The organism is Bacillus sp. FSL L8-0167, assembly GCF_038630295.1.
Taxonomy (GTDB): domain Bacteria; phylum Bacillota; class Bacilli; order Bacillales; family Bacillaceae; genus Bacillus; species Bacillus safensis.
Genome location: NZ_CP152027.1, coordinates 1728256 through 1785498 on the forward strand (window position 1 = coordinate 1728256; position 57243 = coordinate 1785498).

The window sequence follows — 57243 nt, forward strand, 5'->3', positions numbered from 1 at the left end:
CTCCTTTCTAACTATCCGGTAAGACTTTTTGACAGAGAACAATATGTAGAAACAGAACATTCTGAGGAAACTGAATTATACAAAGAAATAAATGTATCTTTGCAAATTGAAGCATATAAAGAAATGAATTCATCTTCACTTAGTTTAGAAAGCAGTTTTATTCCAGGAAAGTACGTTTATAACAAAGAAACGTTAGGATTCAGATTAGACTCAAAAAATGACATAGAAATTTTCTCGGGATTAGCGCTCCCAAAAGAACATGAAATTAACACATTCTTTGATTTTATCTGGAGCTTAGTGTCGACGATCATGGAACAGCAAGCTAACCAACAATTGATTGGTGATGATATGGACCGAACAGTTTTTGTGGACACTGGTAATGTCTCTTCAATTAATTTTTCAATATCTACTGATGAACAAAATGAGTTAATTAAATCAGGAAAAAAGAGCTGCGAAGAATATCTGAGTAAATATAAGAATCCCGAAACAAATTTAAGAAATAGTGTCTGATAAGATTTTTATTATATGGAAGATGTTCTGTTATCAATCTGACAGACCATCTAATTAAAACACAGTTGGTGTAGCATCTAAATAATAATTTTTAAAAAGAGAAAGAGCCCCGTGGTTCATTCAACGGGAAGTATGGTGTCTTAGCATTCAGAGCTATCAGAAATAAGCGTTCAGTCTGGACCGTTGCAACCAAGCCAACCAAAGACGCTCACTTTGCAACATATCCAGTGGAAGTGATAGAGCCATGTGTATTAGCTGGCTGCCCTGTAGATGGCATTGTTTTGGATCCATTCATGGGTCAGGAACCACAGGTATAGCAGCGCTCAAGCATAGTAGAAATTTCATGGGAATTGAATTGAACCCTGAATATATAAAGATCGCAAACAAACGCTTAAACGGCGTGCAAATTGAACTGTTGCATCATCTATAAAAAGCCTAGCGGCTTAGGAGGAAAAATTAATAAATCTTTATCAGAAATTAAAGAAGTTCTAATTGGATGTAAAAGTACACAATTTATAATTTCTTCTTTTTTAGAGCCATCACGAGGAATTAATTGTATAATTATATTTCTTATAAATAACATTAAAGGATGGTTCGATTTTTGGAAACTAAGTATACAATAACTTTATTAGCTGCTATTTTAGGAGCAATATTAGGTCAGTTATTATCACATTTTTTTACTCATCGGCGAGAACAAATAAAGCTTGAAAAAGAAGTGTATCTTAATCTTGTTGCTCCATACTTAAACGATGTGATTTTTTATATTAATAGCGAAACTATAACTAGACGCGAACACGATGTTGATCACAGAATAGACATTGTACAAGTTATTAATAATATAAATGAAAATATTAAGTATGGAAATTCGGAGTTGTTTCTTGCAATATTCCATTATCAAGAATCAAGGATATACTTTGATGGAAGTGGATTTCATAAACAGAGAGGAGAACTAGAATTTTTATTCTGGTATTTAAATTTTGTTTTACATGAGGGGATAAAAGGTATTGGATATGAAAGTGAAGATACTTTTAAATTGATATCTGTTATAAGAAGTACTCAAATTAAGTGCGGGTTTTGGTATTTAATGTGTAGACATATTGGATTTGACGAGTCGAGATATGCAACAGCAGTTTTATATGAGAATTTGTCTGATCCTTTTTCATATTACACAAATGCTGATGTAACTAAAATGATAAAAAATAAAGAGGAATTGTCAGAGTATAAAATATTATTTAATGATGTTTACAAAAATATAAAAGTTCAAGATATTTCTTATGATTTATTCGGAAAATGATATATTCAGTCCAAGACGGAGAGCCTGCGGACACTGATCAACTCCTTTTACGGGTGCAGGTTGGTGTCCGTTTTTTATTTGTCTGAACGGAGGATGAGCATGAAGAAGGAGAAACCAAAAAAACAGCTAGCCGCAGAAGCTCACTGACAGAGAACTTATGGGGCAAAACATGCAGCGTTTAAAAAGAGCCAAAGGCGAGGCATGCAAGCGCAAACAGGAGGAAACCATGAACGAATTGATTCTTGAGTATAAACGAGCGTTGAAAGATACAAAAAGAAGATATGAGCAGATGGAAGAAACTGATCCAAGCCGTAAGATTTTCAGCGCAATGATAAATGATCTTGAGTACGTGATGAAATGGTTGTCCACTGGTAGGCAGCCGGAAGCAAAACGAGCGATTGACCGAAGATCAGTTTATCAACGCACTGTGTTTGCTTCACCAAAAGTCTTGAAGCTTTAGCGAATCAATACAACTTCCCGAAAGAGTCACCGCGCACAGTGAGTGATGAAGATGAGTACGTCTTATCTACCCTTACACAAAAGCAAAAGGAAAGGAAATGTATCTCTCACATGTTGCTGACGGCAATTCACTAGATAAGATTGCAAGTCTCATGGGAGTTAGTAAAGGAACAGTTCGAAAAACTGTAGATAGAGCAAAGAAAAAGATTGCTATTCAACTAGATTTAATACGATCGAAGGGAGCATGAACCATGAACAAAAAAGAGATTGAAGGACTCATTCACAATTATCACTCGATGGCGAAAGAGGTTCAACGGCTCCAGCGTGTTTTTATGGTACTGACATTCCTATGCGAAGTTGGGGTGTGTCGCAATACGGCATCGAGGCAACCTTACCAAAAGGGAGCAAAGGAAAAAGCCAAGCTGAATTACGTGACATGGATATGAGGGAAGACAGATTGTTTAAACGTCTTTGGAAATTCGAGGAACGTGTATATGCAAAAGAGGCAGCAGCAAGCAAAATAGAAGGAGAAAAGCACAAGGTGGTCTATGACTGCATGATGGAGGGTATGAGTTATCGAGCCATTGGTCTTCACTTGGGCCTGTCTCGTGAAAAGGTCCGCCAGATGAAAGATAATATCATCGACCAATTATGCCAGTATAGCCACTTTGTGCACTTGTTGAAAGACGAAAAATCCGTAGTGTAAAATGGAAGGCAGGACGGAGAGGCATAATTTTCCCGCGTCTCCACAAATTAATATATTTTCACTTGCTCTTGCGAGTTTGGGATTCGTTCGACAAATTTTGCGAACACCACAATTTTATCAAACTTCTCCGATATTAATGTTGAGGAGTGAGTGAAAATTGAGTAAAAAGAAGAAAACCACAACTAATAATAAGCAAAAGAGCGAGCGAAAGAACGAGCAATTAAAGGAATTAGAAGATGTGATCTACACATATCCAGAGAAAGACTTGATTGCTTATTTTAAGGAGATATTCATATTCGGTAAAAAGAAGGAGCATTATCAAAGGAATTTGTCTTTACTTCACAGCCTAGATATTGATTCTATAGATTTTGCAATAGCTAGGTTTTATCATATGGACAACAGTCTAGATCCTGTTAGAAGAAATTTAATGGCAGTGATCCCTTTATTCGTTGCATATCTTACTATTGCTTTTAATGTCAATGTGATTAAATGGATAGGTTTTGGATTTGTGACCATATCAGTTTTAGCTGTATTGAGACAATTGGATAAAGACAGAAAGAATAGAATTGTTACAGGTTACATGTTAAAAACATTTGAGCAAGTAAAGGCAAGAAAAGAAAAGGATGAAAAGTGATTTTCGTTCGACAAATTCTGCGAATAGTTCCATGTGCTCACTTTCTGCCGATATATAAAGGTAGGGGGTGAAATAACAAATGGAAACGAAACTATATTACGATTACTGTGTTCATAAAATAAAAGGTTCACTAGACGATAAAGGTCCTCTAGCTGAACTTGAAAAAAATCTGAAACTTCAAGGTGAAGATGGCTATAGACTCATTAATGCTATACCTCAAGTTTATGAAGGTAGTACAGAGTCAACAATACTAATATTTGAATTAGAATATGAAGACAAGGCCTAAGTTGAGTTTTCAAAAAGCATCCTGCGGGGTGCTTTTTTTGTTCCCTGTAAACTGCTTCCGATAGTTCTTTACACCAAGCATCGGCTTAAAGGTAGAGTGCGGCGGCAGTTTAGAGGAAATAAAAATCCCAAAACAAACACGAATTAGAAGGAGATGGCAGGTGAATGTAAATGGAATCGAAGCACATTCAGGCGGAGAAAGATTACGTCAAAGGTATGAAATACAAGGACCTTGCCGAGAAAAACGGGGTGTCGATCAACACCATAAAATCGTGGAAAAAGCGGCATGGTTGGGAAAGAAAAAAGGGTGCACACAAAAAAGGTGGTCAACCCGGTAATGTTAACGCGCTAGGTAATAGCGGGGGCGCAGCACCAATACGTAATCAAAACGCAAAGACACACGGCTTATACTCAAAGCACATGCCAGCTGAAGCGTTTGAAATCATGCAGGACATTCTGCCAGTTTATTTACTTTGGGAGCAAATTCAAATTCAATTCACAGCCATTGTGCGGGCACAGAAAAAACAAAGACGAAATGAGCAAAGAGCTGAAAAAGAAAAAATCAGTCGTTTCAGATTCTACCGATATTGAGGAAGAAGAATACGAGTTTCAATCCAATTGAAGCGAAGCCAAAGGCATCAACTAGCTTTCTTGATACGGTTCTTCAAAAGTCTGCGGGTACTAACAATTGAATTGGGATCTATCCTCAAAGACCTTAGGGATGAACTAGAGGAGATCCGCAAATGAGAAAGATTGATCAGCTGATAAAAAACATCAATACCTTTGTGCAAAAAGCAGAGGAAGATGAGGTCAAAGAACTTGAAGCAGCTGTAGCAGATTTCCCTGAGCTGAAAGACATTCCCTCTTTGGTAGAAGAATACGAGAAAACCATCGCTAGATTGTTCAGATTGCAACGCAGGACATTTTTGAACGCTCTGAATGTTTTATATCCAAGGACGATTCGGAGACGTTAGAATCCATTCTGGCGTTTTTTAATAATGATCTATTCACTTCAGATGAGTTTGCAGAGCTATTTGGAAAAGAAACGGCTGTCTTTCTAACACTGACCGTCACGCAGCTGGCCGAGAAAATCATGAATTCCATCGATGCAGATATTCCATTCAAGGTGCTTTCTGAGAAAACTGAACAGTGGATTGAATCATGGTCACAGGAATTGGCGCAGCTGATGCAGCTGAATACTCATACAGTCATTGAACAAACGTTGAAAGAGGGCATCAAAGATGGCCGCTCTATCCAGGAGATTGAACTGGAGCTGAAGGACCTTCCTGAATTCAGCCGGAAACGCGCACGTGTAACAGCCATTACAGAGGTGTTGACCGCTTCTTCCGTCGCTCAACATGAATCATATGTCCAATCCCCGGCAGTAACGGGGAAGAAGTGGAAGCACAGCGGAGGGAAAAAGAATCAGTCGAGGGATAGTCATGTGCAGCTGGATGGAACCATCATTCCTTTGGATGAGGAATTCGAGATACCAGGAAGCGGAGAGCGGTGCATGTTTCCGAGAGATACACAGCTCACGCCAAAAGAGAGAGTAAATTGTCACTGTGCGGTTGGCCCTGTGGTTGACCCAGTCATTTTGGGTTTGTCACCTGAGGAAAAAGAAGAGATTAGAAGAAAAAATTTGAAACAAATCCTCCCTTCTTTCGTATAAAAAGAAAAGGGGAGAGATTAATGCAGCTTATTCTTAGTATTTTAAAAGATTATGGAGTAATTATAGGATCTATCTTAACAGTATCTCTTACGTCTATATTGCTATCTCAACGAAATGAAATTAAAAAGAATCGGAAAATTATAGCTGAAAGTCTTACAGGTTCTAGTGGTACGCTTTATATTTCTATGAAAAATATTTTAAATAGAAGTAAAGTATCTGATCTATCAAGAGAGTTAAAAGAGTTTTTTGAGAAAAATGCGAGCGATCACGAATCTATTGTTAAGTTGAAAGACAAACGTATAATAAGACAATTTCTTGAATTAGAGGAGCAATATTATGATTATGTGTTGAATGAAAGTAGTGAAAAGCTAGATAAATTAATGATAAATTTTGTTTATTTAAAAAACGAAATAGAAAAAATATTTTTTGCGGAGCACAGAGTCATTAATAAGGATATAAACTGGCATTTAATCGTTGAAAAAACAGAGAATATTTGGTTTAGATTGTTTTTGAAATTCTATAAATTTATAAACCACACAGTTACTTTCTCAGTTGTTTTAACTGGCTTTCTGGTTTTTTTATCATTAATTGATAAGCTGTTTAACTATCATGTCTATGACGGAATATCTAAATACGCTATAAATGGCTTTATCTTTAGTATTGTGTTGTATTTTCCTGTTTTGCTTATTCAGTTATTCATCTACCTTAATGATCCAGAAAATTCGAATCGGATAAATATATTCTATAAAGAAATAATTCCTAAAAAATTAGGTCAGAATAATACTCTTTTTAGATGGTTAGCAGGAGGCGATGCAAAAAAAGTGGATAAAATAAAAGCTTTAAAGGAATACGAAGAAAAATACAAGGGACAATTTACAACGAAAGGAGGTGAATGAATTGCCACGCGAATTGATAAATGCAAAGATCACACACGTATCATACGTGGACAAGGCTGCTAATCAAAAGCAGTTCTTTTTTATGAAATCAGAAAAAGAAAATGACTTTCAAAAGGAAATCAAGGTCATTGCGAAGGCTGATGATGCACAGCGTCTTGTGTACGGCATTGTATACGAACCCAACGAGCTGATGCGCATGGAGATTACATGACACCAGAGGAAATCGAAAAAGCAGCTCATGGGTTCCTGAAGGATGCACGTGAGATCGACAAGCAGCATGATTTCCAAGGCGGTGTCGGGGAAGTCGTTGAATCATACATTGCTCCGTCTGATTTTGAAATGGGCGGTGAAGTTATCAAGAAAGGGTCGTGGGTCCTTGTGGCAAAAGCATCTGATGAAATCTAGGAACAGATTCAGTAGGGTGAGATCACCGGATACTCAATGGCCTGAACAACGGATATAGGTAAGCAACAGCGTGAGCTCTGGCGGCGGTTTTCTACTACCCGGATAAAGAAGCAAAAAACAACGGTGTTTCTGGCAGCTGTGAAAACATAGTCAGGAAATGCCTATGATGTAGCTTCTAAAACTTGGACTAGATGGCATTAATCCTTGGAATACAATTATTACTGCCGATCTATTTGTTGTGATACCTGCAGTCATTATCACAGCAGTCGTTTACTTTATTAAAAGAAAGAATACCAAAACATCTAATAGTTGATGACTTTAAATAGAGCCGTTCATATTAATTCGGCTCTTTTTTTATATTAGCTAGTCAAAATTGCTCCCGAATAAAGCTTTACTATAGCAAAACACCCTAAATTTTGCGGTTTCTTTTCGGTGTCGAAAGATTCTTAAAATGATAATATATGTCATTATAGGGAATAGCAAGGAAGGGGTAGGGTCTTATGGAGAAAGTGCTTTCTTCTCATGTCGGTTTGAAAATCAATGAATGGTATTACCATATTCAAAGATTTAACGTACCGGACGCCGAAGCATATAAAGAAGAAATAAAATCTTTGCTCGATAACATGGAGGAAAACCAGGATTTATTATTATATTTTTCTCTCATGGAATTCCGACATAAATTAATGTTGGATTATTTAAATCCATTGGAGAATGGAAAAGAGCGTGCCAACTTTAGAGAATTAGCAATGAAGATCAAAAGGGATCAAGAGAAATTAACAGGCTTACTTGATTATTATTTTAATTTTTTCTACGGTATGTATGAGTTTGAAAACTATGAATACCTCAACGCCATTACCTTCTATAAACGAGCAGAAAAAAAGCTATCTCTTGTAAGTGATGATATTGAACGTGCCGAGTTCAATTACAAGATGGCTGAAATCTATTACCACATGAAACAAAACCACATGTCCATGCACCATATAGCCCAAGCAATAGAATGTTATCGAGAAAAAGAAACTTATACTGTCAGACAGATACAATGTTCCTTTGTCATTGGATTAAATTATATTGATATGGGTTGCCCCGAAAAAGCAAAGCCTCATTTTGAAAATGCACTAGAAAAAGCAACGGAAAGCGACACCAAAAGATTAGTAGGATCAGCGCTGTATAATTTGGCTTTAAGTTATTTCCACAATGATGAAATTGTTGCTTCAATAAAATATTTAAATGATTCAATCAATGCTTTTAAAGAGCGAGGATATGAGCATTTTAACAGAATACTCGATCCTTTAAGTGTGCTTGTACGGTCGTATTTTCATGAAAAGGAAAACGATTTAGGGTTATATGCTCTTAACCAGGGCATAGAATTGGCTGAAAAATTAAATGATGACGTGATGCTTAAAGTGTTCACATTTTATAAGGCGCTTTATGTCAAAGATGATTATGATAATGTCTTGAGTGATACCGAATATTTAACCGAAAGAGGAATGTATGCAATTCTTGAAGAATTATCGAAAGATGCAGCAAGGAGATATAAAACAGTAGGAGATAAGGACAAGGCGTCGAACTTCTATGAGAAGGTTCTTTACTTCCAACAATTAATTAAAAGGAGCGATTGCCTTTATGAAATTTAAGTCAGTAGTAGCAACCCTCATCATTATTGGCACTTTGAGCACGCTGGGTTATTTCGCCTTTTCACAAAACCACGAAGAAGCTATCAGAGGACACACATCAAGTATCGGTTATGATAAATTCCATTAGAAAAAAGCCCTTTTCGGGGCTTCTTTTTTATTTGAACATTATTTTTCATCGTTTTAAAATTCTTAATCTACAATCCTTTTTCTTTTCCCCGTTGCTCTATCGAATGATTCAAGGATATACAAAACATGGTTTAACATTAATTATGTTTTCTCTATTGTTATAATTGGTTAAAAAACGATAAAGTGGATTAAAGTGTCAGACTCATTATGGTATTCTAGTAAAAGAATACGCCATAAAAGGAGTCTTTTTTATATGAAAATATTAGATGCTCCATCTTTACTGTCAGCTGTAGAACAAAGGTCAAAAGTCTATCAGGAGCTTCGAGACGAAATGCAGCATGTGAAAAAAGCATTAAAAAGTGTGTCAGGATTAGGTGATGAATTTACTGGAAAAGGTGCAGACAATATCAAAGCCTTTTATGAGGATCTTGCGCTTTACACGGACACTTATCTTGACTTTATTGATATGCAAAAAGCGTTTTTAGATGGGGTAAAAGGAAAGCTTGATGATGAATCGTTAGGCGGAAGTACATTTATTGATGAGCATTTCTTAGACGTTCAACTGAAACAAGGGATTCAGAATAATAAAGATATGGTCAAGGAACAAAAAGAAGCCCTATCCACTATTTTTGATGACATCAGTGATCTCATAGAACTGAATGTATTTTCAAGTAAAGAGGTCAATGAACATTTAGACGATGCAAACGAAAAAAGAAAAGAGGCAATTGATGCTGTACATAAATTAGATAATGCCCTAAAAACAGAGTACGAAAAATCAGAAGCGATTGAGAAACATCTTGCAACCTTTTATGCAAAAATGATGGCTGCTACAGGAAAAGGGAAAAATGCGCAGCCCATGTATTACGATGCAAAAGCATTTCATGAGACAAATGTGTACAAGAATCATGATAAAATCGATGCACAGGTGAAAGCATATTTAAAGGTGAAAAAAGAAGAAAAAGAGAAACGAAGAATCAAAGAATTGAAAGAAAAACTCAACGATCCTTCGTGTATATCAGAGGAAAAATACTTTGAGATTGTAGACGAAATTGGATATGAAAATCTTTCTTACGATCAAAAAATGTATTACAGCCAGCTTCTCCAGACCAAAGCGCAGGAAGAAGCATCAGAGGGATTCGTTGATGTTGTAAAAGGTGCAGCAGTTGGTCTATATGATGTGGCCAAAGATACAGTGACCGGAATATATGATCTTGTGACAGACCCTGGTGGTGCCGTTGAATCGGTCGTAACGGCTGTTTCTCATCCAATTGAAACGTCGAAAGCGATTGGAAAGTCGATTTCAGATTCTTATGAAAGAGATATGGTGAACGGCGATTCTTTTTCAAGAGCGCATTGGGTAAGCTATGCAACAGGCACCATTGCTACTTCTATATTTGGAACAAAAGGTTTAGGTTCTGTTTCTAAAACTGGCGTATCAACAACGAAAACGACGGTTATAAGCGGTGTGAATAAAACTAAGCACTTTGCTAAGAACATTACTATATATGACTTATTACCTTATTCATCAAAACATCAACTAGCGGGTTTATCAAATGTTCCTTATAATGTAGTAGATGGTGCTTCCTTGAAAGAACGCTTAGTAATGATGGCAGAAGGAATAAAAAACCCAAGGACTCGTCTTCCAAGATCAAATGGACGCTGGGAAGGTGCCCCAGGCAATGGAAAATGGTATTCAGACAAACAAGAAGTAAAAGCCATCACAGGAGGAAAACCTGTTGAATTTAAAAACAATCGGCCTAATTTCACTCCTTGGGAAAAGGGACGTATTCCTTTTAAAGAAGGGAAGTTAACTGGAAATAAGTCGGATTTCAGTTTAGTATATAAAGAACTTAAAAAACAATATGGTTTTAAATCTCAACGAGCGGCGAAACAATGGCTTGCAGACGTGGGGCTAACTCCACATCATTTAGATAATAAAACAATACAACTTGTTCCGACTGATTTGCATAAAAATGTACCGCATATTGGTGCTGCATCAGACTTGAGAGGGGGCTATTAAAATGAGTTTTCAACAAATTAAAAAAAAGCTAAATCAATATACTATTGAATACAGATCGACAAGTGATAAAACATTGGAACAAATAAATAAAATAGAAGCAGAAAACATGTATCATATTTCTTCTGATTATAAGAGATTTATAAGCGAGTATGGAGAATGTTGGATTGAGGATAATGTATACACCGATTTAAAAGAAAGTCCTGCTTGGCTAGGCGAAGAGCCAATTTCAGTAGGTTTGTTTTATGGGCTAGAACAGAATAAATATGATATCCGAAATGTCATAAAAACGTATGAAGAACAGCTCCCAGAGCATGTGATTCCTATAGCTGATGCAGATGGTGGAGATCAGATTTGTCTAGATATCAGTGAACAAGACCAAGGTAAAATATTTTTTTGGGATCATGAACTTAGGGATGGTGTACAGGATCTGTTTCTGATTGCTGATACTTTTACTGAATTTATTGAAGGGTTATTTATTGTAGAAGAAGATGATGATGGTGACACTGGAGCTTTAGGCATCCAACTAAGTGACGATCTTTTGAAAATGTTAAAGGAGAGAGATTAAAATTTAGACAAATCCTTTCAAGAAGATTAAACGTTTCTTCTATCTATATGGAAATTAATTCTAATCTGAACAACTTTCAAGTTTAAAGGGTGCTAAAGTGCATCCTTTTTATTTTTTTTTTTAAAACTCTTAATGGGTGTTTTAGTTTGTATTAGCTATAGAACTTTTACCCACGAAGTATTCAGCAAGTTTTATTAGGGAACAATGAATATCTTCTTCGTTGATATCATTGAAATCAAAATATTCGCACTCCCCAAAACTTGCTTTATATAGATATATTTTGCTGAAATCTATGTCATCAAAGGGACGGCTTTTTATTATGGTGATGCATATTCTCGATCACACTGGTTCGCCTATGCGACTGGTTCTCTAGCAGAAATCGTCTTTGGCTCTAAAGGGGCAGGTGCCATTACAAAAACGGGGACAACAGCAGCCAAAACGACGGTGAAGAAAGGCCTTGAGCAAGGAGCAAAATCATTAGACAGAGTTTCTATTCCGAATCTATTGCCATACTCACCAAAGTTTCAAATGGCTGGCGGCCCGAAGCTGCCGTATAACGTGTTTGACGGAGAAAATCTCAAAAATAAACTCCTCTATATGGCAAAGCGTCTAGACAACAATTCAGGATACGGCATCTCTAAGACAGGCAGACGCTTACCAGCACCAAAATCACCACCAACCGTTGTCAGTTACGGAGATCACTATGTGAGATGGAAACGGAAGAAAGTATTAAAACCGAATGTCGTTTATTCAACAAAGCAAGGCTACACCTACACAACCGATCACTACGGACGTATTGTCAAAGTCGAAGCAAGTGATTTAAAATACGGAGAGGTCAAAAGAAACCAATATGCCCAATCCAATTCAGGAAAGCCAGATCGATTACTGGATGATGACGGAGGTCATTTAATTGCGTCTATTTTTAAAGGATCAGGCGATATTGATAATCTACTTCCAATGAATTCACAGATTAATCGAAGCGGCGGGAAATGGTACACCATGGAGCAACGGTGGTTGAAAGCCTTGAATTCAAATCCACCTAAACAAGTAGCAGTGAGCATTGAACCTATCTATAAGGGAGATTCATTACGACCTGTTAGTTTCTCTGTGGAGTATAAAATTGGAGAACGTTATTCTCAAGTATTTATTAAGAATCAACCTGGAGGTTAAAACCCAATGGAAGAATTAGAAATGAATTATAAAAAAATAGCAGAATCAATTAATGAATTAATACCATGTGATTGGGATAAAGTTTGGATGTATGCAGAAATACTTGATGATTCGGCTGAGATAGTGTTTTATTTTAAAGAACAAAATGGAAATGAATATGTTAATGGACATCAAATTCCTCATAAATATAGTGTAAGTAAGTCAACATACATCCACTTATTATACGAGCTTAGTGAAATTTTTGAAGCATTGAAAAAGGCATATATACAAAATGATTTAGGTGCTTGGACAACAGCTACCCTCCAATTAGATTATAAAGGGAAATTCTCTATTGAGTATGGATATGATGATGTTTATTCATTAGGCATAGACAATGTACTAAGAATCGCAGTTTGGGAATATGAAACCTTTGGATTTCTCCCTGAAGATGAAGAAGATAAAGAAGCCGTATTAAATTATATAAAAAATAAAGACGATAACTAACGCACAATACCCTCCGAATAAAGGAGGGTATTTCTCATATATGTTTCATAAAACCTCATTTCCATTATCTAAACCGATAAACCGTCACTTCACAATCACCCAGCACCTCTTCAATCATCTCTTCCACAATCGTCCAATCGCCGCCTGCCAATCCGCAGCCGATCCCGTATGGAATGGCGATGGACGTTTGGTTTTTCTCTTCAGGTGATTGTGTCACTGTATCCTTTAGGTGTTGAAAGCAGCTGCGTAAGGCATCGTAGTCTGTTTGCTTTCTTGTTCTTCCGTATCCAGCTTGGGCAAATAAGTTGGCAATTGTTTTTCCGTCTTTTGTTGTGATGAGTTGAACGGAGCTTAACAAGTCATCTCCTTGTTCTGTACATAACTGTTTATAATCTTTGTACACATTCGGATATTTGCTTTTGATCTGTTTTGCTAATCCAGCGCCCATGACTCCTTTACAGTTCACCTGGTGACAGATGATGTCTTCGCTTGCCTCTAAAATGTTGCCATCCACCGTTTTGATCATATGATGTAACCCCTTTTTGATAAAATGCAAACCTATGTTCTATTATAACAGTTTTGTTCCTGTGATTTAATAGCTTTTGATGATTTTTTAGTTAGTACACGATGTTCAGGTGACAGCAAAGTGACAAACATGTCATATGATTCCATAGTTTGTTCGTTCGATCGATGGAGGCAGACATCTCATTTCAATTATCTTTATCATAAATCAAGTAAAAAGGGATGAAATGAGATGCAGGGACTTAATGAAGATTTATTTAGGCGGGTGAATCAGTTCAGTATCGATCATGGTTACTTGAATCCGATATTTATTGGACTAGCTGAATATACAGTGCTGCTGGCAGCGCTCATGTGTCTGTTCGTATGGTTTCAAAATCGCAGCAGGTACAATAGGGCGATGGTCGTATCTGCCGGAGTGACCTTCATATTGGCAGAGTTACTTGGGAAAATCGCAGGGCTCCTTTATTTCAATCAGCAGCCCTTTGCAGAAATGAGCCACGTCAATCTTTTGATTCAAAAGGAAGTGAATAACTCGTTTCCAAGTGATCATACCATCTTTATTTTTTCGATTTGCGTGATCTTTTGGCTGTTTCACAAACGCCATATGTATTGGCTGATCATTGCGTGTGCTGTTGGTTTTTCAAGGATTTGGGTAGGTGTTCATTATCCATTTGATGTCTTGGCAGGAGCTGCTATAGCGTGTTTAACAGCCGCCGCCGTTGTATATGTGCCGCTATGCCAAAAGAGCGTTGATGCCCTTTTGTCATGCTATGAATGGCTTGAACAAAAATTGGTAGGGAAGAGAACAAAATAACATTGTTGCAGCAAAATACCCCGATCTGTTAACGCTGAGATCGGGGTACTGTTTATTTTCGCCAAAACGTTGAACAATCCGCTTTGTCTTCAATATTAAATTCGATGATTTTTTTTAGGAGAGGATAATCAACTGGCAAGCTTTCTTTCATGCGAAACAGATTTTTCCCATGATCGTACCCAGCTTGTACAATGTCAGCTGAAAATTGATTAATTCCTTTAGCTTCTGGTGCGACAGAAATGTGATGTTTTGCCACGCTAAACCCAATAATAAATGTGCCGTGATCTGTGAACATGGGCTGATTCCAAGCAATTCTTGGCTCTAATTGAGGGAATGTGTCTTCTACCCATTGTAAGATGTCTTGAGTTCGCTGCTTCAGCTCTGGGTTACCGATTTTGCTGATATATTCTTCAAACACATGCATGATATTTTATCCTCCCAATCCATCTACCTCATAAGCCTCAGACGGGATTCGAACCCGCACTCCTTTCGTAAGCATAGGCTAGGGGCAACACGCTTCCCTACGGAATTTCACCGACAGGAATTTCACCTGTCTCAGCTCATGTGCTTTTCGGTGCTTCTGAAACCCTTGCCTTGCGACCCGCCAGCTACAATTTGTTTTACGGCGCTCTTCCCTTCTAGAGCTACTGAGGCGTGTAAGTGATTGATCATATTATATAAAGAAATTGGATAAATGAAAAGCTGCTATGAACCATCATAAGATTAGAAAGCCTCGACATTGGGCTTTTTTCATTTCATCTCGAGATGTTTATTTTAAAAAAAGGCGGAATTTTTTCGCAAATATCGTTGACTAGGAGAAAGAAACGCACTTTCAATGGAAACGGTTGTTGAAGATTCAAGTGATTCATATTAAAATGATGTCAAATGGACTAATTAGCAATTGCTAATAGAAGTTCCATATTTAGTGAATTCATGTGTTTTAGCTGAAGGTGATTGGGGGTGTAGAATGAGCAAAGTTCCTGTTGCGGAATTGGCATCACTATTAAATGACTGGAACATGGAAATCAAAAAAGATCATGCAGATGAGGCAGAACGGTTATTTGCCAAAGCGAAACAAGCGGTAGAGGAAATTGACGATGCGGATATCCTCATATACTATTCTCTTCTTGAGAAGAGGCATCACATTCTGATGTACAATTTAAGAGGGCAAAAGGGCAATGTTTCAACGAAAAGCATAGAGGGTCATTATGGAAAAAAAGAAGATGACCTGTCTAACCGTCTTGCCTATTATTTTGATTTTTATGAGGGTGTGTATGAGCAGCATCAAGGTAATTATGAGGTTGCATTGCAGATGTATCAAAGTGCTGAAAAGCTCTTAGATAAAATTTCAAGTGAGATCGAACGTGCTGATTTCGATTTTAAAGTGGCATGGCTTTATTACCGGCTCAGTCATATTATGCTCTCACTAAGCTATATCCGCAGAGCGCTCCACGTCTATAAGCGGCACAAGCAGTATGAAAGAAGAACGGCCCTTTCATACTCTCTTATAGCAGCGAATCTAACAGAGATCGGCCGGTATGAAGAGGCGCTTGAGAATTATCGTCTGGCGGAAGAAGTTTTGACAAATGAGCAGGATGATTTTATGCTGGCTCAGCTTCATCACAATGTGGCCATTTTATATTCATTTTGGAATAAACCGAAGGAATCGATACGTCATCTTGAAAAAGCACTGTCCCATCAAGAGTATTATGATTCAGATTTCTTTTTCCATTCTACGTATCTGATCAGCCGGGAACTCTGTGTGATTGGTGAAAAGCAGCGTGCAAGCCAATATATAGAGGCTGCATATGCCAGAATGAAAGATGCTTCTCATGAAGTGTTTCAGCTAAAAATAGGCATCGTACATGATCTTTACTTAACGCATGCACCGCAAAGATTTCAGCAAATTGATGAGAAATTAAGAAAGTTAGAAGAGAAGAATGAATATCATGAAGTAAAAGAGCTATCACAATTTGCAGCAAAATATTGTGAAAAGCAAGCACTTTATGAGCAGTCTGTTTTTTACTTGAACAAAAGTTTAGAAGCGGATTTACATATGAAAAGAATGGGGTTGATTTAAGATGAAAACAGGATTAAAAGTATTATTCGTTGTTGGTTTAGCGGTCGCTGCGACTGTTCTGACGCAAAACGTTGCAGGTTCATTCGAAGTTGCAGAAAAAATCATTGGTGGTTAATACCATTTATCTCTCGCCCTTGTTGATATCGTCAGCAAGGGTTTTTTGTGTTTTAATAGGCTCTTCTTATTAAACGCTGCAAGAACGTTTAATAAGAAGAATTCGCAACAAAGGGGGTGTGCAAATTTATTACCTGCTCCATTATTCTAAATAAACATAGGGCAGAGCAACAAGTTAAAAAGGTCACTTTTCTTTGCTTAATTTAATTTTTTGCAGGACTTTTCATTCAAATTTTATCAAATTGGTCTAATGTACATAGAAGGAAAAGAAAAAGCAGGGGCACCGCCCCATTTGTCATGCATATGATGAGATAAGGTCTGATTCGAAGGCAGGTGATTGTATGTATCCACGGGTTTATGGTGGTTTTCATGGAGGCGGATTTACAGGAGGCGGGGCACATATTGGGCCGGTTGGTTCCCATATCGGATTCGGCGGGTATTATTTGAGCCCTGGTGTGTTCTCTGGCTTGGGAGGTTTTCCGGGGTACGGGGGATTCGGGACATTTTCTGGATATCCGTATGGCTCTACGTTCATCATGGGACGCCCTCCTGGTTTTTATGTGAGGAGTTATTAGTTTAAGAGCACAATAATTGAAATAGCCAGAGAGGCTATTTCAATTGGTGAAAGTGCTTTAATGCAGCAGTTATCACAATGACCCCTAGGATGATGATAGGCAGCCAGATGATGATAAATGGATCGTAACGATCTGTATATGCAGCAATAGCTGCACCTAGGCAGTAGAAGACAATAGAGCCTATTCGCATCAAGCTTACAAGCTGGATAGGGGCCTTTCTTTTTTCCCGGTATGATATACGCTGAGCTGCATCTTCAAATAGGTTAGCAAGTGTACTCGTGAGAACGGTTGTGGAAATGCCAGCAACATTCAATTTACGAGCGGCTGCTGTCTGCATACCCATAGCCATACTTAAAAGGATGATCAGCATAAAGTAAGCACCTTGTGTATAAGGGAAAACGGTCATGAGAGCAAATAGAAGCAAAATCATCAATTCGATGATAAAAATGCGTGTAACGGCTTTTGGCCAAAACGTTTTCTCATGCTTTCCGCCTATCACAACTGCAAGTAAAACCCCTAAAACGAACCCACTTAGAGCAATGATGGAATGAAGGGCTGTTAGCTGCAAGGAGCTTCCTGCTGCAATGCCAAGCAGCACAATATTACCTGTCATATTGGCTGTAAACACATGCCCTAGGCTTAAATAGCCAATCACATCCACAATTCCTGCGGAAAGACATAAGAAAACCAAAGCTGTATTTCGAAATGAATGTGCGGTCAAAATAGTCATTCCTTTCTTCCTCTCTAATGAATAAGTGTAACGCTTTATGACCGCGAATGTCCATCTGATGAGATGGTCACATGTGTGCAAGCTGATGTAAGACTTGTCTAAAAGTATCATCATTCACAAGGTGCCTCATGCGGCGGAACGGATCGCCCTTTTCCTTTAAACGCTCTATAACAGCCGGCATCGTAAAAAGAGAAGGATGAAGCTCATCATGATAGAGTTCGTCCCATTCAAGCGGTGTCGCAACAAGTCCAAGCTCATTTCCTCTTGGGGAATATGGAGCGATGATTGTTTTCCCAGCATCATGCTGAATGTAGTCTAAATACAAGCGATTGCCGCGGTTTTTCTTAAGACGTTCCAGAGTAAAAAGATCCGGTGCTTGCTCACATAAAAATTGGCATATAAACGCGGTGAATTGTCTTGTTTCTTCGTATGTGAAGGCGTTTTTCTTTAAAGGAATATAGACTTGAAGCCCTTTACCTCCGCTTGTTTTAATAAAGGCTGTGAGGAAAAGCCCGTCTAAAAGCGCTTTGATTCGTTTAGCAGCTTCTATGGCTAGATGAAACTCATTTACAGATGGCGGGTCCAGATCAAAGACGATTTCTGTCGGCCGATTCGTATCTCTTGTTTCAAAAGGGATATGAAATTCCATTGCCAGCTGGTTGCCAAGCCAAAGAAGCGTACGAGGATCATTACAGACCGTGTAAGAAATATCATCAACTTCATCTGTCAAAACAAAATCCGGCGCATAATCAGGAGTCGTCTTTTGATAAAAGAATTCATCTCCAGTGCCATGTGGATACCGAATTAAAGTAAGATGCCTTTCACGTAAAAAGGGCAAAAGGTAGGGAGCCGCTTGTCTTAAATAAAGTAAGTAATCTGCCTTGTTTAGTTGAAGAGCCGGGACAATCGGTTTCTCAGGGTGAGTGACGTCTATAGCAGCAGGGAGTGGATACAGCTGTTTGAGCATTTGCTGAAATGTACATGCTGCTGGATCAGCATCTAGTAAAAAGGAAGAAAAACGCGGCTCTCTTAACGCCGATCCATCAAAGGATATACAAGCAATGCTGGCAACGATAGAAGGGGGGATTTCGTATAATGATCCTCCTGTTAACTGACCTTTTGTCTGAAATAGCGTACGCAGTGTTTGTTCTTCTTCTTTAGAAAATCCATGCTTGAATTGTACAACCTCGATGAGAGCCGCATCTTGATAAATGGAACCTTGGAAATAGCCATTTTCTTTGTCAAAACGGGTGACAATGACAGAGACATACCGCCAGTTTTTCATTTTCAGCCATTCTTTTGAACGAGTATTGTCATGCCATTTACTCATCTTTTTTTTCGCTACTAGTCCTTCTGCTAAATACATCGTCATCACGTTTTTCATGTATTCAGAGTCTGGATCTGTATGAATGACCTGCAAAAGGGAAGGGTGCTCAAGCCGAACTGATGAGGGGAGCTTTGCTTCTTGGAATAATTGCTGCAGCTGATTTTTTCTTTCCATCAACGGTGAATCAACGATAGGTTTCCCTTTGCAGCTTAATAGATCGAATGCAATAAAATGACATGGAAATCGTTCAGCCTGTCTTTGGATGGCTTCTTTGTTTTTCAGCCTGCCTCTTTGCTGAACCTTCGCAAACTCACTTTGCTGTTCACTTAGTAAAAAGACCAATTCTCCGTCAAGTGTCAGCGGTAAAAAAGGAGCAAATTGGTCTCTTAATTGTTCGCACTGATCCATCACTTCAGGAAATTGCTTATTTAGCTGTTTTCCGGTCCTGCTTTCTAAACGAATCTCGTCTTCTTCCCATACAAGAATAGCCCGAAATCCATCATATTTTAATTCATACACCCAGTCTGCACCGGCAGGTATATCATGTGCAGGTGTTAATCGCATAGGTTTCATTGTGCATGTCACTTCCTTATATCATGTGTTCTTAGAGTGGGATGAAATTTTCAATCACATACATAAGTCTGATGAAAACATTACATAGTAAGGAGAAAAGAACGGAGGAAGCGCGATGCATACAGTATGGAAAGGCGGCATTAGTTTCGGATTGGTCAATATTCCAGTCAAGCTGTTTACCGCTACAGAGAACAAAGACATTAAATTAAGACAGCTGCATAAAGAGTGTCACACGCCCATTAACTACAAGAAAGTATGTGCCAATTGCGGTGAAGAGGTAGCGCCGGAACAAATCGTCAAGGCGTATGAATATGCGAAAAATAAATTTATTGAATTGGACGATGAAGAGCTGGAAAAACTGCGAAAAGAAAATGAAGAAAAAGCCGTTGAAATCATTGATTTTGTGAAAATTGAAGAGATTGATCCCATCTATTATGAAAGAAGTTACTTCTTATCACCGGATACTGGCGGAGCAAAGGCTTATTCATTATTAAGAAAAGCTTTAGAGGAATCGGGAAAAATTGGTGTCGCAAAAATTATGATCCGCTCAAAGGAGCAATTAGCGATCGTTAGGTGCTATGAACATATTTTGCTGATGGAGACCATTCATTTCCCTGATGAAATTAGACAAGTATCAGATGTACCGAATATCCCCCAAGAGGAGAACATTGTAAAGAAAGAGTTAGATACAGCGCTCCTTTTAATTGAGCAGCTGACCACGACATTCGATCCAGCGGCATATCAAGATGAATACAGAGAACAGCTGATGAATTTAATTGGCGATAAAATATCTGGAGAACATACCGTTCAGCCGGAAACGACAGGCAAAAAAGATCCCGCAGCCAATGTGACTGATTTAATGGCCGCACTACAGGCCTCGATCGACCGATCAAAACCAGCCAAACCGAAAAAAGCAGCACCTAAGAAAAGAAAAACACCAGCCAAAAAAGAAAAGAATGCATAAAAAAGACCGCTGACAAGCGGTCTTATTGCGGCTTTAACATATCCTGAATCGTCCCATCTTTTCGATGAATGACAACGGAAGTTCCTTTATTAGCTGAAATCTCTTTGGCCCGGTCAATTGCTTCTTGTTTTGTTTCTTTGACCTCACTTGCTCGTTTCGCTTTCTCTGTTTGAACCGCCCAGCCTTCCTTGTGTTTCACAACATGCTGCGCCTGATCCATGAGCTCTGGTCTTGCGGAGCTGCTGTTCTCAGAAGGTTTGACAGAACCATGAGAGGAGAAATTTTCTACCTCTTTCTCCGTTGCGTTCTTTTTCCACTCTTTCGCTTGACTGATTGCAATTGGAAAGGCTCTATTTTCCTCATAGCCTTCCTGAATCATTTTATTGGCAATCTCAAGCGCTTTTTTTCGAATGACGTTGTCTAATGATTGAAATGAAGCTGGATAATCGTTCATCGTCCAAGGCATAAGAAACGCTCCTTTCTTTTATTTGAACACCTTCCCCCATCTGTAATGGATCAAACATTCAAGTTCTCTCAATCCAATGTTGGGGATAAAATACATCGTTTTGCTGAGGCAGAATCTCATCAATTCCCGCAGAATAGAAGGTAGAAAAGGAGTGATTTTGATGATGATGAAAGGTTTGTATGAAGCACATTTACCTGTGAGTGATTTGAAGGCATCGATTGCGTTTTATGAAAAATTGGACTTGACACTTGCTCATGAAAATGAACGAGTTGCTTTTTTATGGATTGAGAAAGGAAAAAGCTGGCTTGGCCTGTGGAAAGTAGATATAAACAATTTTCCATACCATCCCTCGACTCGGCACGTTGCCTTTCAAATTACAACGTCCAGTATCGAACAGATCAAGACCTGGCTGATTGAAAGAGGCATCAACATTCACCCAATGTTTGGTTTTTCAGAAGAAAAACAGCCTTTAGTTCTCGATAATCCGCCGCAATTTCATGCAGCGATCTATTTTCTTGACCCAGATGAGAATCTGCTTGAATGCATTGCGCCGCTTGAACTTGATACAGCAGACAACTACGATATCATGACATATGAGAACTGGGATCGAAAGAAACATCCGTTTATTGATTGACAAAATCACTCATTGTAACTATATTGATTACAACGTTGGTGAAAGATTGTGAAACAAATTAGCAGCAGGTATCCGATTGCTGTTCATATTGTGTCATTTATTGCAGGTGTTCCAAAAGAGTGTACAGGTGATTTTATTGCAGAGAGCGTGAATTCAAATCCAGCCATTGTTCGAAAAATGATGGCAATGCTCAAACGGGCGGGTCTTATTGAAATTCGCCGCGGAGTAGGCGGTGCTTATTTAAAAAGACCGGCTGAGGACATCACGCTCTTAGATGTGTACCGTGCTGTGGATGTAAGCGAGGATGAAGAATTATTTAACTTTCATCAGCCCGTCATCGCATGCCCGATTGGTCAAGCGATGGATACGAGACTGCGGCATGAACTAAAAGAAGCACAAGCTGCACTTGAGAATCACCTAAAGCAAGTGACAATTCAGCAATTATTAACAGAGGCGGAATAAAAAAGCTCGTACTTTGGAGCTTTTTTTACACCTTTGTTGTAACCATTTTGATTATAACGTATGCACATCACCGTTGAACGAAAAATGAGGAGGTCAAACAAATGAAATTATTAGTAACAGGTGCAACAGGACAACTTGGGACGCTCGTCGTCAAGCATTTGCTCACAAAAGTACCGGCTGAACAAATTGCAGTCAGTGTTCGAAATCCACAAAAAGCAGCACATTTGAAGGATGCTGGGGTGGATGTACGCCACGGAGATTTTACTCAGCCAGAAACCCTGACATCAGCATTTGAAGGCATTGACCGTCTGTTGATCATTTCAACAGCGGATGGAGACCGTGTGCAGCAGCATAAAGCGGCAATCGAAGCGGCAAAAGCAGCAAATGTGGCATTTATTGCTTATACAAGTGTTGTCAATGCAAGAGAGAGTCAGCTTATCCTTGCAAATGACCATGCTAAAACAGAAGAAGCCATTGTGGCCTCTGGCATTCCTCATGTATTTTTAAGAAACAACTGGTATGTTGAAAACGAAAAAGATACGATTCTGGCGTCAGTCAGCGGCGCACCATTTTTAAGCCCTATTGGCGAAGGAAAGGTTGGCTGGGCAACAAGAAATGACTACGCAGAAGCGGCAGCAAATGCGTTAACACTTGCCGTACATGATCAGGAGATATATGAACTGTCAGGACCGCTTCGGACGCATAGTGAACTTGCACAAATTGTTAGTAAGGTGAGTGGAAAAGAAATCAAAGTAGAAAAAATAGATGTAGACACATTTGGAGACTTTTTAGCTTCAAATGGTGTACCAAAAGAAGCAGTGCCATTTGTCAAAGCCATTCAAAGCGGCATTCGCGATGGTGCTTTAGCTGTTGAAAGCCAAGATTTCGAAACATTACTAGGCCGTCCGTTAACACCTATTGAAGAAAGAATCCGTGAATTGATTTCAGAATAAACAACAAAAACGCCCTATGAAAAGGGCGTTTTTTTCATTTAGTCACACGAACCATAAGGACAAATTTTAGACAAATCACTTCGTTGAAATTTCAGAAATTTGGGATTAAAATGAAATTAAGGCATGATATTGAGTCATCAGATGACCAGAATGATGAATCAAAATGCAGCAATAGAAGGGAAGTTCGACGATGAAAGTCCATTTATTCGTTACTTGTTTAATTGACACGATGCAGCCAAATGTAGGAAAGGCGACAGTGGAAGTATTGGAAAGACTCGGTGTTGAAGTGGAATTTCCAGAAACACAAGTGTGCTGCGGGCAGCCAGCCTTTAACAGCGGCTATACAAAAGAGGCAATCAAAGCAGCGAAAAACATGATCAAAGCCTTTGAATCAGCTGAATATGTTGTGACACCATCAGGTTCGTGCAAGGCGATGTTTTTAGAATATCCTCATCTTTTAAGAGAAGACCGAGTGTGGTCGGCCAAGGCTGAGGCACTTGCCGCAAAAACATATGAATTAACAGAATTTATTGTTGATATATTACACGTGACAGATGTAGGCGCGAGCCTGAAAGGAAACGCAACCTATCACACCTCTTGTCATATGACGAGACTGCTGCGCATTAAGGAGGCGCCTTATACACTGTTGTCAAATGTCAAAGATTTGACGATGAAACCATTGCCCCGCGCAGAAAATTGCTGCGGATTTGGAGGAACCTTTTCAGTGAAAATGACCCCTATTTCTGAGCAGATGGTTGATGAAAAAGTACAAAGCATAGAGGAGACAGGCGCCGAATATATCATTGGTGCTGACTGCGGGTGTCTGCTGAACATTGGCGGGAGGCTGAACCGTCTTGATAAACCCATTCAGGTCATGCACATCGCAGAAGTATTAAACAGCCGCGGACTTTAAGAGGGGGAACGGCACATGAGTATGAAAATTGGAGAAAAGGCCTTTAAAGAACGGATCGGGGATGGCTTAGAAGACGCTGTCATGAGAGGAGCTGTTTCCTCTGCGCAGGAACGCCTGTATGAAAGGCGGCTATCTGCGAGCGAAGAACTTGGCAATTGGGAAAAGTGGCGTGAGCTTGGCGAGGAAATCAGGCAGCATACGCTGACGCATCTTGATGATTACTTATATCAATTAAGTGAAAGTGTAAGTGCACGCGGAGGCCATGTCTTTTTTGCGAAAACAAAGGAAGAGGCATCAGCATATATTCAAGACGTGGCACAGAAAAAAGCAGCCAAAAAGGTCGTCAAATCAAAATCAATGGTCACAGAAGAAATCGAGATGAATCAAGCGCTTGAAGAGATCGGCTGCGAGGTAGTCGAAAGCGATCTTGGTGAATATATTCTGCAAGTGGATGACCATGAACCGCCTTCACATATTGTGGCACCCGCCCTTCATATGACGAAAGAACAAATACGGGAAGTATTTCATGAAAGGCTTGGGTATGAGATGTCAGACACACCTGAAGAAATGACGAGTTTTGTGAGAGCCATCTTGCGTGAAAAATTCCTCGAAGCTGATATTGGTGTGACCGGCTGTAATTTTGCAGTGGCCAACACAGGGTCCATCTGCCTTGTGACAAATGAAGGGAATGCAGATCTTGTCACGGCTATACCGAAGACGCATATTGCCGTTATGGGAATGGAGCGGCTTGTTCCAACAATGGAGGAACTGGATGTCCTTGTGGGTCTTTTGTGCAGGAGCGCAGTCGGTCAAAAATTAACTAGTTATATTTCTGTCGTGGGACCAAAAGGAGAAGGAGAAGTAGATGGACCAGAAGAATTTCACTTGGTCATTGTGGACAATGGGCGGTCAAATATATTAGGAACGGCCTTTCAGCCTGTTCTCCAATGTATCCGGTGCGCAGCCTGCATCAATGTATGCCCGGTTTACCGGCATGTTGGCGGACATTCGTACGGTTCGATTTATCCGGGGCCAATCGGAGCTGTTCTTTCGCCGCTTCTTGGCGGCTATGATGACTATAAAGAGCTCCCCTTTGCATCAAGTCTGTGCGCAGCCTGCACGGATGCTTGTCCAGTGAAGATTCCGCTTCACGAGTTATTGATTAAACATAGACAGGTGATCGTAGAAAAAGAGGGCAGAGCGCCTAAAGCTGAAATGATGGCGATGAAAATGTTTGGTATGGGGGCATCGTCTCCCGGAATGTATCAATTTGGAACAAAAGCAGCCCCTGCGCTCTTGAATCGTATGGCTTCAAACGGACAAATTTCAAAAGGAATAGGCCCTTTAAAGAATTGGACAGATATTCGTGACCTGCCAGTTCCAAGTAAAGAAAGATTCAGGGATTGGTTTAAAAAGAGACAAAAGGAGGAGAAGTGATGAAGGGGACCATATCTCACCGAGAGTCGTTTCTATCTCATATCCAGCAGCAATTAGGCAAAAACTCCTCCCCAACTGCATCAATTCAGCGTCCGGAATGGAGGCATCAAGTCCAGTGGGAAACAAACGGAAGTTTGTCTAAAGAAGAGCTAGTCGAGCAATTGAAAAAGCAATGTCAGCAAATTCACACAAGAGTGGTCGAAACAACACCGGAGGAAGCGCCCTCTGTATTACGATTATTGATGACAGAATATGGTGAGGGCTCTGTAATGACATCGCGTGATCGACGTTTTGAACAATATGGTTTCCGCCCTATGTTTGACAGCTTGCAACAGGAAGGAATGTCCATCACCTGCTGGAATACAGATGCATCAAGAGAAGATAACTTAAGGCAGGCAGAACAAGCGAAATATGCAGTTGTGTTCAGTGATTATGCCCTTGCAGAATCAGGTACAGTTGTTCTTTCATCCCACCAAGGTCAAGGAAGAGCGCTGCATTTTTTACCGATGATGTATATCGTGTGTATAGAGAAAAGCTCAATTGTTCCGCGAATGATTCAGGCTGTTTCGGCTCTCAATCGCTCAGTAGAAGAGGGGGAGAAGCCGAAAGGTGCCATCCATTTCATATCAGGTCCAAGTAATTCTGCCGATATTGAAATGAATTTAGTGGTGGGGGTTCATGGTCCAGTTCAGGCCGTTTATCTGTTAATAGATGATGAATGAAGGCTTTCGTCATGAAAGCTTTTTTTCATCCAGAAAGCTCGCACCAGTTTAAAAAAATCATCTTGCCACTAGGTGAATGGACATAGTAAGATACGACATACAAGATGAACTGCTCATCTACTGCTGATGTAAAGGAAGCTGCTAATGGAAATGAAGACAACTGCTCAAACGAAATCAATTGCACTACCGCTTGTGATTTCAATTATTGCCATTTCGTTTTCTGCAATTATTGTGAAATGGTCAAATGCACCTGCTGCTATTTTAAGTATGTATCGAATGATCTTTGCGGCGGCTCTCATGCTGCCGTTTATCCTGCCTAGAAAAAAAGAATTTCTCTCGATAAAGCGAAGAGACTGGTTTTTCTTATGTATGTCAGGCTTCTTTTTAGGACTCCATTTTGTGTTGTGGTTTGGCTCACTGAAGCTGACGACAGTGGCAAGCTCTACCATTATTATCGCCCTTCAGCCGATGGTCTCCTTATTAGGCGGATTCCTCATTTTCCGTGAACGAACAACAATGTCTGCACTATTGACGATGTGTGCAGCGATTGTTGGTGCCCTCATGATAGGCTGGGGAGATATTGGTCATAGCAAGGAAGCCATCTTAGGAGATATTTTATCCTTTTTGAGTGTGATTGCTGTTGTTTGTTATTTGTTAATAGGCCAACAGGCTGTAAGAAAAATATCTCATTGGATTTATAGTTTTTGTGTATTTGGTTTTGCCGGTCTTTTTTTAATTTTATTCAACCTGCTTCAGCAAACCCCTTTCACAGGCTATCCGGGTAAAGAGTGGGGAATCTTTTTATTGCTCGCCATCATTCCCACCATGTCTCATGTCATTAATAATTGGCTTTTAACCTATGTGAATGCGACAACTATTTCAATGAGTATTCTTGGTGAACCTGTTGGGGCAACGATCCTTGCTGTATGGCTCCTTGGAGAAAAAGTCACACTGCTTCAAATGCTTGGCGGCCTGCTTGTTCTTTTAGGCGTCTTTTTCTTTTTGATGCAGCAGCGTCAAGGAATCGTGATGAAAACAAAAAAATCCGGTTAACTTCCGGATTTTTTACTCTTTTAAATCGTTTTTTTCAATCACTTTGTTTAATCTTGCCTCGATTTTTTTCAATTCCATTCGTTTTCTTCTGATTATGCGAAACGCGATGACAATGATTGTCACAATAAAGGCAATGAATAGAAGAGAGAACATTTGAAATAGAAGATCTCCCATGTTGAATGCCATATCCTCTCTATTAGACATACGTAAAACCTCCTTTTCTATCTATATATTACCATAATCATTAAAAGATTGAGATTTATCCATAATTTATCTATAATAGGTAAAATATCACTCATTAAAGGAGAACCAATATGAGAACTTTAGTCCTTTTACGAGGTCTCCCAGGCGTAGGTAAATCAACATGGATCAAAGAACAAGGCTTAGAGCCTTACACTTTATCAGCGGATCAAATCCGGCTGTTAACGCAGCCGCCGCAGCTATCAGTCAATGGGAAACTAGACATTTCAAGCAAGCATGACCACAAAGTTTGGTCATTATTATTCGATCTACTCACGGTCCGTATGGAACGCGGAGACTTTACTGTGATTGATGCGACACATATTTCAAGTAAATCGATTTCTCAATATAAGTCTTTAGCGACTTCGTATCGTTACAGGGTATATGTCGTCGATTTCACGCAGGTGCCTCTTGAAACAGCTCTTTTGCAAAATCGCTCACGTGAATCTCACAAAGTGGTGCGGGAATCTGTTTTGTATCAAATGAACGAGCGGTTAAAAACAGAAAAGGTCCCGTCATGGGTGACTGTTTTGCAGCCGGAGGAATATCCGCAAGTGATGACCTATCAGCCTCGATCCTTTGATCAATATGAGGCCATTCATGTTTTCGGAGATATTCACGGTTGTTACACCGCACTTACCACCTATTTGCAAGGAGACATCAAAGAAAACGAACTTTATATCTTTACAGGGGATTTGCTTGATAGGGGAATAGAAAACAAAGAAGTATTAGAATGGATGCTCGCCCATAGAGAATGCCGGAATGTCATCGTCATTGAAGGCAATCATGATCAGCATTTATACCGATTTGCACATGGTGAAAAAGTCAGAAGCAATATGTTTAACCGGCATACTGCGCCTGAAATCGAAGCAGCAGACTTTGATTTGAAGGAAGTACGAAAGTTTGTCAGAACCTTTCATCAGCTGACTTATTTTACGTACCATGATCAGACATTTCTTGTTACCCATGGCGGACTTGCTCATTTGCCGGAAGAGCTTCTTCATGTCTCAACACAGCAGCTCATTCACGGCGTAGGAGAATATTCAGATGACATTGATCACTTATTTGTTCAAAACACAGCTGGGCTGGATATCATCCAAATTCACGGGCATCGCAATTTATACAGACTGCCTATTCACGCAGCGGAAAGATCTTATAACCTAGAAGGCCAGGTTGAATTTGGGGGGCAGCTGAGGGTGTTGAAAATCACAGCTGACGGGATTGAGACTCATGAAATTGACAATCCAGTCTACAGAGCCTCTGAGAAAAAACAATCGGCTGCTGTTCAGCCAGATATTTCACTGGATGACTTTTTAGCTCATTTAGATCAGCATGAATACGTACAGGAATTAAAGCTTCCACACCATATTTCATCTTTTAATTTTACGAAAAAGGCTTTTAGTGAGCGTCAGTGGGATGATGTGAATGTGAAGGCAAGAGGTTTGTTTGTCAATATGGTTTCAAAGCAGATTGTGTCTAGAAGCTACAATAAATTTTTTAACATTGATGAGCGTCCGGAGACAAGAATGCAGCATTTAGTGAACCATCTTCAATTCCCTGTCGCCGTATATGATAAAGCAAATGGATACTTAGGAACTGTTGGGTATAACGAAATGGAAGATGAATTGGTGTTTACGTCCAAATCGTATACATCACATGTGAAACAAAATCAGCATGCTTCCTGGGTCGAAGAGCTATTTTATAAAACCTTCGGTGATGTGCAGGCTGACTACATCAAATCATACGTCCGTGACCACCATGTATCTCTTGTGTTTGAAGTCATTTTGCCAGAAAAAGATCCGCATATTATCACATATGAACAAGATCAACTCATTTTACTCGATATAGTGAAACGGCAGTTAAGCTATGAAAAAGCACCATTCGCTGAAGTGAAAAGATTAAGTGAACAGCTTGGAATATCCTGTAAGCAGGAAGTGGCTGTTTTCCATGATTGGACGTCTTTTTATAAATGGTATCAGGCGGTCTCTCATGATGACACAATAAAAGAAGAGGGATATGTCATTGAGGATGCTCGCGGCTTTATGACCAAACTCAAGCTTCCTTATTATCAATTCTGGAAGCAGATGCGCGGGATGAAGCAGCGCGTTGCAGAGAAGCGTTCCTCGCAAAAATTTATGCAGGCGTTGCAGACAGCGGAGCAAGCTAGGTTCTATACGTGGCTTCTTGAGCAAGAAGCAGATCATGTGAGGAATAGCACAATTATTGAACTGCGGTCACAATTTGAACAAAGCGGTACTGCCCAATTGAATAATGGTGGGATAAATGCATAGTCTAACAAAGAGTCTTTTCTAAGGAAAAGGCTTTTTTTGATGCAATTGAAAGGTGGACACTTGCATGCCTGACCATATTGAAGTCATTCTTCGGACGATGTTTGCTTTTGCAATTTTATTTGGAGGAGCACGTATTTTAGGAAAACAAACCATTGCGCAAATGAATATTTTTGATTTTATAGCAGCCATCAGCTTAGGTTCAATTGCAGCGAACCTGGCGTTTAATACAACGCTCCCGCTTCAGCACACAACGATTTCCTTTGTGTCACTTGTCATGATTATTTATGTGATTTCCCTGCTTGCATTAAGAAGCCGGAAGATGAGAGGGTTTATGGCTGGTAAACCAACCCTTGTCATACAAAATGGAAAAATTCTTGAAGGAAATATGAAAGGGATGAGATATACCCTTGATTATTTAAATCAACAGCTGAGAGAAAAAGACATCTTTGATATTAGCGAAGTTGAATTTGCGATGATTGAAACAGATGGGCATATGTCAGTGAAAAAATACCCTTCGTTTGAAAAAGTCACGCGGAAAGACCTACATTTATTCATGGAGGCAGAGCGTTACATGCCGATTGAAGTCATCATGGACGGGAAACTCATCCAAAAGAACATACAAGAAAATCAATTAACAGAGCAATGGATAGAAGAAGAGCTTAAAAAAAGGCAGCTGTCCTTAAAGGACATTGTTTATGCTGTTCGTTCAAGTAATGGAAACTTATATATTGATACATATGACGACCATATTCATTCTCCAATAGATCAGGAATGAATGTGTAGTGCTGATGACACCTGTGTGACACACATTTGACAATCTTTATAAGTCCTTTGGGTGTCATACGACTAGGTAGCATTTCTCAATTATTATTATTTTCAGAAAATGTGATGACGGATTAAAATAAGTATGTTTAAGTATAAATAGATGGAATTAAAATATTAATATAATATACCGAAAGCGGAATGAACGTTCATTCCTATATTTTTATAAGGAGGGGATGAAATGCCAGCAGTGACTGATAAACAAGAACAGATCATGAAGGCTTCGCTGGAACTATTTATTGAACGAGGCTTTGACGGCACCACAATGCCGATGATTTCAAAAAGAGCAAACGTCGGAGCGGGCACCATTTACCGTTATTTCGACAGCAAGGAGGCGCTCGTCAATATTTTGTACCAGCGCAGTCTCTCAGCATTTATCGAAAAAATGAACACAAACAGTCCAGATCCAAAGTTAAGTATCCGGGCGTACTTTAAGCATGTATTTTATTGCTTGGTTTTATTTACAAAGGAGAATCCAAGCGGGCTGTATTTCTTAGAGATTGATAAACGGTCTCATTACTTAGACGAGACGAGCAAAGAGAAAATGCAGCATTTGTTACATGAGCTTTTCCTTATCTTTGAAGAAGGGAAAAAGGATGGAATTCATCCAAATCTCTCAGGCAGAACCATTTTATCTATTGTATTTGGTGCCTTCGTGCAGCTGCATAAACAAATTCTTGCAGAAGAAATAGAGCCAACGATTGATTTTTTAGAGGATATTGAGCAATGTTTATGGCGCGCCATCAGCGTTGCATCTTAAAGAGATAAAGGGAGTGGGCATATGAAGCAACCATCAATCATTCCAAAACCAAAAACATACGGACCTTTTAAAAATATTCCCCATATAAAAAAAGGAGAGCTTTCTCAAACCTTTTGGCGGCTGGCAGATGAATTAGGACCGATCTTTCAGTTTGAATTTTCAAATGCAACAAGTATTTTTGTTTCCAGCCATGAACTTGTCAAAGAAGTATGTGACGAGAGCCGTTTTGATAAATATATTGGGACTAGTCTGAGTAAAGTTAGAGCATTTTCAGGGGATGGACTATTTACAAGCTGGACAGAAGAACCGAACTGGAGAAAGGCTCATCAAATTTTGATGCCTGCATTCAGCCAGCAGGCCATGAAGGGCTATCATGAAATGATGCTCGATATTGCCACACAGCTTGTGCAAAAATGGCAAAGAACAGGCCGCGATGAAGAAATTGAAGTAGCTGAGGATATGACAAAGCTGACTTTAGATACAATCGGCCTTTGCGGTTTTGATTTTCGCTTTAACAGCTTTTATAAAGAAAATCAGCATCCGTTCATCGACAGCATGCTGAAAGGTTTAAATGAAGCAATGGAGCAGTCGAGCCGATTGCCAATTGCAGATAAACTGATGATCAAAAGAAGAAAAGAATTTGAACAGCATGTCGATTTTATGAAGAAATTAGTAGATGACATTATTCAGGAACGAAGAAAACAAGATAAAACGGGCGATGATTTACTGTCTCTTATGCTGCATGCAGAGGACCCTGAAACAGGTGAACGTTTATCCGATGAAAATATCCGTTATCAAATCATCACCTTCTTAATTGCAGGACACGAAACAACAAGCGGACTGCTATCCTTTGCGATTTATTTCTTACTAAAGAATCCAGAGAAATTAAAGAAAGCCGTCCAGGAAGCAGATGAGGTGCTGCAGGGCGGGCTTCCGGCATTTAAACAGGTGCAAAAGCTAAGCTACACTCGTATGGTGTTAAATGAAGCTCTCCGCCTCTGGCCAACTGCGCCTACGTTCTCTCTTTATGCGAAAGAGGACACAGTAATCGGGGGGAAATATCCGATTCAAAAGAATCAAAGTGTCTCTGTTCTGCTCCCTAAACTACATCGTGATCAAGCGGTATGGGGAGAGGATGCAGAAGACTTTAAACCAGAGCGGTTTATGCACCCTGAGAAAATTCCGCAGCATGCCTATAAACCGTTCGGAAATGGCCAGCGTGCATGTATCGGTATGCAGTTCGCCCTGCATGAAGCTACGATGGTTCTCGCGATGGTTCTGCACAATTTAGAGTTAATTGATCACACATCTTATGAGCTAGATTTAAAAGAATCTCTCACAATTAAACCTAACGATTTTAAAATCAAAGTACGGCCAAGGAAGCAGCAATTCTTTATGGCACCACCGAAGGAAGAACCGAAGAAAAGCACCAATTCTAGTGAGTCAAAAGTGGCGAGTCACGGTACACCGCTGCTAGTTTTGTACGGATCAAATCTTGGCACAGCAAAGCAAATAGCGAACGAATTGGCTGAAGACGGGAAAGCAAAAGGGTTTGATGTGACCACTGCACCGCTTGATGACTTTACACGCCAATTGCCAGATACAGGTGCTGTCCTCATCGTGACCGCTTCATACAACGGACATCCACCTGACAATGCGAAGCAATTTGTGGATTGGCTGGCGCAGGATGAGGAGCAGGATTTATCAAACGTGACATTTGCTGTCTTTGGATGCGGAGATCGAAATTGGGCGAGTACGTACCAGCGGATCCCCCGTCTGATTGATGAAGCTCTAGAAAGAAAAGGAGCCAAACGTGTAGCTGATTTAGGAGAAGGCGATGCAGGCGGTGATATGGATGAGGATAAAGAAATCTTCCAGAAAAATGTCTTCGAACAGCTTGCAAAAGAATTTAAGCTCACCTTCAAAGAAAAAGGTAAGGAAAAGCCAAACCTATCAGTTGCTTATACTAATGAGCTAGTGGAACGTCCTGTAGCTAAAATATATGATGCCTTTTCAGCTGTTGTATTGAAAAATGAAGAATTACAATCAGAAAAAAGCACACGGCAGACAAGACATATTGAATTAAAATTACCTGCTGGAAAAGCATACAAAGAAGGCGATCATATTGGGATTGTACCGAAAAATAGTGATGCACTCGTCCAGCGTGTGACCCGCCGCTTTAAACTAGATCCTGAGCAGCACATTAAGCTTTCATCTGAGAAAGAGGCAAGTCATTTACCATTAGATCAGCCGATTCCAATCAAAGAATTACTTGCCTCGCATGTTGAGCTTCAAGAGCCTGCAACACGTACACAGTTAAGAGAGCTCGCAGCACATACTGTATGTCCGCCTCACCGCGTGGAGCTTGAAAAAATGGCTGGTGAAGCATATCAAGAAGCCATCTTAAAGAAACGAGTAACCATGCTGGATTTATTAGATCAATATGAAGCGTGTGAGCTGCCGTTTGTGCACTTTTTGGCGCTTTTACCAGGTTTGAAGCCGCGTTATTACTCGATTTCTAGCTCGCCAAAGGTAGATGAAGAAAAAGTCAGTATCACAGTGGCGGTTGTAAAAGGTAAAGCATGGAGCGGAAGCGGAGAATATGCCGGAGTCGCATCAACCTATTTATGTGGTCTGAAAGAAGGGGAAGAAGTAGCCTGCTTCCTGCATGAAGCGCAAGACGGATTCCAGCTGCCCCCTTCATCAGACATACCGATGATTATGATTGGACCAGGTACAGGGATCGCTCCATTTAGAGGATTTGTTCAGGCAAGAGAAGTGTGGCAGAAGGAAGGGAAGCAGCTAAGCGAAGCCCACCTATATTTTGGCTGCCGTCACCCTCAGGAAGATGATCTGTATTTTGATGAAATGCAGCTTGCAGCGCAAAACGGAGTTGTCCATATCCATCGCGCTTATTCTCGTTACGATGAGCAAAAAGTATATGTCCAGCATTTGTTGAAAGAAGACGGCGGCATGCTGATCGAATTGCTTGATCAAGGTGCTTATCTGTACGTGTGCGGAGACGGAAAAGTTATGGCCCCAGATGTAGAGGCTACACTGATCGATCTTTATCAAAACGAGAAACAATGCTCGAGAGAAACAGCTGAAAATTGGCTGACAACCCTCGCAAATGACAATAGATATGTAAAAGATGTGTGGAGCTGACAAAGAGGAAAGACCGCCTATTAGGCGGTTTTTTCTGTTCTCATAGAAAGAGATCGATAGAATGAAGGTTGGGAAGATACAAAACACCTAATTTGGAAATGAAATATTTTGTAAAAAATAAGAATATTCTCTCATTTACTCCAATATGAAACAATCGTATGATTTTTGATATAGGACATAAAGGAGGAATATAATGAAAAAGGTGAAAATGTTACTCCCTTCTCTTCTCGTTTTTGGTGCTTTAAGTGTGCCTAGTTTTGCCCATGCCGCATCGGATTCAGTACTAACGTCTGATTATGACATGGTGACTTCTGATGGTAAAGTGATTTCTTCAAGTGATTTCCACAATGATACGAAAGCCCCCTCATCCTTTGACAAAGTGGATGATCTTTCTTCTACTGTTGGTGAAAAAGTAAAACCACTATCAAAATATTTAAAAGATTTTCAAACGAAAGTCGTCATTGGAGACGATGGTAGAACCAAAGTAGCAAATACAAGAGTGGCACCATACAATTCGATTGCTTATATTACATTTGGCGGCTCAAGCTGTACGGGAACACTCATTGCTCCTAACAAAATTTTGACAAACGGACACTGCGTATATAATACGGCATCGAGAAGCTATAGTGAGAAAGGGACTGTATATCCTGGTATGAATGATAGTACTGCGGTGAATGGTTCAGCAAAAATGACTGAGTTCTATGTGCCAAGCGGATATATTAATACTGGAGCAAGCCAATATGACTTTGCCGTGATCAAAACCGATACGAACATCGGCAATACGGTCGGCTACCGATCCATCCGACAGGTGACAAACTTGACTGGGACAACCATTAAAATCTCAGGATATCCTGGTGATAAAATGAGATCGACTGGCAAGGTGTCACAGTGGGAGATGTCAGGTCCTGTGACGAGAGAAGATACGAATCTAGCGTACTATACGATTGATACATTCAGCGGAAATTCAGGTTCTGCCATGCTGGATCAGAACCAGCAAATCGTTGGAGTTCATAACGCTGGGTATTCAAACGGAACGATAAATGGCGGGCCGAAAGCGACAGCTGCCTTTGTTGAATTTATAAACTATGCGAAAGCGCAATAAAAAATAGAGCTTGTTTCCTTCATAGGGGACAAGCTTTTTTGTATGAATTGATTTGATAGGATTCATATTTCTAACCTGAGAGATTTGAGATTGAGAGCCTCATCATTTTTTTCTCATGTCATCTGCGCACCACTCATACATTAAAATGACACATTTCCTTTCAGTCAAGATGATGCTTAAGATGGATGAGGAGGGTCACGCGCTTTTGAAGATGAAAAGAGGCTGGATCGCTGCTGTCGCCTTATGTTTTGTGATATGGATGGGCACGTTGTTAGGTGGATTTGGAGAGAAGCAGGCAGCAAAAGGGGCTGATCGATATGATCATGTCGTTCAATTTCCAAAGGAAAGGTACCCTGAAACAGGCAGTCATATTCAAGAAGCCATTCGAAAAGGGCATTCAGATGTGTGTACCATTGACCGAAATGGAGCAGATGCCCGCAGGCAAGAATCATTAAAAGGAATTCCGACAAAACCTGGCTTTGACCGGGATGAATGGCCAATGGCGGTTTGTCTTGAGGGAGGAAAAGGCGCAAGCGTACAATATGTTAGTCCATCTGATAATAGGGGAGCAGGCTCATGGGTCGGGCACCAAATCAGCGGGTTTCCTGATGGGAAAAGAATATTATTCATTGTGAAATAAATCGAAAAGAGTCTCCCTAGAGTGGGGTTCTTTTGTTTATCATCAGAGCCTATTCGAGCTAGCAGGGACAAAAGATTCAGTGGTACAATCAATCTATAAGGTACAAAGACTGACAAGAAGAAAATGTGAAGGGACATTTGCTTATGGATAAGAACCGTGCATTATACGATTTTTTTATGCAGCATGCAGAGGAGCTGACCGAAACATGGTATGAATCAATTGAGGACGATGATCCAGAATCCATATATCGTTCAACAGATTCCAGCGTCATATCAGAGCTAAAACGGCAGAATCAAGATTATTACCAGCATTTTATACGAGCTATTATTGAAGATAAGACGTATTTACATACTGAATTTAAAAAATGGTCTGAGGCATTAGCCAGTGACCCAAAGCATTTAAATACACCATTAGATTATGTCGTGAGAGAATACATGTCCAATCAAAGAGTGGTTCTGCATTACTTAAAAGAATTTATCAAACAGCGTCAAGATGAAATTGATATTGACCGCATCTTTTATTGGTATGATTTAATTTCCGAAGCGTTTAATATTTCAATCCATGTGTTTATCCAGCAATATGTGAAAAATACAACCGAAAAGCTCGTGGCTCAAAGAGATATGATTTACGAATTGAGCTCACCGGTGATTGTCTTAAAAAGCCAGATTGCGTTATTGCCTTTAGTAGGTGACATTGACACAGCGAGAGCAAAGATTATTTTAGAAAATACGCTAAATCAGTGCTCGCAAAAAGGTGTTCAGCATTTATGTATTGATCTATCGGGTGTGGTCATTATTGATACAATGGTGGCTCATCAAATCTTTGATCTTGTCACGTCACTTCGGTTAATTGGAGTAGAGACGACCATTTCAGGGATTAGACCAGAAATTGCCCAAACAGCAGTGCAGCTCGGGCTTCCTTTTAATGAATTTCGCACGGCATCATCACTTGCTCACGCGCTGGACCGCATGACTGAATTTTCTCCAATATAAAAAACCAGGCCGTTCATCGGCCTGGTTTTTTATTTAGATGACAGCGTCAATTTGTGTGACTTTCCAATCTTTTTGTACTTTTTCGTACGTTACAGTTCGTTTTACTTTGCGTCCATCAAGTGTTGGGACTGTGAATTCATATGTGCGGACCGTTTGTTTTTTAGAAACAAGTTTAGGTGTGGCTTTTTCCCAATTGAGCATGTTGTCTCCATCACCGACTGGAACAGCCATTTTGCCTTTATGAACAATGAACTGATAATCTTTTAAACCATGTTTGATGGCATCTGGAGTGAAAACTTGAGATAGGTAGCTGTTTAATTTTTTCTTTGTATCAAATGTTTTAGAAAGATAGTTGTATGTCATATCTTTATAGGTAAATGATTTTAATTTGACATTAGAATGGTCTTTAATTTTGTAGCCTGACATTGCACTCCAAAAATGTTCTCTTGCATCAAGGGCAATATGTAACGCTTCTTTATTTGTCAAAGCGGCTGATTTCTTGGAAGCGGCCAATGTTGTTGTTTGTAATGAGATCATAAGCATAATAGCAGTTAATAAAACAAATAATTTTTTCAAGGCGATTGCCTCCTTTTCTCAATGAAAACTTCTTATGTTACAAATGTTACAATAATTACAGTGATATTACAAGTATTAAATCTAAATGTTTTTTTATTTCTTTTGTTTCTAATTATATAACGTTTGAGGGAGACAAAAAGTTTTCATTTTTTTTATTTTTCTTCTTAATCATTATTTAACCGTTCTAAAGAAGAACGAAACGTCTTTTGGAAAAATTTCTATTTAGACGTTTAACACTCTTTTTTATTTATGACATATACTGTCGTGATGAAAGTCTAAAGAAAGTGGTGTTTCGTATGTATCAACCGTATGAAGATATGTGGAATGGTTACTCATATGATAGGCAGATGCAAGGCTGGCCATCGATTTCTATTCCTCAAATTGGAGGTTTTCCTGGGTTTCCGATTGGAGGAGGTACTTGGCCAGGTCAAGGGTCAGGCGGGCAATCGGCACCGCCAGCTCCGCCGCAGCATATCATTTCGCAGTATCAGCAAGCACTCTCTCAGCCTCAAAGTATGCAGTCGCTTATATCTGCGCAAAGTGCAGGAGGCCATCAAGCTGTTCATTTTGCAGCGGGCTGTAATAGAAGATGGACGATTGTGTTCCTAAGAAACGGTCAAGTATTTTTAATGTTTGTCCTTTCCTCACAGCCATTTGGCAGAACAACTGGCTTTATATGGCCGAACTTTACTTTTGGCTCCTTCCCAAGTTCAAGTATTCTTGCATATTCCTGTGCATAAGAAAAAGCCGGTTCTCATCAGCAGCTGATGAAATACCGGCTTTTTTTAATGAATATTTCGAAATACGCCAATCACTTTACCTAGTATACTCACATTCTGTAAAATAATCGGTTCCATAGATGGATTCTCTGGCTGTAATCTAAAATGTGTATTTTCTTTATAGAAACGTTTCACTGTCGCTTCATCTTCCTCTGTCATGGCGACCACAATATCTCCATTGTTAGCGGTGCTTTGCTGACGCACAATGACATAGTCCTTGTCCAAAATACCTGCATCAATCATACTTTCTCCCATAATTTCAAGCATAAACACTTGTTCGTCTGGTGCTGCAAAAGTCTCTGGTAGAGGGAAGTATTCTTCTACATTCTCAACAGCTGTGATAGGAAGGCCGGCGGTTACTTTTCCGATGACTGGAACGTTCATTACAGCACTCTTTGGAATATTCATTTCCTCTTCATCTAGTACTTCAATCGCTCTAGGTTTTGTCGGGTCTCTTCTTATTAAGCCCTTTGTTTCCAGTCTAGCTAAATGTCCATGGACCGTTGAACTGGATGCTAGACCGACAGCTTCTCCAATTTCACGGACGGATGGGGGATAACCCTTGCTTTTTACTTCATCTTTGATGAATTTCAGGATATCGAGTTGTCTTTTTGATAGCTTCGTCATCTTTTGCACCTCAAAACGTCAATTTTAAAGAAATTATAGCATGTTTTTCCTAACAGTACAAACATAGGTTCGAAAAAACGTTTGACAGAAACGTTTGTTCGTATTTATAATGAGAGACAGAAAGAACGAACACACATTCTATTAGGAGAGATGACATTATGAGGTTAAAAGAATCTATTATTTTTATTGGGGTATTCTCATTCATCGTTGGCATATTTCTCTCACTTATTGCAGTCACAAGCCATAATGATACAAATCAATATGTTAAAATAGAGGTTCAATCAGGAGATACTCTTTGGGGATTAGCTGATCAAGTAAATGACAGCAAATCAATCGACAAAAATGCATTTATTGACTGGGTAACAGAACACAATGATCTTGCTTCAACAGAAATCCAGCCTGGAGACATTCTTGTCATACCCGTGAAAAAAGAGCATCCAGTCGTATATCAGCTTGCAACAGTACAGTAGAAAGGTCGATTGAAGACATGAACGCAATCATTTATGCGAGAGTAAGCACTGTGAAAGAAGAGCAGGAAACCTCGCTGAAAAGACAAGAAGAAGAACTGCTGGCTTTAGCTGCCATGCACAAGATGAATGTGGTCAAAGTCATCAAAGAAAAAGCAAGTGGATATGAGCTAGATCGTGATGGCGTGTTTGAAATGCTTGCTGCACTGAAGGAAGAGTCGATCGATGCCGTTCTTATCCAAGATGAAACACGTCTTGGGAGAGGACAAGCTAAAATTGCGCTTCTTCATTGTCTATTTAAAGAGAACGTAAAGGTATACAGCGTGTTTCATAGAGGAGAGCTTGAGCTTTCAGAAGCAGATGAAATGGTCATCGAGATTGTAGGAGTCGTCGAAGAGTACCAACGGAAAATTCATAACCTGAAAATCAAGCGGGGGATGAAAAGGGCTGTTGAGCGCGGATATCAGCCTGAACTAAATTTAAGGCAGCAGGACCATGCACCTGGCCGTGAGCGTATTGAAGTGCCGATTTCAGAAATTGTTCGATTAAGAAAAAATAACATGACGTTCGCCGAAATTGCCGCAACTCTTCAGGCATTAGGTTTTGACATTTCAAAAGCAACAGTGCATAGAAGGTATCAAGAATATGAAAAAGGCCTTACCACCTAAAGCGTGATTTGTTGTCAAAATGATTGATATTTAGTAGTATGTAGAGAAAATGCTTTAAAGGAGTTTGTCATGATTTCTAAAGAACAGCTTGCAAGAATAAATGAGCTTTCAAAAAAGTCGAAAGAAACCGGTTTATCAGACGCTGAAAAAACAGAACAAAAGCAGTTGAGAGAAGAGTATTTAAAAGCTTTTCGTTCTTCTATGAAAAATACACTTAAAACTGTCAAAATCGTTGACCCTGAAGGAAACGATGTCACACCAGAAAAATTAAAAAGAGAAAAAGATCAGAACCTTCATTAAGGTTGTGATTTCTTGAATTTTGAAAAGATGGGAAGAATATTCTCGTCTTTTTTCATATTTGCATAACTTTTTAGGTGATCGATAAACTAAATGTGACAAAATCCTTCTTTTTCAGCGTGAAATAGTTGTGAAAAAAGGACAGTAGATTTATGATAATGGTGTACACAAGATACGGAAGGGGATTTATATGGAAACGATTGAATTGAAATCTATTGCAACAATACGTACTCTCTCCATAGACGCAATTGAAAAAGCGAATTCCGGTCACCCAGGAATGCCGATGGGTGCTGCACCAATGGCATACGCTTTATGGACGAATCACTTAAACGTAAGTCCGCAAAATCCAAATTGGTTTAACAGAGACCGCTTTGTTTTATCTGCGGGCCATGGTTCTATGCTTCTATACAGCATGCTTCATTTAAGCGGATACAATCTGAGCATTGAAGATTTAAAACAATTCCGCCAATGGGGAAGCAAAACACCTGGACATCCTGAATTTGGACACACAGAAGGCGTAGACGCGACAACGGGTCCACTAGGCCAGGGAATTGCTATGGCAGTAGGAATGGCACTTGCAGAAAGACATCTTGCGGAAACGTATAACAAAGACAACTTTCATGTTGTAGACCACTATACATACAGCATTTGCGGAGATGGAGACTTAATGGAGGGAATTTCCTCTGAAGCAGCTTCACTTGCTGGTCATTTAGGCTTAGGCCGTTTAATCGTTCTTTACGATTCAAATGACATTTCTTTAGATGGCGATTTAGATCGTTCATTCTCTGAAAATGTGAAGAATCGTTTTGAAGCGATGAACTGGGAAGTTCTTTACGTGAAAGACGGCAATAACATCGAAGAAGTAACAGCTGCTATTGAAAAGGCGAAACAAAGCACAGACAGACCTACATTAATCGAAGTGAAAACAACGATCGGTTTCGGATCTCCAAACCGTGCGGGAACGTCTGGTGTGCATGGTGCACCGCTTGGCAGCGAGGAAGCAAAGCTGACGAAGGAAGCTTACTCTTGGACGTTTGAAGAAGATTTCCATGTACCTTCTGAAGTGTACGATCATTTCAAAGAAGCTGTCAAAGACGCTGGACAGAAAAAAGAAGCAGCGTGGAATGAATTGTTTGCGCAATACGAAAAAGAATATCCAGAGCTGGCAGCACAGCTGAAGCTTGCGATTGAAGGAAAGCTTCCTGAGAATTGGGATCAAGAAATTCCTGTTTATGAAGCAGGTTCAAGCCTTGCTTCCCGCGCATCTTCAGGTGAAGTGTTAAATGGCATTGCAAAGCAAGTACCTTTCTTTATTGGCGGGTCTGCTGACCTTGCTGGATCAAATAAAACAACGATTAAAAACACAGATGATTTCGGGAAAAATAATTATGCCGGCAAAAACATTTGGTTCGGTGTCAGAGAATTTGCAATGGGTGCAGCGCTCAATGGTATGGCACTTCACGGCGGTCTTCGTGTATTCGGCGGAACGTTCTTTGTTTTCTCAGATTACTTAAGACCAGCGATTCGTCTTGCTGCCTTAATGGGACTTCCAGTCACTTACGTCTTTACTCACGATAGTATCGCTGTTGGTGAAGATGGTCCAACGCATGAACCGGTTGAACAGCTTGCTTCACTGCGTGCGATGCCTAATCTTTCCGTTATCCGCCCAGCAGATGGAAATGAAACAGCTGCAGCGTGGAAACTAGCTGTATCTTCAACGGATAAACCGACAGCACTAGTTCTTACTCGTCAAAACCTTCCAACAATTGACCAGGCACCAGAGAAGGCATATGAGGGAGTAGAAAAAGGTGGATACGTTGTGGTTGAAGCAGCTGATGCACAGCCGGAAGCACTTCTACTCGCTTCAGGATCTGAGGTTGGTTTAGCCATTGAAGCACAAAAGGCACTTGAAAAAGAAGGTATCCGCGCGTCTGTTGTCAGCCTTCCTGCATGGGATCGCTTCGATCAGCAGTCAGACGAATACAAAGAATCCGTTCTTCCTAAAGCAGTACGTGCACGTATTGCAATTGAAATGGGTGCTTCACTTGGCTGGGAGCGTTACACGGGGCTTGATGGTGACGTGATTGCAATTGATAAATTTGGCGCTTCTGCACCAGGAGAAACCATTATCGAGAAATACGGCTTTACTGTCAGCAATGTAGTCAGCCGTGTGAAAGCGAAGCTGAATAAATAAACGAACTCCAAGCATCATGCTTTTTTGCTATCTGTTTGCAGAGCATTTTCATCCGCTCTGCAAACTTTTTTCTTTTTTCTTGTTTTTTTGACAAAACTAGTTTCTTCTTGCTTCATATATAGACAATTCTTTCTTTCACATTTTTGTATAATACAAGCAATAAACGAGATTGACGAAATGTGAAAGGAAGGGATAGACATGGAACGTCATTATTATATTTATTGGATTGAGGATGAATTTGCTCATCACTATTTTGGCAGAGAATCGATTTTGTTTCATTTGTTTGAGTCGTTACATTGGACGAACCGCACTGACGATGAACTTGTAATGCTTGTGAAGCAAGTGGATTATGTGACGAAACGAATCCCTGCTTTTCATATGCACCAGCGTCTAATGAATAACTTAACGAACATTCACTATACACAAATAGGCTCGATTTACAGCGCTTCCTTACCAGATGGAAAAGGAACTGCAGCATTTATTATTAAAGACCGGTATATTCAAATGTCTGCCACTGGCAGTTATGAGGCAGAAGCGGTGTTTTTTGAAGTGCTGAGAAAAATCAGCCCTTGTTTTCTTGCGATGGACTTTAGTTCAAAGAAACACGGATGGCTCAATCCAGTAAAAGTGAGGAATTTTGTTTAAAAAAATAAAATTGAACGTGAAATGTTGTATAATAGCCTTTTGTTTAGTACACTTTATACGAGACAACATGAAGGAGGAAGAATTATGGATTTATGGGTTGTCATCCTTGTAGGCGTTGTTGCACTGCTTGCAGGAGTTGCACTCGGATTCTTTATTGCTCGTAAGTATATGATGAGCTATTTGAAAAAGAATCCACCGATTAATGAACAAATGCTTCGAATGATGATGATGCAAATGGGCATGAAACCGTCCCAGAAGAAAATCAATCAAATGATGAAAGCCATGAACAACCAAGCGAAATAATACGTACGATATTATGATCATAGATGGAACATGGTTTTAAAGAATGGACAAGCATTGTCCTTTCTTTATTCAATTCACCTTCATCAGACGCTTAAAACCACTGTACTTGCATGAATGAAGCAGGGAAGGTGGTTTTTATTATGGCGTCAAGAGTATGTAAAAAACAAAAAACCCCTATGTCAGAGGTTTTTGTTTCGTTTATGGTCACACATATCAACTGTTCTAAAAATGGTGCGGCATGTTTGATATCATGAAGTATGATTAGTTGGCTGAGTTTGAGTGTAAGTGTCGTTGATATTGTAAGAGGAGATGATCTAGCTGCTGGCTATGTTCGATGGTCACTGTTGATGTCATCCCATTATGCAAGACAACTTTCATCAGCTCTTCTCTTTTTTCTTCGATTTGAGTTAATAATGATGTTTTTACCAAAGTCATGTTCCTTTCATGCAAATCTTGATAAAAAGAATCGATTCTATTATATCCATTTTAAGGTTTATTTTCAAATTTAAAGGATTCATTATCTTGATGTCAAATTAAATTATATAAGGTTTTAAGAGAATAGACCATCTTTATTGAGGTGATGTAAAAAAAATGAAATGATTTTGTCATCTCTTATTGTATATTGTAAGAAGGGGGTGTTCTTTTGACAGATTTGAATTACTTTTTAGCATTTGGAGCAGGATTTCTTTCTTTTATTTCACCGTGCTGTCTGCCGCTTTATCCAGCATTTTTATCGTATATTACGGGCGTTAGTATAGATGAAGTGAAATCCGAGAAGGTGATGCTGAGAAGAAGAAGTCTGCTTCATACTTTATTCTTTTTAGTTGGGTTCTCTATTATATTTATTGCGATTGGCTTTGGGACATCGTTTGTCGGGAAGTTTTTTAATGATTATCATCAAGCGATTCGTCAAATTGGAGCCATCCTCATTATTTTCTTTGGTTTTATGACTCTTGGCGTATTCAAGCCCTCTTTTCTCATGGGCGAAAAGAGAATCCAGTTCAAAAATCGTCCTGCTGGTTTTTTTGGATCCATTCTCATCGGAATGGGCTTTGCCGCTGGATGGACACCTTGTACAGGACCTATTTTATCTGCTGTCATCACACTGGCGAGTAACAATCCTGAGTCGGCGGTCATGTATATGATTGCGTATGTATTCGGATTTGCCGTCCCGTTTTTTATTCTCTCCTTTTTCATTACGAAAATGGCGTGGATCAGAAAACGTCAGCAGCTCATCATGCGAATTGGCGGAATCATTATGATTGTGGTAGGGATTTTGCTGTTCTTTGATCTTCTGACATGGATTATCATCATGTTCTCATCATTGTTTGGCGGCTTTACAGGCTTTTGAAATCGTTTTCTACAGTCGCGGCGAATGGTTTTTTTTCGTCAATTGGAGTATATTATACATAGGCTGACCTTAAAGAATAAAGGAATGATTTGATATGATGATCTTGATCTCTTCTATAATTGCGGTATGTATGGCGGTGGCCGTCATGTTTATTCGCATTAAGTCATCTGCAAAACCTGCAACTGCGAAAAAAATTATTTTACCTCCTATTTTCATGAGCACTGGCGCACTGATGTTTTTTGTTCCTATGTTTCGGGTAACTGGAGCTGAATTTCTAGAAGCGATCACAGTGGGGATGTTTTTCTCTATATTTTTAATCAAAACATCGAAGTTTGAAATTAGAGGTAATGACATCTACTTAAAACGGTCAAAAGCATTTGTGTTCATTCTCATTGGACTTCTTGTCCTTCGTATCGGGATGAAGACCATCTTGAGTTCTTCTATTGATTATGGTTCATTAAGCGGGATGTTTTGGATTCTTGCCTTTGGCATGATCGTGCCTTGGCGGGTTGCCATGTATTTATCGTTTAGAAAGCTGTCTAAACAATTAGATCCGCAGCAGATTCAAATGAATTAAACCTCCTTTTCATAAAGGAGGTTACATATTGTTGACAAAGGGCTAAAATGATCTTTTATTTTAGCCCTTTGTCTTCTATTCAGCGTTATTGAAAACCTTTGAAGTCTAGGAAGGACGAGCACTGGCGCGGAGCGAATTTAACATTCGTGAGCACCAGCGCGCAGGACTGACAAAGAATGCGAGGGTTTGTCTAAACGCTGAAACCTCCTTTATAAAAGGAGGTTATTTTAATAACGATTCATATGGCGAGTGATCAATGTTTTTTTCTTGAAGGCGCTTCAGTAAAAACTTATGATCCCGCTTTGGTGTGGCCATAATGTAGCCGCGAATGATTAAGTCTAAATTAATGCTGGCAGCCTGTTCTTTTAATGCCAGCTCACCGATTTTACCTGCAATTTTTTCTTTGGCAACATCTCTAAACAGCTCTGGAACAGGTAATACGAGTTCATTTAACAGCTGTTTGTCCTCATCCCGCCATAGGTGAAGGCTCTTTTGAATATATTCATCCTGCCAATCAAGCTCTGATTTCCCATCTTCCTTTGGCAATCGTTTTAAAAACTTGCGAAACATAAAAAAGCCACCGATTGCGAGTAATCCGATCATCACTGTACCCCAAAATAAAATGAACCACAAAAACCAGCCGCTTAACATGTTCTCACTCCTTATACCCCTTATCTCTCTATTTTATATTACATGAAGAGAGGATAGAAGAAAATAACAAAAATGTATGTCTATGATCTCTATAAATGCCCTTTTTCATTGATAGCCGCCCATTTACTAGAATGACCCAAACCAATTAATAGAAAAAGAATACATTATCATATAGCGACTCTACTATTTGGCCATGGTGGTTCGCAAAAGGTATTGACTTGAAACGAACGGGAAGAGAGCCCACCTATATAAAGGTGGGCTCTTAATGTTTGAAGTGCGGGATTTGAAAGGAAAATGCACCGTTTGGATGGTCGGAACATTTTTTAATTTTGATCGATATGACTCGGTTTTCATAATCTGTTTCAATGTCTTTGTCGTTTAAATAAAAAGGGAGCATCACGCTTTTTTCAATTGGCTGTTCGCCTTCACCATTTGCATGTTGTACTGTGTAAGTCAACGTCAGCTCATGTCCAGCGAAGGTCAGCTTTACATCAGTGATCGATAAGGTGGAGACATCGATTTCGATAATATAATCACGGCTTGTTTCATAAAGATCAATTGGGAGGTGTTCATCATACCAGGCAAATGGATCATCCATTAAAACATTGAGCCAATCATCTATTTCAATAAAATCAGAGGAATTCGATTGCTTTTCATTCTCCATAAACACTCCTCCATCACATCTCATAATAAATCATATGATGAAAATAGAAATGTGTGAAAGACCTAAAACATCCCGTGTGGTCACGGGATGAGAGGGGGATAATTACATATCATGATGAGAATTGTGCTTTTGTCTTGTATGGTTGCGGTTTTTCACTTTTTTACTGCCTGATAACGGCTCAGGCTGACCGCCTTGATGCTCCTTAGGAGAGTTTTGACGGATGTCTTTCCCTGTGTTTTTATTCGTCATGATGTTTGGCTCCTTCTTATTGATTCTTTTTACGTTTTTTATTGTTTTGCCTTTGTTCTTCTGTTAAAACGAGCTGATCATCTTCCGTATAGCCTGCGCCATTACCCTGGCTTTTGGCTGCGTTCATGCCATTAATGACATGATTCGCTTTGCGTTTTGTCATGTTTTATCACCTCATTTATAGTATGAGCCCGCCCCGCTTCGTTTATGAAGAGTAATCATTTCCTAATGATAAGTTAAACTTATTGAATTTAATAAAAGCATTGTTATTTACTTATGTATGAATTTGTTTTAAGATGAAATTGTGAGAAAATTGTGGTGAAATACGACGATTTTTCTGAGAATTGAAATTGATCTTGATCATCAAAAGGGGGATTTTGGACATGTCGAAACAGCAGCAAGTCGCTAAACAAGACGCTTTTCAATCTAGAAAAACGTTTTCGACAAATGGGAAAACGTATCACTATTATTCGTTAGAAGCACTAGAGAAACAAGGAATCGGAAATGTTTCTAAGCTGCCTTATTCCATTAAGGTACTTTTAGAATCAGTGCTTCGCCAAGTAGACGGTAGAGTGATCAAGAAGGAACACGTTGAAAACTTGGCAAAATGGGGAACTGCCGAGGTAAAAGAAATTGATGTTCCATTTAAACCTTCTCGAGTTATTTTACAAGACTTCACGGGTGTACCAGCAGTCGTTGACCTTGCTTCTTTAAGAAAAGCAATGGCAGATGTAGGCGGGGATCCGGATAAAATCAACCCTGAAATTCCAGTTGACCTTGTGATTGACCACTCAGTACAAGTTGATAAAGCTGGAACTGAAGATGCATTAAACATTAACATGGACTTAGAATTCGAACGTAACGCAGAGCGTTATAACTTCCTTAGCTGGGCAAAGAAAGCGTTTAATAACTACCAAGCTGTTCCGCCTGCAACAGGAATTGTTCACCAAGTGAACTTAGAGTATCTTGCAAGTGTTGTTCATGCGATTGAAGAAGATGGCGAGATCATCACTTACCCAGATACATTAGTTGGAACTGACTCTCATACAACGATGATTAACGGTATCGGTGTACTTGGATGGGGCGTTGGCGGTATCGAAGCGGAAGCTGGTATGCTTGGTCAGCCTTCATACTTCCCAGTACCAGAAGTGATTGGTGCTAAATTAGTTGGAGAGCTTCCAAACGGAACAACTGCAACCGACCTTGCATTAAAAGTCACACAAGTCCTTCGTGAAAAAGGCGTAGTGAACAAGTTCGTTGAGTTCTTCGGACCTGGTGTTGCACAATTACCATTAGCAGATCGTGCAACCATTGCGAACATGGCGCCAGAATACGGTGCTACTTGCGGATTCTTCCCAGTAGATGAAGAAGCCCTTGCTTACCTTCGCCTTACTGGACGTGATGAAGAGCAAATTAATATCGTTGAAGAATATTCTCGCGCAAATGGCTTATTCTATACGCCAGATGCAGAAGAGCCAATTTTTACTGATGTTGTGGAAATTGATCTTTCTAAAATTGAGTCAAACTTATCTGGACCAAAACGTCCACAAGATTTGATTCCACTTTCTAAAATGAAAGAAACGTTCCATCAACACATCGAAAGCCCAGCTGGTAACCAAGGGTTTGGCTTAGATAAATCAGAGCTTGATAAACAAATCGAATTTGATCTTGCAAACGGTGAAAAAGCTGTGATGAAGACAGGTGCGATTGCGATTGCAGCGATTACAAGCTGTACGAATACATCGAACCCATACGTGTTAATCGGAGCAGGTCTTGTTGCGAAGAAAGCAAGTGAGCTCGGTATGAAAGTGCCAAACTACGTCAAAACGTCACTAGCACCGGGTTCTAAAGTTGTAACAGGCTACCTTGTGAATTCGGGACTTCTTCCATATTTAAGAGACCTCGGATTTAACATTGTTGGATATGGCTGTACAACATGTATCGGAAACTCTGGACCGCTTGAGAAAGAAATTGAAGATGCAGTCTCTGAAAATGACCTGCTGATCACTTCTGTTTTATCAGGTAACCGTAACTTTGAAGGTCGTATTCATCCGCTTGTGAAAGGGAACTATCTTGCATCTCCACCATTAGTTGTGGCTTATGCACTTGCTGGTACGGTGAATATTGATTTAACAAAAGATCCTATCGGTGTCGATAAAAATGGCGAGAACGTTTATTTCAATGACATTTGGCCATCAATGGATGAAATCAACAGCGTCGTTAAAAGCACTGTCACACCTGAGCTATTCCGTTCAGAGTATGAAACAGTTTTTGACAACAATGAACGATGGAATGAAATTAAAACGACGGATGATGCATTGTACAAATGGGATGAAAATTCCACATACATTGATAACCCGCCATTCTTTGAAAACCTATCAGTTGAACCTGGTAAAGTTGAACCGCTTAAAGGCTTGCGCGTCGTTGCGAAGTTCGGTGACTCTGTCACAACTGACCATATTTCTCCTGCTGGAGCGATTGGTAAGGACACACCGGCGGGCAAATACTTGCAAGAAAGAGGCGTATCGCCTAGAGACTTTAACTCATATGGATCCCGCCGTGGTAACCACCATGTCATGATGAGAGGGACTTTTGCAAACATCCGTATTAAGAACCAAATTGCACCAGGAACAGAAGGCGGTTATACAACTTACTGGCCAACTGGTGAAGTGACATCGATTTATGATGCATGCATGCGTTATAAAGAGGATGGAACAGGTCTTGCGATCTTAGCAGGTAAAGACTACGGAATGGGTTCTTCACGTGACTGGGCTGCTAAAGGAACAAACCTTCTTGGAATTAAATTTGTTCTAGCTGAAAGCTTTGAGCGTATCCACAGAAGTAACCTTGTCTTCATGGGCGTACTTCCTTTGCAGTTTAAAGACGGAGAAAGTGCAGAAACTCATGGTCTAACAGGAACAGAAACATTTGAAGTTCATGTTGACGAAACAGTTCGTCCACGTGATCTCGTCACTGTGAAAGCAATTGACACAGATGGAAACGAGAAAACGTTTGAAGTGGTGGTTCGCTTTGACAGTGAAGTCGAAATTGACTACTATCGTCATGGCGGTATCCTTCAAATGGTGCTTCGCGAAAAATTGGCAAGCAACTAATACAGCAAAGAAGAGAAGGCGATCTAAACAGCTTTCTCTTCTTTTTTAAAATAGTGGAGGATCAATCATGTGGAAAAAAGGAATGGCAAGCGCTGTTTTACTTGTGTTGATTGGTTTACTTGCGTGGAATTTATTTGGGCCAAAAGAGCCCGCAATCGGTCTTGAAAAAGGCGATCAGGCCCCTGATTTTGAACTGAGAACCCTTGACGGCAAAACCGCCTCGTTATCTGATTACCGAGGGAAAAAGGTGCTCGTCAATTTTTGGGCGACATGGTGTAAGCCGTGCAGGACGGAAATGCCGGATTTAGACGCGATTAGGAGCGTAAATGACCAAGTTGAAGTACTAGCGGTGAATTTAACGACCACTGAAAAGAGTGTGGATCATGTGGCAGCATTCACAAAAGAATTAAAGGTGAGCTTTCCTGTTTTATTGGACCAAAAAGGCATTCAAGCAAGATATCAGGTGCTCTCATACCCAACGACATACATATTAGACGAAAAAGGACGCATCATGTCTGTGAAGCATCAAATGCTGACAAAAAAAGAAATTGAAAAAGAGCTGGATCTATAATGATTCAGCTCTTTTGCTTATTTTCTAAATGTTTTGGCGAAAATGTAATCATACATATATGGAGGTGAGTGGAATGAGAAGAAGAAAACGACGCACATTTGAAGAGCTTGTGCTTGAAAATAAAAAAGAATTATTAAGCAATGAGGAATTTTTAAACCAGCTTGAAGAAAAGTTGGAAGAGCGATTTAGACAGAAATAAGTTATGAATTATCCGTTTTCGTTCATCCTAAAGAAGAGGGAGGGATGATAATGGGTAGAGAGCATGATAAACAAGCGCAGTTTACACCAGACCATTTAGGGACAAAACCTGTAGCATACAAACGGAATAAAGGTAAAAAGATGCATAATAAATCAAATGAACAGCCTGATGTGATACAGACGAAGGGCGAATAAGGAGGGAATCATGATGAATGACAAGTCCTATCAATCCAATCCAGATGATCGTTCTGATAATGTTGAAAAGCTGCAAGATATGATCGAGAACACTCTTGAAAATATTGATGAATCTGAAGCAGCGATGTCCGTTTCAACAGAGACAGAAAAGCAAATGATCAAACAAAAAAACGAAAACCGCAAAATGAGTATTGACGCGATGCGTTCTGAGATCAAGGACGAAGAAGCAGCAAGAAAGAATGGCTATACCGAATAAACCAGGGATTCCTGGTTTATTTTATTGCCTCTTTTTAGAAGAACCATTTGGAATGTGGTAAAATGGCAGAGACAGACCTTAGGTTTTGATAGGAGAGCGATGAAAACGTGTATATATCCAAAAAAGAAATAGAAGTCCGTTATGCAGAAACAGATCAAATGGGCATCGTGTATCATGCCAATTATTTAATTTGGATGGAAGTTGGCAGAACAGCATTGATAAAAGAATTAGGTTTTTCCTATGCACAGCTAGAAGCAGACGGCGCTCTTGCACCTGTTATAGACTTGCAGGTTCAATATAAAAAACCATTGCTGTATGGTGAAACAGCAACCGTTCATACATGGATTGAAGAATATAATGGGGTCAAAACGGTGTATGGCTATGAAATTCAAAAACCTGATGGACAAACAGCGATTACAGGGACAACCTCACATATTTGTGTCGATAAAGACACCTTTAGACCTATTCAATTTAGAAAAGCCTTTCCTGCTTGGCATAAAGTATATGAACAGTCGAAGAAGAAGCAGGTTTAATTTATGGCTTTTGGTATTAAACGAAGCGATTTAAACGCTTGGAAATCAGCTGTCCAGCAAGGAAAAGTTGCTTTTTTAACACACTACTGGCTTGATGACCGTTTTCCAAATGCCAATACTGTCACAAAAGCAGCCTGTCAGGATATGAAGCGGTTAGTTGAGTGGGGAGAAAGACATGGACTAAAAAAAGAATGGATTCATGACCGCGAAGGGTTCCCTCATTTTGACTTGATCGGTGAGCTGCAAAAAAGAATTCTGCAAAAGGAACGATCTTTAGGAAACATTCAGGAGTATGGGCTGTATATTGAAGTGTAAAACAAAAAAGATACCCGAGGGATGAGGTATCTTTTTTGTTTATTCATAATGAAATTCTGGTTCTTTCACGGAATCGTTATAATCAATATGCAGATCATGGTTGTCAAAGTACCAAATATCACTTTCCTCAATAAAGAAAGTAATACCTTCTATTTCAGCGGTTGCGCCGGCATTTTGAGGTTCATCTTTTGCGACGCCTAGAGAAAAGCCTTTTTGTACATTACTGCACCCGCCATATCTCACAAAAAAGCGAACTTGATCACCTTTTTCTAAATCTAATTCATCCTTGTACCAATTGAGTGCATCTTCTTTTATCGTTAATTTCAATGTGATCGCCCCTTTTTGAAGTCATGCTGTTTTTAAAATGCAGGATGCAAAAACAGCTTTTCTTTACTTTTACCACATATTTAAATGGATGAAACGGCTAGAGCCATTTGATTTTCGGTTCAGTTTTGTTGAGAATTCGTTTGAGGTTGGCGATGTGTCTGTAGATCACAAAGCCAGCAAGAACGGCAACAACAATGATTAAGAAAAGGTCTTTGGTGAATATGCTGTAAATGAATGTATAGATCCCGGTCAGCATGGATGATAGTGAAACATATTTACTAATGTATAAAAATAAGAAAAAAGCAGCGATCATCGTGATAAATAGGAATGGGGCATAAAATAGCAGCACACCGCCTGATGTAGCGACTGCTTTTCCCCCTTTAAATTTTGCAAAGACAGGAAAGCTGTGACCGATAACAGCAGCAACTCCTGCTAATAAGGGATGGATGTCCAGCTGCATGAAAAACGGTAAAGCTGAAGCAAGCGTCCCTTTTAGGATATCAGCAGTAATCACAATAGACCCTGCTTTTACGCCAAGTGTACGAAATGCATTCGTCGCACCTAGGTTTCCGCTGCCATGTTCACGGATATCGATTCCCTTTGCAGCTTTCCCGACAATGAGACCGGATGGAATACTGCCGAGAAGATAAGCCAAAATAAACATCAAAGCAATTAACATCTGCATAACTCCTTTATATTCTCCCTCTTGTCTTACATTTTAACATGATCTTGTGAAAAACATGGGGAACTTTTTTTGAAAAAATCGAAAGCAGATGGATTCAGCTTTGTTTTTAAGCAGAAATTCGCTAAAATAGAGGAAAAGGAGTGTTTGGATGAACAATCCTACGAAAGAAGAAATTGGCCGTATATTAAAGAGCAGTAAACGAATTGCTGTTGTTGGTTTATCAGATCAGCCGCACCGGACGTCTTATATGGTGTCTAAAGCGATGCAGGATGCCGGGTATGAGATCATTCCAGTGAATCCAACGATCGATGAAGCTCTCGGTGTGAAAACAGTCGCTTCTTTAAAAGACATAAAAGAGCCTGTTGATATCGTCAATGTTTTCAGACGTTCAGAGTTTTTACCAGAGGTGGCAGAAGAGTTTCTCGAAATAGACGCACCTGTTTTTTGGGCGCAGCAAGGCATATATCACGAAGAAGCGAAAAGGCTGATTGAGGAAAATGGCAAGGTCGCCATCATGGATTTATGTATCAAGGTGGCTCATGCGATGACAAAAACTCATTAAATCGTCAAAAATCCTTGGTTTTTCAAGGATTTTTGCTTTTTTGTTGCAGAAATATATTTGCGATTCTGAAAGAAAGCGATAAAATAAGGCGACAGGGACATATCGGCGGCCTTGCATATCGAGAAAAAGAGCGATAAGATAAATATAGAACATTCGTTCTGTTTTGCTAAAACCATCATATGATTGCATTTGGCTTATGAAACAGTCTTGTTTATAATGGACTTCTAGTTCTGATTGCAGAATGTAGAATGATTCTCATAGCTGTGCAAAAGAGCATGTATTGGTGAATCACACATGCATGGTGATGATGCAGCTTATTAAAGTGGACAGTAATGAGCAGCATGATCATCATTAAAATCTAGAGAGATCATTTGATGATTAGCCGGTTATGTTTGTTAGTGAAAGGGGATTAAGCATTTGGTTAAAAAGCAGCAAGTAGATTATAACGATGATTCTATTCAGGTGCTAGAGGGACTTGAAGCGGTCCGTAAACGTCCAGGGATGTATATTGGATCTACGGATTCACGCGGTCTTCATCACCTTGTCTATGAGATTGTAGACAACTCTGTCGATGAAGTGCTCGCTGGCCATGGAGATCATATCATTGTCAAAATACATAAAGATAACAGCATTTCCGTTCAAGATAAAGGGCGTGGAATGCCTACTGGTATGCATAAGCTTGGAAAACCGACACCCGAGATCATTTTAACGGTCCTGCACGCAGGCGGAAAATTTGGTCAAGGCGGATATAAAACAAGTGGTGGACTTCACGGAGTTGGGGCATCTGTTGTGAACGCGCTGTCAGAATGGCTCACTGTCACAATTGAACGTGACGGATTTATTTATCATCAGCGCTTTGAAAACGGCGGTAAACCTGTCACATCACTTGAAAAAGTCGGAAAATCGAAAAAAACGGGAACACTGATTCATTTTAAGCCTGACCCTACCATGTTCAGTGTTACGACCTATAATTTCGATACATTATCAGAGCGTTTAAGAGAATCTGCCTTTTTATTAAAAGGGTTAAAAATAGAGTTGATCGATGAACGGCATGATGTACAAGAAACGTTTTATTATGAGACAGGCATTGAAGCCTTTGTTGCTTATTTAAATGAAGAAAAAGATGTTCTGAGTGAAGTCGTCTCATTTGAAGGAGAGCATCAGTCCATTGAAGTAGATTTTGCTTTTCAATTTAATGATGGCTATTCGGAAAATATCCTTTCCTTCGTTAATAACGTCAGAACAAAAGATGGCGGTACACATGAGTCTGGTGCCAAAACGGCCATGACGAGAGCCTTTAACGAATATGCTCGCAAAGTCGCTCTTTTAAAAGAAAAAGACAAAAATTTAGAAGGCACTGATATTCGTGAGGGACTGTCTGCTATTATTTCTGTCAGAATTCCTGAAGAGCTGCTTCAATTTGAAGGACAGACAAAAGGAAAGCTTGGGACAAGTGAGGCTCGTTCAGCTGTTGATGCTGTTATTTCTGAAAAACTTGCGTATTTCCTTGAAGAAAACCGGGAAACAGCCACTCTTCTTGTGAAAAAAGCGATTAAAGCGCAGCAGGCAAGAGAGGCTGCTAGAAAAGCCCGTGAAGAAGCAAGGAGCGGCAAGAAACGGAAAAAGTCTGAAGCCACGCTGAGCGGAAAATTAACACCTGCTCAATCTAGAAACCCGGCAAGAAACGAACTATACCTAGTAGAGGGTGACTCAGCGGGCGGGTCAGCAAAACAGGGGCGCGACCGTAAATTCCAAGCGGTGCTGCCGCTGCGCGGAAAGGTCATCAATACAGAAAAAGCAAAGCTTGCTGATATTTTCAAAAACGAAGAAATCAACACCATTATTCATGCAATTGGTGGAGGCGTCGGAGTCGACTTTAATGTAGAAGACATCAATTATGACAAAATCGTGATCATGACAGATGCGGATACGGATGGAGCGCATATTCAAGTGCTTCTCTTAACATTCTTCTACCGCTATATGAAGCCGCTGATTGAGCATGGCAAAGTATTTATTGCACTTCCGCCTTTATATAAAGTCAGCAAAGGCTCAGGGAAAAAAGAGATTATTGAGTACGCATGGTCTGATGAAGAAATGGATGACGTACTGAAGAAAGTTGGAAAAGGGTACACGATTCAGCGCTACAAAGGGTTAGGTGAAATGAATGCCGACCAGCTATGGGAAACGACAATGAATCCAGAATCGAGAACACTTGTCAGGGTCAAAATTGATGATGCTGCACGTGTGGAACGCCGCGTCACAACTCTAATGGGTGACAAAGTAGAACCACGCCGTAAATGGATTGAAAAGAATGTCGCCTTTGGACTTGATGAGGAAAGCAACATTCTTGAAAATGAAAACTTGTCGCTAGCTGAGGAGGTTTAAACATGGCACAACAAGAACGATTTCATGATTTACCATTAGAAGAAGTAATCGGCGACCGCTTTGGCCGCTATAGTAAATATATTATCCAAGACCGTGCGCTTCCAGATGCACGTGATGGACTAAAACCTGTACAACGAAGAATTTTATATGCGATGTATGCAGAAGGAAATACGCAGGATAAAAACTTCCGTAAAGCCGCTAAAACAGTCGGTAACGTGATTGGTAACTATCACCCGCACGGGGACTCATCTGTTTATGAAGCGATGGTAAGAATGAGTCAGGAGTGGAAAGTACGGAATGTACTGATTGAGATGCATGGGAATAACGGGAGTATCGATGGAGATCCGCCTGCTGCCATGCGTTATACGGAAGCAAGGCTGTCTGCTATTGCTTCAGAGCTTTTAAAGGACTTAGACAAGGAAACGGTCGAATTTGTCGCAAACTTTGATGATACAAGTAAAGAGCCCGTTGTATTACCAGCGATGTTCCCAAACCTTCTTGTAAACGGATCAACAGGGATTTCAGCCGGGTATGCCACAGATATCCCTCCGCATCACTTGGGAGAAGTCATTGATGGCGTTATTAAACGAATCGAACAGCCGCATTGTACGGTTGAGGATTTAATGACGGTCATCAAAGGGCCAGATTTCCCAACAGGCGGTATCATTCAAGGTGTAGACGGTATTAAGAAGGCGTATGAAACAGGAAAAGGAAAGATTATGATTCGAGGCAAAGCGGAGATTGAAACCATCCGCGGCGGACGCCAGCAAATCGTGATCACAGAAATTCCTTACGAAGTGAATAAAGCCAATCTTGTCAAAAAGATGGACGAGTTCCGAATTGAA

The 57243-nt window shown here is 39.9% G+C and carries 63 protein-coding genes and 5 pseudogenes (2 of these 68 cut by a window edge); 53 read left to right on the plus strand and 15 right to left on the minus strand.

Annotation, left to right across the window (positions count from 1 at the left end; all coding sequences use genetic code 11):
- The 16 genes and pseudogenes from MHB66_RS08800 to MHB66_RS08875 form a co-directional block, all read left to right on the plus strand.
- Positions 1–510 carry the 3' end of a patatin-like phospholipase family protein gene (locus tag MHB66_RS08800; RefSeq protein WP_046311153.1) on the plus strand. 558 nt of this gene lie to the left of the window's left edge, so 510 of the gene's 1068 nt are visible here — the last part of the coding sequence; its start codon lies beyond the left edge, outside the window; its stop codon occupies positions 508–510.
- 95 nt (positions 511–605) lie between these two features.
- Positions 606–940, plus strand: a pseudogene (locus tag MHB66_RS08805) (site-specific DNA-methyltransferase); the annotation flags it as partial.
- A 171-nt stretch (positions 941–1111) separates the two neighbouring features.
- Positions 1112–1804, plus strand: coding sequence for a hypothetical protein (locus MHB66_RS08810; protein WP_046311156.1), 693 nt, complete (start codon positions 1112–1114; stop codon positions 1802–1804).
- A 226-nt stretch (positions 1805–2030) separates the two neighbouring features.
- Positions 2031–2264: a hypothetical protein gene (locus tag MHB66_RS08815; RefSeq protein WP_160295325.1), complete on the plus strand. Its 234-nt coding sequence runs from the start codon at positions 2031–2033 to the stop codon at positions 2262–2264.
- A 250-nt stretch (positions 2265–2514) separates the two neighbouring features.
- Positions 2515–2969, plus strand: a pseudogene (locus tag MHB66_RS08820) (sigma-70 family RNA polymerase sigma factor).
- A gap of 157 nt (positions 2970–3126) precedes the next feature.
- Positions 3127–3603, plus strand: a complete 477-nt coding sequence (locus MHB66_RS08825) for a hypothetical protein (protein WP_052712398.1) — start codon at positions 3127–3129, stop codon at positions 3601–3603.
- Positions 3604–3682: 79 nt separating this feature from the next.
- Positions 3683–3889, plus strand: a complete 207-nt coding sequence (locus tag MHB66_RS08830) for a hypothetical protein (protein WP_012010059.1) — start codon at positions 3683–3685, stop codon at positions 3887–3889.
- Between the two features lie 170 nt (positions 3890–4059).
- Positions 4060–4498: pseudogene (locus MHB66_RS08835) on the plus strand (hypothetical protein); the annotation flags it as partial.
- Positions 4499–4631: 133 nt separating this feature from the next.
- Positions 4632–5560: pseudogene (locus MHB66_RS08840) on the plus strand (phage minor head protein).
- Between the two features lie 20 nt (positions 5561–5580).
- Positions 5581–6456 (plus strand): hypothetical protein, encoded by an 876-nt coding sequence (locus MHB66_RS08845; protein ID WP_046311161.1) that lies wholly within the window; start codon positions 5581–5583, stop codon positions 6454–6456.
- Position 6457: 1 nt separating this feature from the next.
- Positions 6458–6873: pseudogene (locus MHB66_RS08850) on the plus strand (XkdF-like putative serine protease domain-containing protein); the annotation flags it as partial.
- A 488-nt stretch (positions 6874–7361) separates the two neighbouring features.
- The gene (locus tag MHB66_RS08855) at positions 7362–8495 is read left to right on the plus strand and encodes a RapH N-terminal domain-containing protein (protein ID WP_046311164.1); all 1134 of its coding nucleotides are present in this window, start codon (positions 7362–7364) and stop codon (positions 8493–8495) included.
- Positions 8496–8874: 379 nt separating this feature from the next.
- Complete coding sequence (locus MHB66_RS08860; RefSeq protein WP_046311167.1) at positions 8875–10641, plus strand: T7SS effector LXG polymorphic toxin; 1767 nt, start codon at positions 8875–8877, stop codon at positions 10639–10641.
- Between the two features lies 1 nt (position 10642).
- Complete coding sequence (locus MHB66_RS08865) at positions 10643–11206, plus strand: SMI1/KNR4 family protein (RefSeq protein WP_046311170.1); 564 nt, start codon at positions 10643–10645, stop codon at positions 11204–11206.
- A 444-nt stretch (positions 11207–11650) separates the two neighbouring features.
- Positions 11651–12376, plus strand: coding sequence for a DNA/RNA non-specific endonuclease (locus MHB66_RS08870; protein WP_052712399.1), 726 nt, complete (start codon positions 11651–11653; stop codon positions 12374–12376).
- Between the two features lie 6 nt (positions 12377–12382).
- Positions 12383–12859 (plus strand): immunity protein YezG family protein, encoded by a 477-nt coding sequence (locus MHB66_RS08875; RefSeq protein WP_046311171.1) that lies wholly within the window; start codon positions 12383–12385, stop codon positions 12857–12859.
- Between the two features lie 64 nt (positions 12860–12923).
- Here MHB66_RS08875 and MHB66_RS08880 read toward each other — a convergent pair whose 3' ends face one another.
- Positions 12924–13385, minus strand: coding sequence for a macro domain-containing protein (locus tag MHB66_RS08880; protein ID WP_046311173.1), 462 nt, complete (start codon positions 13383–13385; stop codon positions 12924–12926).
- Between the two features lie 228 nt (positions 13386–13613).
- Here MHB66_RS08880 and MHB66_RS08885 point away from each other — a divergent pair, with 228 nt between their 5' ends.
- Positions 13614–14195: an undecaprenyl-diphosphatase gene (locus MHB66_RS08885; RefSeq protein WP_046311175.1), complete on the plus strand. Its 582-nt coding sequence runs from the start codon at positions 13614–13616 to the stop codon at positions 14193–14195.
- Between the two features lie 52 nt (positions 14196–14247).
- Here the strand turns inward: MHB66_RS08885 and MHB66_RS08890 are convergent, their stop codons facing one another.
- On the minus strand, positions 14248–14619 hold the full coding sequence (locus MHB66_RS08890; protein WP_046311177.1) for an iron chaperone: 372 nt from the start codon (positions 14617–14619) through the stop codon (positions 14248–14250).
- A 543-nt stretch (positions 14620–15162) separates the two neighbouring features.
- Here MHB66_RS08890 and MHB66_RS08895 point away from each other — a divergent pair.
- Complete coding sequence (locus MHB66_RS08895; RefSeq protein ID WP_046311179.1) at positions 15163–16275, plus strand: tetratricopeptide repeat protein; 1113 nt, start codon at positions 15163–15165, stop codon at positions 16273–16275.
- Between the two features lie 455 nt (positions 16276–16730).
- Positions 16731–16964 carry a hypothetical protein gene (locus MHB66_RS08900; protein WP_034283372.1) on the plus strand — a complete coding sequence of 78 codons (234 nt, stop codon included), beginning with the start codon at positions 16731–16733 and terminating at the stop codon, positions 16962–16964.
- Between the two features lie 34 nt (positions 16965–16998).
- Here MHB66_RS08900 and MHB66_RS08905 read toward each other — a convergent pair whose 3' ends face one another.
- Together MHB66_RS08905 and MHB66_RS08910 are read right to left on the minus strand one after the other, a co-directional pair.
- A complete protein-coding gene (locus tag MHB66_RS08905; RefSeq protein WP_046311182.1) occupies positions 16999–17694 on the minus strand; it encodes a YoaK family protein in 696 nt (231 codons plus the stop codon).
- Positions 17695–17761: 67 nt separating this feature from the next.
- Positions 17762–19594 carry a DNA ligase D gene (locus MHB66_RS08910; RefSeq protein WP_046311184.1) on the minus strand — a complete coding sequence of 611 codons (1833 nt, stop codon included), beginning with the start codon at positions 19592–19594 and terminating at the stop codon, positions 17762–17764.
- 115 nt (positions 19595–19709) lie between these two features.
- On the opposite strand from MHB66_RS08910, the gene MHB66_RS08915 reads away from it, so the two are divergent.
- A complete protein-coding gene (locus MHB66_RS08915; protein WP_041117494.1) occupies positions 19710–20558 on the plus strand; it encodes a Ku protein in 849 nt (282 codons plus the stop codon).
- A gap of 22 nt (positions 20559–20580) precedes the next feature.
- On the opposite strand, the gene MHB66_RS08920 is transcribed toward MHB66_RS08915, so the two are convergent.
- Complete coding sequence (locus tag MHB66_RS08920) at positions 20581–21024, minus strand: DUF2188 domain-containing protein (RefSeq protein WP_046311186.1); 444 nt, start codon at positions 21022–21024, stop codon at positions 20581–20583.
- A gap of 160 nt (positions 21025–21184) precedes the next feature.
- On the opposite strand from MHB66_RS08920, the gene MHB66_RS08925 reads away from it, so the two are divergent.
- The 7 genes from MHB66_RS08925 to MHB66_RS08955 all read left to right on the plus strand — a co-directional run bounded on the left by MHB66_RS08925 (position 21185) and on the right by MHB66_RS08955 (position 27198).
- Positions 21185–21658 carry a glutathione transferase gene (locus MHB66_RS08925; protein ID WP_052712400.1) on the plus strand — a complete coding sequence of 158 codons (474 nt, stop codon included), beginning with the start codon at positions 21185–21187 and terminating at the stop codon, positions 21656–21658.
- Positions 21659–21706: 48 nt separating this feature from the next.
- Entirely contained in the window at positions 21707–22120 is a 414-nt protein-coding gene (locus tag MHB66_RS08930) for an Rrf2 family transcriptional regulator (protein ID WP_034283385.1), read from the plus strand.
- Positions 22121–22221: 101 nt separating this feature from the next.
- Positions 22222–23073 (plus strand): SDR family oxidoreductase, encoded by an 852-nt coding sequence (locus MHB66_RS08935; RefSeq protein WP_046311188.1) that lies wholly within the window; start codon positions 22222–22224, stop codon positions 23071–23073.
- Between the two features lie 190 nt (positions 23074–23263).
- Positions 23264–23986: a (Fe-S)-binding protein gene (locus MHB66_RS08940; protein WP_041117501.1), complete on the plus strand. Its 723-nt coding sequence runs from the start codon at positions 23264–23266 to the stop codon at positions 23984–23986.
- Between the two features lie 15 nt (positions 23987–24001).
- Entirely contained in the window at positions 24002–25423 is a 1422-nt protein-coding gene (locus MHB66_RS08945; RefSeq protein WP_041117503.1) for a LutB/LldF family L-lactate oxidation iron-sulfur protein, read from the plus strand.
- A complete protein-coding gene (locus MHB66_RS08950) occupies positions 25423–26145 on the plus strand; it encodes a lactate utilization protein C (protein ID WP_046311189.1) in 723 nt (240 codons plus the stop codon). The genes MHB66_RS08945 and MHB66_RS08950 overlap by 1 nt, the downstream gene beginning before the upstream one ends.
- A 144-nt stretch (positions 26146–26289) precedes the next feature.
- Positions 26290–27198 carry a DMT family transporter gene (locus MHB66_RS08955; RefSeq protein ID WP_034283398.1) on the plus strand — a complete coding sequence of 303 codons (909 nt, stop codon included), beginning with the start codon at positions 26290–26292 and terminating at the stop codon, positions 27196–27198.
- 12 nt (positions 27199–27210) lie between these two features.
- On the opposite strand, the gene MHB66_RS08960 is transcribed toward MHB66_RS08955, so the two are convergent.
- Positions 27211–27402, minus strand: coding sequence for a hypothetical protein (locus MHB66_RS08960; protein ID WP_046311192.1), 192 nt, complete (start codon positions 27400–27402; stop codon positions 27211–27213).
- A gap of 110 nt (positions 27403–27512) precedes the next feature.
- Here MHB66_RS08960 and MHB66_RS08965 point away from each other — a divergent pair, with 110 nt between their 5' ends.
- The 7 genes from MHB66_RS08965 (at position 27513) to MHB66_RS08995 (ending at position 37210) form a co-directional block, all read left to right on the plus strand.
- Positions 27513–29729, plus strand: a complete 2217-nt coding sequence (locus tag MHB66_RS08965; RefSeq protein ID WP_046311195.1) for an RNA ligase — start codon at positions 27513–27515, stop codon at positions 29727–29729.
- 64 nt (positions 29730–29793) lie between these two features.
- A complete protein-coding gene (locus MHB66_RS08970) occupies positions 29794–30504 on the plus strand; it encodes a DUF421 domain-containing protein (RefSeq protein ID WP_041117513.1) in 711 nt (236 codons plus the stop codon).
- Positions 30505–30732: 228 nt separating this feature from the next.
- The gene (locus MHB66_RS08975; RefSeq protein ID WP_034283407.1) at positions 30733–31311 is read left to right on the plus strand and encodes a TetR/AcrR family transcriptional regulator; all 579 of its coding nucleotides are present in this window, start codon (positions 30733–30735) and stop codon (positions 31309–31311) included.
- A 21-nt stretch (positions 31312–31332) separates the two neighbouring features.
- Complete coding sequence (locus MHB66_RS08980; protein ID WP_046311196.1) at positions 31333–34476, plus strand: bifunctional cytochrome P450/NADPH--P450 reductase; 3144 nt, start codon at positions 31333–31335, stop codon at positions 34474–34476.
- Positions 34477–34669: 193 nt separating this feature from the next.
- Positions 34670–35578 (plus strand): trypsin-like serine protease, encoded by a 909-nt coding sequence (locus MHB66_RS08985; RefSeq protein WP_024425124.1) that lies wholly within the window; start codon positions 34670–34672, stop codon positions 35576–35578.
- A 259-nt stretch (positions 35579–35837) separates the two neighbouring features.
- Positions 35838–36218 carry a NucA/NucB deoxyribonuclease domain-containing protein gene (locus MHB66_RS08990; protein WP_044335941.1) on the plus strand — a complete coding sequence of 127 codons (381 nt, stop codon included), beginning with the start codon at positions 35838–35840 and terminating at the stop codon, positions 36216–36218.
- A gap of 143 nt (positions 36219–36361) precedes the next feature.
- On the plus strand, positions 36362–37210 hold the full coding sequence (locus MHB66_RS08995) for an STAS domain-containing protein (RefSeq protein ID WP_046311199.1): 849 nt from the start codon (positions 36362–36364) through the stop codon (positions 37208–37210).
- Between the two features lie 33 nt (positions 37211–37243).
- On the opposite strand, the gene MHB66_RS09000 is transcribed toward MHB66_RS08995, so the two are convergent.
- Positions 37244–37786: an IseA DL-endopeptidase inhibitor family protein gene (locus tag MHB66_RS09000; protein ID WP_046311201.1), complete on the minus strand. Its 543-nt coding sequence runs from the start codon at positions 37784–37786 to the stop codon at positions 37244–37246.
- Positions 37787–38082: 296 nt separating this feature from the next.
- Here MHB66_RS09000 and MHB66_RS09005 point away from each other — a divergent pair, with 296 nt between their 5' ends.
- On the plus strand, positions 38083–38526 hold the full coding sequence (locus MHB66_RS09005) for a hypothetical protein (protein ID WP_046311203.1): 444 nt from the start codon (positions 38083–38085) through the stop codon (positions 38524–38526).
- A 45-nt stretch (positions 38527–38571) separates the two neighbouring features.
- On the opposite strand, the gene lexA is transcribed toward MHB66_RS09005, so the two are convergent.
- Positions 38572–39192, minus strand: a complete 621-nt coding sequence (gene lexA / locus MHB66_RS09010; RefSeq protein ID WP_034283422.1) for a transcriptional repressor LexA — start codon at positions 39190–39192, stop codon at positions 38572–38574.
- A 158-nt stretch (positions 39193–39350) separates the two neighbouring features.
- Here lexA and yneA point away from each other — a divergent pair, with 158 nt between their 5' ends.
- The 6 genes from yneA (at position 39351) to MHB66_RS09040 (ending at position 43766) form a co-directional block, all read left to right on the plus strand.
- Complete coding sequence (gene yneA, locus MHB66_RS09015) at positions 39351–39662, plus strand: cell division suppressor protein YneA (protein ID WP_034283425.1); 312 nt, start codon at positions 39351–39353, stop codon at positions 39660–39662.
- A 17-nt stretch (positions 39663–39679) separates the two neighbouring features.
- On the plus strand, positions 39680–40327 hold the full coding sequence (locus tag MHB66_RS09020) for a recombinase family protein (protein ID WP_034283427.1): 648 nt from the start codon (positions 39680–39682) through the stop codon (positions 40325–40327).
- 69 nt (positions 40328–40396) lie between these two features.
- Positions 40397–40627, plus strand: coding sequence for a DUF896 domain-containing protein (locus tag MHB66_RS09025; RefSeq protein ID WP_024425132.1), 231 nt, complete (start codon positions 40397–40399; stop codon positions 40625–40627).
- 187 nt (positions 40628–40814) lie between these two features.
- A complete protein-coding gene (tkt, locus tag MHB66_RS09030; protein ID WP_024427083.1) occupies positions 40815–42818 on the plus strand; it encodes a transketolase in 2004 nt (667 codons plus the stop codon).
- 198 nt (positions 42819–43016) lie between these two features.
- The gene (sirA, locus tag MHB66_RS09035) at positions 43017–43463 is read left to right on the plus strand and encodes a sporulation inhibitor of replication protein SirA (protein ID WP_024425134.1); all 447 of its coding nucleotides are present in this window, start codon (positions 43017–43019) and stop codon (positions 43461–43463) included.
- An 84-nt stretch (positions 43464–43547) separates the two neighbouring features.
- Positions 43548–43766: a YneF family protein gene (locus MHB66_RS09040; protein WP_003212379.1), complete on the plus strand. Its 219-nt coding sequence runs from the start codon at positions 43548–43550 to the stop codon at positions 43764–43766.
- A gap of 261 nt (positions 43767–44027) precedes the next feature.
- Here the strand turns inward: MHB66_RS09040 and MHB66_RS09045 are convergent, their stop codons facing one another.
- Positions 44028–44195 carry an aspartyl-phosphate phosphatase Spo0E family protein gene (locus MHB66_RS09045; RefSeq protein WP_008343814.1) on the minus strand — a complete coding sequence of 56 codons (168 nt, stop codon included), beginning with the start codon at positions 44193–44195 and terminating at the stop codon, positions 44028–44030.
- Between the two features lie 214 nt (positions 44196–44409).
- On the opposite strand from MHB66_RS09045, the gene MHB66_RS09050 reads away from it, so the two are divergent.
- The gene (locus MHB66_RS09050) at positions 44410–45117 is read left to right on the plus strand and encodes a cytochrome c biogenesis protein CcdA (RefSeq protein WP_034283434.1); all 708 of its coding nucleotides are present in this window, start codon (positions 44410–44412) and stop codon (positions 45115–45117) included.
- 94 nt (positions 45118–45211) lie between these two features.
- Positions 45212–45694, plus strand: coding sequence for a CcdC protein domain-containing protein (locus MHB66_RS09055; RefSeq protein ID WP_024425136.1), 483 nt, complete (start codon positions 45212–45214; stop codon positions 45692–45694).
- A 222-nt stretch (positions 45695–45916) separates the two neighbouring features.
- Here MHB66_RS09055 and MHB66_RS09060 read toward each other — a convergent pair whose 3' ends face one another.
- From MHB66_RS09060 to sspO, 4 genes are all read right to left on the minus strand, one after another.
- On the minus strand, positions 45917–46345 hold the full coding sequence (locus tag MHB66_RS09060) for a DUF2621 domain-containing protein (protein ID WP_024427086.1): 429 nt from the start codon (positions 46343–46345) through the stop codon (positions 45917–45919).
- A 262-nt stretch (positions 46346–46607) separates the two neighbouring features.
- Positions 46608–47009, minus strand: a complete 402-nt coding sequence (locus MHB66_RS09065; RefSeq protein ID WP_041117524.1) for an Hsp20/alpha crystallin family protein — start codon at positions 47007–47009, stop codon at positions 46608–46610.
- 102 nt (positions 47010–47111) lie between these two features.
- On the minus strand, positions 47112–47258 hold the full coding sequence (locus MHB66_RS09070) for a small acid-soluble spore protein P (RefSeq protein WP_003211331.1): 147 nt from the start codon (positions 47256–47258) through the stop codon (positions 47112–47114).
- 16 nt (positions 47259–47274) lie between these two features.
- A complete protein-coding gene (gene sspO, locus MHB66_RS09075; protein WP_034283440.1) occupies positions 47275–47421 on the minus strand; it encodes a small acid-soluble spore protein O in 147 nt (48 codons plus the stop codon).
- 220 nt (positions 47422–47641) lie between these two features.
- Between sspO and acnA the strand changes: the two genes are divergently transcribed.
- The 7 genes from acnA (at position 47642) to MHB66_RS09110 (ending at position 52439) form a co-directional block, all read left to right on the plus strand.
- Positions 47642–50371: an aconitate hydratase AcnA gene (acnA, locus tag MHB66_RS09080; RefSeq protein ID WP_034283443.1), complete on the plus strand. Its 2730-nt coding sequence runs from the start codon at positions 47642–47644 to the stop codon at positions 50369–50371.
- A gap of 67 nt (positions 50372–50438) precedes the next feature.
- A complete protein-coding gene (locus MHB66_RS09085) occupies positions 50439–50942 on the plus strand; it encodes a TlpA disulfide reductase family protein (protein ID WP_046311207.1) in 504 nt (167 codons plus the stop codon).
- Positions 50943–51015: 73 nt separating this feature from the next.
- The gene (locus tag MHB66_RS09090; RefSeq protein ID WP_003211002.1) at positions 51016–51141 is read left to right on the plus strand and encodes an FbpB family small basic protein; all 126 of its coding nucleotides are present in this window, start codon (positions 51016–51018) and stop codon (positions 51139–51141) included.
- A 50-nt stretch (positions 51142–51191) separates the two neighbouring features.
- A complete protein-coding gene (locus MHB66_RS09095; RefSeq protein ID WP_008357830.1) occupies positions 51192–51335 on the plus strand; it encodes an acid-soluble spore protein N in 144 nt (47 codons plus the stop codon).
- A gap of 13 nt (positions 51336–51348) precedes the next feature.
- Positions 51349–51591: a small acid-soluble spore protein Tlp gene (gene tlp, locus MHB66_RS09100; protein ID WP_080943450.1), complete on the plus strand. Its 243-nt coding sequence runs from the start codon at positions 51349–51351 to the stop codon at positions 51589–51591.
- A gap of 107 nt (positions 51592–51698) precedes the next feature.
- The gene (locus tag MHB66_RS09105) at positions 51699–52124 is read left to right on the plus strand and encodes a thioesterase family protein (RefSeq protein WP_041117527.1); all 426 of its coding nucleotides are present in this window, start codon (positions 51699–51701) and stop codon (positions 52122–52124) included.
- 3 nt (positions 52125–52127) lie between these two features.
- On the plus strand, positions 52128–52439 hold the full coding sequence (locus tag MHB66_RS09110; RefSeq protein WP_046311211.1) for a hypothetical protein: 312 nt from the start codon (positions 52128–52130) through the stop codon (positions 52437–52439).
- Positions 52440–52478: 39 nt separating this feature from the next.
- Here the strand turns inward: MHB66_RS09110 and MHB66_RS09115 are convergent, their stop codons facing one another.
- Both MHB66_RS09115 and plsY read right to left on the minus strand, forming a co-directional pair.
- Positions 52479–52766: a HesB/YadR/YfhF family protein gene (locus MHB66_RS09115; protein WP_046311213.1), complete on the minus strand. Its 288-nt coding sequence runs from the start codon at positions 52764–52766 to the stop codon at positions 52479–52481.
- Positions 52767–52863: 97 nt separating this feature from the next.
- Positions 52864–53445 (minus strand): glycerol-3-phosphate 1-O-acyltransferase PlsY, encoded by a 582-nt coding sequence (plsY, locus tag MHB66_RS09120; RefSeq protein ID WP_024425146.1) that lies wholly within the window; start codon positions 53443–53445, stop codon positions 52864–52866.
- Between the two features lie 154 nt (positions 53446–53599).
- On the opposite strand from plsY, the gene MHB66_RS09125 reads away from it, so the two are divergent.
- The 3 genes from MHB66_RS09125 to parC all read left to right on the plus strand — a co-directional run.
- A complete protein-coding gene (locus MHB66_RS09125) occupies positions 53600–54013 on the plus strand; it encodes a CoA-binding protein (RefSeq protein ID WP_046311215.1) in 414 nt (137 codons plus the stop codon).
- A 417-nt stretch (positions 54014–54430) separates the two neighbouring features.
- Positions 54431–56398: a DNA topoisomerase IV subunit B gene (gene parE, locus MHB66_RS09130; RefSeq protein WP_039178939.1), complete on the plus strand. Its 1968-nt coding sequence runs from the start codon at positions 54431–54433 to the stop codon at positions 56396–56398.
- Positions 56399–56400: 2 nt separating this feature from the next.
- Positions 56401–57243, plus strand: partial view of a DNA topoisomerase IV subunit A gene (gene parC / locus MHB66_RS09135; protein ID WP_046311218.1) — the start only. 1596 nt of this gene lie beyond the right edge of the window; 843 of the gene's 2439 nt are visible here — the first part of the coding sequence; the start codon lies at positions 56401–56403; its stop codon lies off the right edge, out of view.

Bases quoted from the DNA above. Each gene is read 5' to 3' on its own strand.
- MHB66_RS08860 (WP_046311167.1), top strand. From the start codon at position 8,875: ATGAAAATATTAGATGCTCCATCTTTACTGTCAGCTGTAGAACAAAGG.
- MHB66_RS08865 (WP_046311170.1), top strand. From the start codon at position 10,643: ATGAGTTTTCAACAAATTAAAAAAAAGCTAAATCAATATACTATTGAA.
- MHB66_RS08885 (WP_046311175.1), top strand. From the start codon at position 13,614: ATGCAGGGACTTAATGAAGATTTATTTAGGCGGGTGAATCAGTTCAGT.
- sspO (WP_034283440.1), bottom strand. From the start codon at position 47,421: ATGACAAAACGCAAAGCGAATCATGTCATTAATGGCATGAACGCAGCC.
- MHB66_RS08925 (WP_052712400.1), top strand. From the start codon at position 21,185: ATGATGATGAAAGGTTTGTATGAAGCACATTTACCTGTGAGTGATTTG.
- MHB66_RS09040 (WP_003212379.1), top strand. From the start codon at position 43,548: ATGGATTTATGGGTTGTCATCCTTGTAGGCGTTGTTGCACTGCTTGCA.
- MHB66_RS08935 (WP_046311188.1), top strand. From the start codon at position 22,222: ATGAAATTATTAGTAACAGGTGCAACAGGACAACTTGGGACGCTCGTC.
- MHB66_RS08990 (WP_044335941.1), top strand. From the start codon at position 35,838: ATGGGCACGTTGTTAGGTGGATTTGGAGAGAAGCAGGCAGCAAAAGGG.
- MHB66_RS08900 (WP_034283372.1), top strand. From the start codon at position 16,731: ATGTATCCACGGGTTTATGGTGGTTTTCATGGAGGCGGATTTACAGGA.
- tkt (WP_024427083.1), top strand. From the start codon at position 40,815: ATGGAAACGATTGAATTGAAATCTATTGCAACAATACGTACTCTCTCC.
- MHB66_RS08955 (WP_034283398.1), top strand. From the start codon at position 26,290: ATGGAAATGAAGACAACTGCTCAAACGAAATCAATTGCACTACCGCTT.
- MHB66_RS09090 (WP_003211002.1), top strand. From the start codon at position 51,016: ATGAGAAGAAGAAAACGACGCACATTTGAAGAGCTTGTGCTTGAAAAT.
- MHB66_RS09095 (WP_008357830.1), top strand. From the start codon at position 51,192: ATGGGTAGAGAGCATGATAAACAAGCGCAGTTTACACCAGACCATTTA.
- MHB66_RS08920 (WP_046311186.1), bottom strand. From the start codon at position 21,024: ATGCCTTGGACGATGAACGATTATCCAGCTTCATTTCAATCATTAGAC.
- MHB66_RS08995 (WP_046311199.1), top strand. From the start codon at position 36,362: ATGGATAAGAACCGTGCATTATACGATTTTTTTATGCAGCATGCAGAG.
- MHB66_RS08905 (WP_046311182.1), bottom strand. From the start codon at position 17,694: ATGACTATTTTGACCGCACATTCATTTCGAAATACAGCTTTGGTTTTC.
- MHB66_RS08890 (WP_046311177.1), bottom strand. From the start codon at position 14,619: ATGCATGTGTTTGAAGAATATATCAGCAAAATCGGTAACCCAGAGCTG.
- MHB66_RS08960 (WP_046311192.1), bottom strand. From the start codon at position 27,402: ATGTCTAATAGAGAGGATATGGCATTCAACATGGGAGATCTTCTATTT.
- MHB66_RS08975 (WP_034283407.1), top strand. From the start codon at position 30,733: ATGCCAGCAGTGACTGATAAACAAGAACAGATCATGAAGGCTTCGCTG.
- MHB66_RS08910 (WP_046311184.1), bottom strand. From the start codon at position 19,594: ATGAAACCTATGCGATTAACACCTGCACATGATATACCTGCCGGTGCA.
- MHB66_RS09025 (WP_024425132.1), top strand. From the start codon at position 40,397: ATGATTTCTAAAGAACAGCTTGCAAGAATAAATGAGCTTTCAAAAAAG.
- MHB66_RS08855 (WP_046311164.1), top strand. From the start codon at position 7,362: ATGGAGAAAGTGCTTTCTTCTCATGTCGGTTTGAAAATCAATGAATGG.
- MHB66_RS09110 (WP_046311211.1), top strand. From the start codon at position 52,128: ATGGCTTTTGGTATTAAACGAAGCGATTTAAACGCTTGGAAATCAGCT.
- MHB66_RS09055 (WP_024425136.1), top strand. From the start codon at position 45,212: ATGATGATCTTGATCTCTTCTATAATTGCGGTATGTATGGCGGTGGCC.
- MHB66_RS08915 (WP_041117494.1), top strand. From the start codon at position 19,710: ATGCATACAGTATGGAAAGGCGGCATTAGTTTCGGATTGGTCAATATT.
- tlp (WP_080943450.1), top strand. From the start codon at position 51,349: ATGAATGACAAGTCCTATCAATCCAATCCAGATGATCGTTCTGATAAT.
- MHB66_RS09020 (WP_034283427.1), top strand. From the start codon at position 39,680: ATGAACGCAATCATTTATGCGAGAGTAAGCACTGTGAAAGAAGAGCAG.
- MHB66_RS09060 (WP_024427086.1), bottom strand. From the start codon at position 46,345: ATGTTAAGCGGCTGGTTTTTGTGGTTCATTTTATTTTGGGGTACAGTG.
- MHB66_RS08970 (WP_041117513.1), top strand. From the start codon at position 29,794: ATGCCTGACCATATTGAAGTCATTCTTCGGACGATGTTTGCTTTTGCA.
- yneA (WP_034283425.1), top strand. From the start codon at position 39,351: ATGAGGTTAAAAGAATCTATTATTTTTATTGGGGTATTCTCATTCATC.
- MHB66_RS08875 (WP_046311171.1), top strand. From the start codon at position 12,383: ATGGAAGAATTAGAAATGAATTATAAAAAAATAGCAGAATCAATTAAT.
- MHB66_RS08950 (WP_046311189.1), top strand. From the start codon at position 25,423: ATGAAGGGGACCATATCTCACCGAGAGTCGTTTCTATCTCATATCCAG.
- sirA (WP_024425134.1), top strand. From the start codon at position 43,017: ATGGAACGTCATTATTATATTTATTGGATTGAGGATGAATTTGCTCAT.
- MHB66_RS08815 (WP_160295325.1), top strand. From the start codon at position 2,031: ATGAACGAATTGATTCTTGAGTATAAACGAGCGTTGAAAGATACAAAA.
- MHB66_RS08845 (WP_046311161.1), top strand. From the start codon at position 5,581: ATGCAGCTTATTCTTAGTATTTTAAAAGATTATGGAGTAATTATAGGA.
- MHB66_RS09065 (WP_041117524.1), bottom strand. From the start codon at position 47,009: ATGGAGAATGAAAAGCAATCGAATTCCTCTGATTTTATTGAAATAGAT.
- MHB66_RS09005 (WP_046311203.1), top strand. From the start codon at position 38,083: ATGTATCAACCGTATGAAGATATGTGGAATGGTTACTCATATGATAGG.
- MHB66_RS08895 (WP_046311179.1), top strand. From the start codon at position 15,163: ATGAGCAAAGTTCCTGTTGCGGAATTGGCATCACTATTAAATGACTGG.
- MHB66_RS08945 (WP_041117503.1), top strand. From the start codon at position 24,002: ATGAGTATGAAAATTGGAGAAAAGGCCTTTAAAGAACGGATCGGGGAT.
- MHB66_RS09125 (WP_046311215.1), top strand. From the start codon at position 53,600: ATGAACAATCCTACGAAAGAAGAAATTGGCCGTATATTAAAGAGCAGT.
- MHB66_RS09085 (WP_046311207.1), top strand. From the start codon at position 50,439: ATGTGGAAAAAAGGAATGGCAAGCGCTGTTTTACTTGTGTTGATTGGT.
- MHB66_RS08940 (WP_041117501.1), top strand. From the start codon at position 23,264: ATGAAAGTCCATTTATTCGTTACTTGTTTAATTGACACGATGCAGCCA.
- lexA (WP_034283422.1), bottom strand. From the start codon at position 39,192: ATGACGAAGCTATCAAAAAGACAACTCGATATCCTGAAATTCATCAAA.
- MHB66_RS08980 (WP_046311196.1), top strand. From the start codon at position 31,333: ATGAAGCAACCATCAATCATTCCAAAACCAAAAACATACGGACCTTTT.
- acnA (WP_034283443.1), top strand. From the start codon at position 47,642: ATGTCGAAACAGCAGCAAGTCGCTAAACAAGACGCTTTTCAATCTAGA.
- MHB66_RS09070 (WP_003211331.1), bottom strand. From the start codon at position 47,258: ATGACGAATAAAAACACAGGGAAAGACATCCGTCAAAACTCTCCTAAG.
- MHB66_RS08985 (WP_024425124.1), top strand. From the start codon at position 34,670: ATGAAAAAGGTGAAAATGTTACTCCCTTCTCTTCTCGTTTTTGGTGCT.
- MHB66_RS08830 (WP_012010059.1), top strand. From the start codon at position 3,683: ATGGAAACGAAACTATATTACGATTACTGTGTTCATAAAATAAAAGGT.
- MHB66_RS08965 (WP_046311195.1), top strand. From the start codon at position 27,513: ATGAGAACTTTAGTCCTTTTACGAGGTCTCCCAGGCGTAGGTAAATCA.
- plsY (WP_024425146.1), bottom strand. From the start codon at position 53,445: ATGTTAATTGCTTTGATGTTTATTTTGGCTTATCTTCTCGGCAGTATT.
- MHB66_RS08880 (WP_046311173.1), bottom strand. From the start codon at position 13,385: ATGATCAAAACGGTGGATGGCAACATTTTAGAGGCAAGCGAAGACATC.